The 57,671-nt window shown below is 62.9% G+C and carries 49 protein-coding genes and 1 pseudogene; 30 read left to right on the top strand and 20 right to left on the bottom strand.

The features are described from left to right. Nucleotides 1–119: 119 nt before the first annotated feature. Nucleotides 120–443: a hypothetical protein gene (locus FXV83_RS07540; protein WP_235939338.1), complete on the bottom strand. Its 324-nt coding sequence runs from the start codon at nucleotides 441–443 to the stop codon at nucleotides 120–122. A 457-nt stretch (nucleotides 444–900) separates the two neighbouring features. On the opposite strand from FXV83_RS07540, the gene FXV83_RS07535 reads away from it, so the two are divergent. The 5 genes from FXV83_RS07535 (at nucleotide 901) to FXV83_RS07515 (ending at nucleotide 4,734) form a co-directional block, all read left to right on the top strand. Continuing rightward, nucleotides 901–2,565: a methanol/ethanol family PQQ-dependent dehydrogenase gene (locus tag FXV83_RS07535; RefSeq protein ID WP_148738559.1), complete on the top strand. Its 1,665-nt coding sequence runs from the start codon at nucleotides 901–903 to the stop codon at nucleotides 2,563–2,565. Nucleotides 2,566–2,578: 13 nt separating this feature from the next. After that, nucleotides 2,579–2,935: a c-type cytochrome gene (locus tag FXV83_RS07530; protein WP_148738558.1), complete on the top strand. Its 357-nt coding sequence runs from the start codon at nucleotides 2,579–2,581 to the stop codon at nucleotides 2,933–2,935. Next, on the top strand, nucleotides 2,932–3,861 hold the full coding sequence (locus tag FXV83_RS07525) for a substrate-binding periplasmic protein (RefSeq protein ID WP_148738557.1): 930 nt from the start codon (nucleotides 2,932–2,934) through the stop codon (nucleotides 3,859–3,861). The genes FXV83_RS07530 and FXV83_RS07525 overlap by 4 nt, the downstream gene beginning before the upstream one ends. A gap of 117 nt (nucleotides 3,862–3,978) precedes the next feature. After that, nucleotides 3,979–4,140 (top strand): hypothetical protein, encoded by a 162-nt coding sequence (locus FXV83_RS07520; protein WP_235939337.1) that lies wholly within the window; start codon nucleotides 3,979–3,981, stop codon nucleotides 4,138–4,140. Between the two features lie 168 nt (nucleotides 4,141–4,308). Continuing rightward, the gene (locus tag FXV83_RS07515) at nucleotides 4,309–4,734 is read left to right on the top strand and encodes a hypothetical protein (RefSeq protein ID WP_148738556.1); all 426 of its coding nucleotides are present in this window, start codon (nucleotides 4,309–4,311) and stop codon (nucleotides 4,732–4,734) included. A 57-nt stretch (nucleotides 4,735–4,791) separates the two neighbouring features. On the opposite strand, the gene FXV83_RS07510 is transcribed toward FXV83_RS07515, so the two are convergent. Further along, on the bottom strand, nucleotides 4,792–5,760 hold the full coding sequence (locus FXV83_RS07510; protein ID WP_148738555.1) for a helix-turn-helix domain-containing protein: 969 nt from the start codon (nucleotides 5,758–5,760) through the stop codon (nucleotides 4,792–4,794). A gap of 513 nt (nucleotides 5,761–6,273) precedes the next feature. Between FXV83_RS07510 and xoxF5 the strand changes: the two genes are divergently transcribed. The 6 genes from xoxF5 (at nucleotide 6,274) to FXV83_RS07475 (ending at nucleotide 13,869) form a co-directional block, all read left to right on the top strand. Further along, nucleotides 6,274–8,079 (top strand): lanthanide-dependent methanol dehydrogenase XoxF5, encoded by a 1,806-nt coding sequence (gene xoxF5 / locus FXV83_RS07505; RefSeq protein ID WP_148738554.1) that lies wholly within the window; start codon nucleotides 6,274–6,276, stop codon nucleotides 8,077–8,079. Nucleotides 8,080–8,190: 111 nt separating this feature from the next. After that, a complete protein-coding gene (locus tag FXV83_RS07500) occupies nucleotides 8,191–8,685 on the top strand; it encodes a c-type cytochrome, methanol metabolism-related (RefSeq protein ID WP_148738697.1) in 495 nt (164 codons plus the stop codon). A 61-nt stretch (nucleotides 8,686–8,746) separates the two neighbouring features. After that, entirely contained in the window at nucleotides 8,747–9,856 is a 1,110-nt protein-coding gene (locus FXV83_RS07495; protein ID WP_148738553.1) for an S-(hydroxymethyl)glutathione dehydrogenase/class III alcohol dehydrogenase, read from the top strand. A 33-nt stretch (nucleotides 9,857–9,889) separates the two neighbouring features. Continuing rightward, nucleotides 9,890–10,453: an S-(hydroxymethyl)glutathione synthase gene (gene gfa, locus FXV83_RS07490; protein WP_148738552.1), complete on the top strand. Its 564-nt coding sequence runs from the start codon at nucleotides 9,890–9,892 to the stop codon at nucleotides 10,451–10,453. A gap of 649 nt (nucleotides 10,454–11,102) precedes the next feature. Then, complete coding sequence (locus FXV83_RS07480) at nucleotides 11,103–11,555, top strand: (2Fe-2S)-binding protein (RefSeq protein ID WP_148738550.1); 453 nt, start codon at nucleotides 11,103–11,105, stop codon at nucleotides 11,553–11,555. 1 nt (nucleotide 11,556) lies between these two features. Beyond that, the gene (locus FXV83_RS07475) at nucleotides 11,557–13,869 is read left to right on the top strand and encodes a xanthine dehydrogenase family protein molybdopterin-binding subunit (RefSeq protein ID WP_148738549.1); all 2,313 of its coding nucleotides are present in this window, start codon (nucleotides 11,557–11,559) and stop codon (nucleotides 13,867–13,869) included. Between the two features lie 266 nt (nucleotides 13,870–14,135). Here the strand turns inward: FXV83_RS07475 and FXV83_RS07465 are convergent, their stop codons facing one another. The 4 genes from FXV83_RS07465 to FXV83_RS07450 all read right to left on the bottom strand — a co-directional run bounded on the left by FXV83_RS07465 (nucleotide 14,136) and on the right by FXV83_RS07450 (nucleotide 18,409). Beyond that, nucleotides 14,136–15,863, bottom strand: a complete 1,728-nt coding sequence (locus FXV83_RS07465; protein WP_148738547.1) for a methanol/ethanol family PQQ-dependent dehydrogenase — start codon at nucleotides 15,861–15,863, stop codon at nucleotides 14,136–14,138. A 115-nt stretch (nucleotides 15,864–15,978) separates the two neighbouring features. Then, entirely contained in the window at nucleotides 15,979–16,632 is a 654-nt protein-coding gene (locus FXV83_RS07460; protein ID WP_148738546.1) for a QcrA and Rieske domain-containing protein, read from the bottom strand. Between the two features lie 265 nt (nucleotides 16,633–16,897). Continuing rightward, complete coding sequence (locus tag FXV83_RS07455) at nucleotides 16,898–17,362, bottom strand: group III truncated hemoglobin (protein WP_148738545.1); 465 nt, start codon at nucleotides 17,360–17,362, stop codon at nucleotides 16,898–16,900. Between the two features lie 195 nt (nucleotides 17,363–17,557). Next, on the bottom strand, nucleotides 17,558–18,409 hold the full coding sequence (locus FXV83_RS07450; RefSeq protein WP_148738544.1) for a 3-hydroxybutyryl-CoA dehydrogenase: 852 nt from the start codon (nucleotides 18,407–18,409) through the stop codon (nucleotides 17,558–17,560). A gap of 511 nt (nucleotides 18,410–18,920) precedes the next feature. Here FXV83_RS07450 and FXV83_RS07445 point away from each other — a divergent pair. Further along, nucleotides 18,921–19,619, top strand: a complete 699-nt coding sequence (locus tag FXV83_RS07445; RefSeq protein ID WP_148738543.1) for an ABC transporter permease — start codon at nucleotides 18,921–18,923, stop codon at nucleotides 19,617–19,619. Here the strand turns inward: FXV83_RS07445 and FXV83_RS07440 are convergent. Next, complete coding sequence (locus tag FXV83_RS07440; protein ID WP_148738542.1) at nucleotides 19,593–20,402, bottom strand: ABC transporter substrate-binding protein; 810 nt, start codon at nucleotides 20,400–20,402, stop codon at nucleotides 19,593–19,595. The two genes, FXV83_RS07445 and FXV83_RS07440, sit on opposite strands and share 27 nt — an antisense overlap. A 230-nt stretch (nucleotides 20,403–20,632) precedes the next feature. Here FXV83_RS07440 and FXV83_RS07435 point away from each other — a divergent pair, with 230 nt between their 5' ends. Then, nucleotides 20,633–21,739, top strand: coding sequence for a hypothetical protein (locus tag FXV83_RS07435; protein ID WP_148738541.1), 1,107 nt, complete (start codon nucleotides 20,633–20,635; stop codon nucleotides 21,737–21,739). Between the two features lie 64 nt (nucleotides 21,740–21,803). After that, a complete protein-coding gene (locus FXV83_RS07430; protein ID WP_148738540.1) occupies nucleotides 21,804–22,085 on the top strand; it encodes a TonB-dependent receptor plug domain-containing protein in 282 nt (93 codons plus the stop codon). A 101-nt stretch (nucleotides 22,086–22,186) separates the two neighbouring features. Here FXV83_RS07430 and hutU read toward each other — a convergent pair whose 3' ends face one another. The 3 genes from hutU to hutI are packed head-to-tail and all read right to left on the bottom strand — an operon-like array spanning nucleotide 22,187 to nucleotide 26,653. Further along, entirely contained in the window at nucleotides 22,187–23,857 is a 1,671-nt protein-coding gene (hutU, locus tag FXV83_RS07425; protein ID WP_148738539.1) for a urocanate hydratase, read from the bottom strand. Between the two features lie 25 nt (nucleotides 23,858–23,882). Beyond that, a complete protein-coding gene (gene hutH, locus FXV83_RS07420) occupies nucleotides 23,883–25,442 on the bottom strand; it encodes a histidine ammonia-lyase (protein ID WP_148738538.1) in 1,560 nt (519 codons plus the stop codon). Next, a complete protein-coding gene (gene hutI, locus FXV83_RS07415) occupies nucleotides 25,439–26,653 on the bottom strand; it encodes an imidazolonepropionase (protein ID WP_148738537.1) in 1,215 nt (404 codons plus the stop codon). The genes hutH and hutI overlap by 4 nt, the downstream gene beginning before the upstream one ends. Nucleotides 26,654–26,738: 85 nt before the next feature. Here hutI and FXV83_RS07410 point away from each other — a divergent pair, with 85 nt between their 5' ends. The 9 genes from FXV83_RS07410 to FXV83_RS07365 all read left to right on the top strand — a co-directional run bounded on the left by FXV83_RS07410 (nucleotide 26,739) and on the right by FXV83_RS07365 (nucleotide 37,957). Next, nucleotides 26,739–28,097 (top strand): formimidoylglutamate deiminase, encoded by a 1,359-nt coding sequence (locus tag FXV83_RS07410; protein WP_148738536.1) that lies wholly within the window; start codon nucleotides 26,739–26,741, stop codon nucleotides 28,095–28,097. Then, nucleotides 28,094–28,822 carry a histidine utilization transcriptional repressor HutC gene (gene hutC, locus FXV83_RS07405; RefSeq protein ID WP_148738535.1) on the top strand — a complete coding sequence of 243 codons (729 nt, stop codon included), beginning with the start codon at nucleotides 28,094–28,096 and terminating at the stop codon, nucleotides 28,820–28,822. Before FXV83_RS07410 ends, hutC begins: the two co-directional genes overlap by 4 nt. 115 nt (nucleotides 28,823–28,937) lie before the next feature. Beyond that, a complete protein-coding gene (locus FXV83_RS07400; protein WP_148738534.1) occupies nucleotides 28,938–29,876 on the top strand; it encodes an ABC transporter substrate-binding protein in 939 nt (312 codons plus the stop codon). Between the two features lie 74 nt (nucleotides 29,877–29,950). Then, nucleotides 29,951–30,724 carry an ABC transporter permease gene (locus FXV83_RS07395; RefSeq protein WP_148738695.1) on the top strand — a complete coding sequence of 258 codons (774 nt, stop codon included), beginning with the start codon at nucleotides 29,951–29,953 and terminating at the stop codon, nucleotides 30,722–30,724. Beyond that, a complete protein-coding gene (locus tag FXV83_RS07390; RefSeq protein WP_187435732.1) occupies nucleotides 30,721–31,506 on the top strand; it encodes an ABC transporter ATP-binding protein in 786 nt (261 codons plus the stop codon). Before FXV83_RS07395 ends, FXV83_RS07390 begins: the two co-directional genes overlap by 4 nt. Further along, a complete protein-coding gene (locus tag FXV83_RS07385) occupies nucleotides 31,499–32,731 on the top strand; it encodes a Zn-dependent hydrolase (RefSeq protein ID WP_148738533.1) in 1,233 nt (410 codons plus the stop codon). The genes FXV83_RS07390 and FXV83_RS07385 overlap by 8 nt, the downstream gene beginning before the upstream one ends. Before the next feature lie 51 nt (nucleotides 32,732–32,782). After that, nucleotides 32,783–33,508, top strand: coding sequence for a phosphoribosyltransferase (locus FXV83_RS07380; protein WP_148738532.1), 726 nt, complete (start codon nucleotides 32,783–32,785; stop codon nucleotides 33,506–33,508). A 261-nt stretch (nucleotides 33,509–33,769) separates the two neighbouring features. Then, complete coding sequence (locus tag FXV83_RS07370; protein ID WP_148738531.1) at nucleotides 33,770–34,945, top strand: MFS transporter; 1,176 nt, start codon at nucleotides 33,770–33,772, stop codon at nucleotides 34,943–34,945. Nucleotides 34,946–35,113: 168 nt separating this feature from the next. Then, nucleotides 35,114–37,957: an ATP-binding protein gene (locus FXV83_RS07365; RefSeq protein ID WP_148738530.1), complete on the top strand. Its 2,844-nt coding sequence runs from the start codon at nucleotides 35,114–35,116 to the stop codon at nucleotides 37,955–37,957. A 121-nt stretch (nucleotides 37,958–38,078) separates the two neighbouring features. On the opposite strand, the gene msrA is transcribed toward FXV83_RS07365, so the two are convergent. From msrA to FXV83_RS07335, 6 genes are all read right to left on the bottom strand, one after another. Further along, a complete protein-coding gene (gene msrA, locus FXV83_RS07360; RefSeq protein ID WP_148738529.1) occupies nucleotides 38,079–38,594 on the bottom strand; it encodes a peptide-methionine (S)-S-oxide reductase MsrA in 516 nt (171 codons plus the stop codon). A gap of 180 nt (nucleotides 38,595–38,774) precedes the next feature. Continuing rightward, nucleotides 38,775–39,197, bottom strand: a complete 423-nt coding sequence (locus FXV83_RS07355) for an OsmC family protein (protein ID WP_148738528.1) — start codon at nucleotides 39,195–39,197, stop codon at nucleotides 38,775–38,777. A 104-nt stretch (nucleotides 39,198–39,301) separates the two neighbouring features. After that, nucleotides 39,302–40,150, bottom strand: a complete 849-nt coding sequence (locus FXV83_RS07350; RefSeq protein ID WP_148738527.1) for an enoyl-CoA hydratase/isomerase family protein — start codon at nucleotides 40,148–40,150, stop codon at nucleotides 39,302–39,304. A gap of 59 nt (nucleotides 40,151–40,209) precedes the next feature. Then, on the bottom strand, nucleotides 40,210–41,523 hold the full coding sequence (locus FXV83_RS07345; protein WP_148738526.1) for an epoxide hydrolase family protein: 1,314 nt from the start codon (nucleotides 41,521–41,523) through the stop codon (nucleotides 40,210–40,212). Nucleotides 41,524–41,846: 323 nt separating this feature from the next. After that, on the bottom strand, nucleotides 41,847–42,533 hold the full coding sequence (locus FXV83_RS07340; protein ID WP_148738525.1) for a VOC family protein: 687 nt from the start codon (nucleotides 42,531–42,533) through the stop codon (nucleotides 41,847–41,849). A gap of 68 nt (nucleotides 42,534–42,601) precedes the next feature. Beyond that, nucleotides 42,602–43,273 carry a sensor histidine kinase gene (locus FXV83_RS07335; RefSeq protein ID WP_148738524.1) on the bottom strand — a complete coding sequence of 224 codons (672 nt, stop codon included), beginning with the start codon at nucleotides 43,271–43,273 and terminating at the stop codon, nucleotides 42,602–42,604. Between the two features lie 342 nt (nucleotides 43,274–43,615). Between FXV83_RS07335 and FXV83_RS07330 the strand changes: the two genes are divergently transcribed. The 6 genes and pseudogenes from FXV83_RS07330 to tnpC all read left to right on the top strand — a co-directional run bounded on the left by FXV83_RS07330 (nucleotide 43,616) and on the right by tnpC (nucleotide 51,382). Beyond that, entirely contained in the window at nucleotides 43,616–46,459 is a 2,844-nt protein-coding gene (locus FXV83_RS07330; RefSeq protein ID WP_148738523.1) for an ATP-binding protein, read from the top strand. Between the two features lie 118 nt (nucleotides 46,460–46,577). Continuing rightward, complete coding sequence (locus tag FXV83_RS07325; RefSeq protein ID WP_148738522.1) at nucleotides 46,578–47,285, top strand: hypothetical protein; 708 nt, start codon at nucleotides 46,578–46,580, stop codon at nucleotides 47,283–47,285. A gap of 220 nt (nucleotides 47,286–47,505) precedes the next feature. Continuing rightward, nucleotides 47,506–48,558 carry an alpha/beta fold hydrolase gene (locus FXV83_RS07320; RefSeq protein WP_148738521.1) on the top strand — a complete coding sequence of 351 codons (1,053 nt, stop codon included), beginning with the start codon at nucleotides 47,506–47,508 and terminating at the stop codon, nucleotides 48,556–48,558. A gap of 472 nt (nucleotides 48,559–49,030) precedes the next feature. Further along, nucleotides 49,031–49,423 carry an IS66-like element accessory protein TnpA gene (tnpA, locus tag FXV83_RS07310; RefSeq protein WP_235939335.1) on the top strand — a complete coding sequence of 131 codons (393 nt, stop codon included), beginning with the start codon at nucleotides 49,031–49,033 and terminating at the stop codon, nucleotides 49,421–49,423. After that, nucleotides 49,404–49,757, top strand: a complete 354-nt coding sequence (gene tnpB / locus FXV83_RS07305; protein ID WP_148738520.1) for an IS66 family insertion sequence element accessory protein TnpB — start codon at nucleotides 49,404–49,406, stop codon at nucleotides 49,755–49,757. Before tnpA ends, tnpB begins: the two co-directional genes overlap by 20 nt. Before the next feature lie 52 nt (nucleotides 49,758–49,809). Continuing rightward, a pseudogene (gene tnpC, locus FXV83_RS07300) lies at nucleotides 49,810–51,382 on the top strand (IS66 family transposase). Between the two features lie 130 nt (nucleotides 51,383–51,512). Here the strand turns inward: tnpC and FXV83_RS07295 are convergent. The 3 genes from FXV83_RS07295 to FXV83_RS42510 all read right to left on the bottom strand — a co-directional run bounded on the left by FXV83_RS07295 (nucleotide 51,513) and on the right by FXV83_RS42510 (nucleotide 53,702). Beyond that, nucleotides 51,513–51,722, bottom strand: a complete 210-nt coding sequence (locus tag FXV83_RS07295) for a PRC-barrel domain-containing protein (RefSeq protein WP_148738519.1) — start codon at nucleotides 51,720–51,722, stop codon at nucleotides 51,513–51,515. 42 nt (nucleotides 51,723–51,764) lie between these two features. Beyond that, a complete protein-coding gene (locus tag FXV83_RS07290) occupies nucleotides 51,765–51,965 on the bottom strand; it encodes a hypothetical protein (RefSeq protein WP_148738518.1) in 201 nt (66 codons plus the stop codon). A 1,512-nt stretch (nucleotides 51,966–53,477) separates the two neighbouring features. Further along, nucleotides 53,478–53,702 (bottom strand): hypothetical protein, encoded by a 225-nt coding sequence (locus FXV83_RS42510; RefSeq protein ID WP_187435731.1) that lies wholly within the window; start codon nucleotides 53,700–53,702, stop codon nucleotides 53,478–53,480. A 398-nt stretch (nucleotides 53,703–54,100) separates the two neighbouring features. Between FXV83_RS42510 and FXV83_RS07275 the strand changes: the two genes are divergently transcribed. Then, nucleotides 54,101–56,221, top strand: a complete 2,121-nt coding sequence (locus FXV83_RS07275; protein ID WP_187435730.1) for an MASE1 domain-containing protein — start codon at nucleotides 54,101–54,103, stop codon at nucleotides 56,219–56,221. Here FXV83_RS07275 and FXV83_RS07270 read toward each other — a convergent pair. Continuing rightward, nucleotides 56,216–56,878 carry a response regulator transcription factor gene (locus FXV83_RS07270; RefSeq protein WP_148738516.1) on the bottom strand — a complete coding sequence of 221 codons (663 nt, stop codon included), beginning with the start codon at nucleotides 56,876–56,878 and terminating at the stop codon, nucleotides 56,216–56,218. The two genes, FXV83_RS07275 and FXV83_RS07270, sit on opposite strands and share 6 nt — an antisense overlap. Nucleotides 56,879–57,671 lie beyond the last annotated feature (793 nt).

Here is a 57,671-nt window from a genome sequence, read left to right as displayed (position 1 = left end):
TCTCATGCCGACACTTCTCTCTCGGACAAGAGATGTTCACTCTCGGGCAAGAGCCGCATCTTGTGCGATGCACCGCCGCAGAATTTCGACTCACGCGCGACTCACGCGCGGCCGCCGCGTTAACAATCCTTGTCCGCAGCTTGCGGACTGGACTTCGCACCTTCCGCCCGATCCGCTGCGGTCGGCTGGCTCTGCATCTGCCGCTGCGCATCTTCTGACGATGCCGCCACTCCGCCGCTGGCACGATTCATCGTGCTGGTCGGCGGATGCTGGCTCGCCTCGCTCGACGAACTCTGCGATTGCGCCGAGCCAACGGTGACCGGACCGGAGCCGGCATCCTTATCGGTGCTGGCGCTACCAGTGTTGCATGGGCCCGCGATGGCAACACCGGTGCTCAACGTCAGAATCGCGCACGCAGCGAGAACAGATCGTTTCGTGTTCATCTGCATCATCTCCTCTTGTCCCGCCGCGCTGCCCCGGTGCCGGGCAGGATATTGCGGAGAGAACAGGCCGAGCAGCCCGAGGTTCCGAACTTCGGTGCCGAATTACGCCACCGAAACGGAGCGACGTGATATCGTCAAACTTACCCTAATAGCGCTTGCCGATTCGACCGGGACCAAGACGACATAGGTCCGCAAGTGATCCCGGATTCAATTGCAATCATCGCGCTCTACAACTGCGGCGCCCGGCCACGCGAGGGCGGCGCTGCTTCGCGTCGCGGAATTTCGCCGGCGCCTCGGCGCAAGTCCGAAAACACGGTCGTAAGGTTTCCGTAAGGTAACTGGCATTCGGCGTCCAACATATCGGCATGACGCTTACGACTTTCGTATTGACGGCTTTTGCTTTCCGGCGGAGTGTTACTCCCGCAGCGTCAATAGGCGCGCATATTGGGAGGAAGGGATGAAACGCTTTGCGATGGCCGCGAGCCTCGTCATGCTTGCATCGACGTGTGCAGACGCCCAGACCACCGAGCAACTGGTCAAGGGTGCGACCGATACATCGAACGTTCTCAACTACGGGATGGGGTACAACCTCCAGCGTTTCTCGACGCTGAACCAGATCAACAAGGACACGGTCAAGAATCTCGTCCCGGTCTGGAATTACAGCTTCAACGACGATCGCAGCGAGGAATCGCAGCCGCTGGTCTACCAGGGCGTGATCTACGTGACGTCGCACAACGCAACCATGGCGGTTGACGCCAAGACCGGCAAGCAGATCTGGAAGAGCAAGATCGAATATCCCGCCGAGACGCCGCGCATCATCTGCTGCGGCATCATCAACCGCGGCGCCGCGCTCTATGACGGCAAGGTGTTCCGCACCACGCTCGACGCTAACGTGATTGCGCTCGATGCCAAGGACGGCAAGGAGTTGTGGCGGCAGAAGGCGGCCGACATCAAGGAAGGCTACTCGATGACGGTGGCGCCGCTGGTCGCGGACGGCGTCGTCATCACCGGTATTTCCGGCGCCGAGTTCGGCACCCGTGGCTTCATCGACGGCTGGGATCCGGCAACAGGCAAGCACCTGTGGCGCACTCATTCGGTCCCGTCGCCGGAGGAGCCCGGCGGCGACACCTGGAAGGGCGACACCTGGAAGCTCGGCGGCGGCTCGACCTGGATCACGGGTTCTTATGATCCCGAGCTGAACACGGTCTATTGGGGCATCGGCAATCCGGGCCCGTTCAATTCGGCGGTGCGTCCGGGCGATAACCTCTACACCTGCTCCGTGCTGGCGATGGATCCCAAGACCGGCAAGATCAAATGGCACTACCAGTTCTCGCCGAACAATCCGTTCGACTATGACGCCGTTGCCGAGATGGTCCTCGCCGACATCAATGTCGAGGGCAAGCCGACCAAGGTCTTGATGGATGCCAACCGCAACGGCTTCTTCTACGTGCTCGACCGCACCAACGGCAAGCTGCTCGCGGCCAATCCGTATGTGAAGGTCAACTGGGCCACCAGCATCGACATGAAGACCGGCCGTCCCGTCGAGACCGACGTCAGCAAGGACGCGCGCGAGGGCAAGAAGGTCGTCGTCTATCCCTCGCTGCTCGGCGGCAAGAACTGGGAGCCGATGTCCTTCAATCCGCAAACCGGGCTCGCCTACGCCAACACCCTTGCATTCGGCGGGCACTACAAGACGGAGCCGGTGACGTACAAGGCCGGCGAATGGTATCTCGGCATGGACCTGACCGACCTTTGGGACTGGCCCAATGGTCCCCGCGGTCATCTCAAGGCCATTGATCCGCTCACGGGCAAAGCCAAATGGGAAGCGCCAACCGACATCCCGAGGTTCTCCGGCGTGCTGTCGACCGCGGGCGGAGTCGTGTTCACGGGCGCGCTGACCGGCGAGTTCGAGGCCTTCGACGCCGACAGCGGCAAGAAGCTCTGGCAATTCCAGACCGGCTCGGGCATCGAGGGACAACCGGTGACCTGGCAACAGGACGGCGTGCAGTATGTCGCCGTTACGAGTGGGTATGGCGGCGTCTACTCGATCTTCTCCGGTGACGAGCAGCTTGCCACGGTGCCGGCGGGCGGCTCGCTGTGGGTCTTTGCGGTCAAGCAGTAGCCACAGGCAAGACGTGCTGAGAGAGGTGTCTTACAAGACGGCGGCGAAGATCGCCGCCGTCGCGGTGCTGACGGTCGCGCTTGCGGCGACCGTTCGTGCCGCGGATGATTCAACTGGCAATCCCGTGCAAGCGCAGATCGACCACGGCAAGTCGACCTATGCTTCGAAATGCTCGCACTGCCACGGCCCCAACATGATGAATTCCGGCACCATCACGCCGGATCTGCGCGCCTTCCCCGATGATAAGACGCGCTTCGTCACCACGGTGAAGAACGGCAAGAACAACAAGATGCCCCCTTGGGCCGACATTCTCAGCGACGACGAGATCGGGGATCTCTGGGCCTTCATCTCGAGCCGGAGGAAGCCATGACGGCCTGGCGCACCGCCCGGAGCGTCGCCGCAATCCTCGTCGCGGCGGCAACGGTCGCTCATGCCGCCGACGATCCCTTAAGGATTTGTCTCGATGAGAACCGGCCGCCGCTCTCGGTGCATCATCGCGGCAAGCCGGACTCCGGTTTCGACGCGCTGCTGGCGCAGGCGATCGCGGAGCGGCTAGGACGGCCGCTGGCCATTCAGTGGTTCGAGAGCAAGCTGGATGAGGATTCGAGCCCGCAACTCGAGGCCAACGCACTGCTTTCCGACGGGCGTTGCGCGCTCGTGGGCGGCTACGCACTGACGCAGGATTCGCTGGTGGTCCCCGGCATGAAGACGGCCCGGCTGCCGGATTTCGCCGGCGCCACGCGCGAGGACCGGCGCCGCCGCGTCGCGCTCGGCGTGCTCGCGCCGAGCCAGCCCTACGTCTATTCGCCAATGACGGTCGTGCTCGGGCCGAAGGCAGCCGGCCGAAAGATCGGCGACATCGGCGATCTTGCCGGACTTCGCCTCGCGATCGAGAGCGGATCGCTAGGCGACGCCATTTTGATGAGGTTCGACAAGGGGCACCTGATCGATGGCATCACGCATCTCGTGCCCGGCCGCAGCGACCTGCTCGGGGCGCTCGAGCGCGGCGAATATGACGCAACGCTGATCGACCTCGGCCGCTTCGACGCCTATCGTGCCGCGCATCCCGACACCGCGATCACGACCACAGGCTACTACTATCCAATCGGCGCCAATCGCGGTTATGTCGCGCTTGCGAGCGCGCCTGCCCTGGTCGACGCCGTCAACAAGGCGCTGACCGGGCTTGCTGCCGAGGGTAAGATCGCCGAATTCGGCAAACAGGCGGGGCTGACCTATCTGCCGCCGCGCGAACCCGCGATCCTCGGCGACGTCTGGAAGCAGATTATTCAACGGTGATTCTATTGGTCATTCCGGGGCACCCGAAGGGCGAACCCGGAATCCATCCACCGCAGAACATGCGGCCCGATGGATTCCGGTCCCGGGTGCTGCGCACGCTTCCCGGAATGACGGAGGATGTGGCTTGCGGCGCCGGCCATCCCGTCCACCACAAGCCTGCGCGATCTGCTCTCCCGGGAAATCAAGACCGGCGAGCTGCTGCGCGCGCTGATCGTCGTCGGCCCGATGGTCGCTGCCTTATTTCGTCTTGCGCGAAACGGCCCTGCTGAATCTCAATAGCGCGCGGTTTGTTGGCCCCGAACCGGCCTGAACTTTCGGCATGGCGCCAGCCATCCCCTCGCGGCCCAGTGTCCGACCAAAGCCTAGTGCAGGAGAATCTATTCTCCCGCTATGATTGCGCGAAGCTGCCGGAAGATCTCGTCGGCGCGGAGGAGAAAGGCCAATCGCATGACATCGGATGGCATTGCCGTAGCCGTCATGATCATCCTGCTCTTTCCGATGGGCTATTTCTTGCTGGCCTCGCCCGCCTTCCTGCTCGTGAAGCTCGATATCCAGCCTGTCACTCAGCTGTTGCGCGGGATGTTCAATGTCCATTTCCGAATCATGAGCGTTGCCGGCGTCATCGGGGCAGTGGCTTTCATGGTGGCCGGTCGACCGCTTTTCGGGGCAGGCGTCGGCCTGATTGCAGCTTTCGCGATTTGGGGACGCGGCTGGTTCATGCGACGGATGGATGACCAGCTCAACGCCAGGGATGCGGGCGATGCCGACGCCGTGCGTCGGCTTCGCCGGTTGCATTGGGGCGGGATGCTGTGCAACGCGGCGCTGGTTGCCGCTCTCCTGGCCAGTATTCCCTATGTCGTCACAACGACGTGAGGGAAGCGCGCGCAAACCACAACCGGCGTCCATGACGAAACGCCGTGCGATGATTGCCTAATGGCCGTCCGCACTCGCGGCAGCCTGCTGCCCCTTGTGGATCGAGGACGGCACCACGCCGAAATATTTCCGGAACACGCGGCTGAAATGCGATGAGCTGGAGAAGCCCCAGGAGAACGCGACGTCGGTGATGGTCTTGCCGGCGTGGGCCTCGAGCTCCTGGCGGCAATTCTGAAGGCGCGCCTGCCAGATGTAATCGCTCACCGTGGTGCCGCGCTCGGAGAACAGCATGTGCAGATAGCGCTTTGAGCAGCCGAGTTCGCTGGAAATCTGGTCGATGCACAGATCCGGATCGCGCAGGTGCTCACGAATGAAAAATTGGGCACGCACATACATCGCCTCCGGCCCGACGCGGTCCAGCATCGTGTCGGCTTCGCGCAGCGGCAACAGCAGCAGATCGATCAGCGAGTCGGCGACGCCGACCGCGCTGTTCGCCGACAGCTTCGCCGCTTCGTCGAACGTGGCATGGACGAAATCATGGGCGATCCGCCCCGTCCCGGTGCGCGACGACAGCTTGCAGGCCGGCATTCGCTGCGACGGGAATCCGCGGTCCCGAAGCAACGCCTTCGGCACGATCACCACGTCGTGGCGCGTGAAGGCGGGACTGATGATCGAATGCGGACAGGAGACGTCGTAGGCGATGATGTCTCCCGGGTTGATCTCGATGTGGCGGCCCTCCTGCTCGAAATAGGACACGCCGTAGGTCTGGAAGTGGATCTTGATGTAGGGGTGCTCGTTGCCCTTGGCGCGCGCCAGCGTGTGCGCGATGCGATGCTGGCTGACCTCGATCTGGCAGAGCTTCAGACGCGAGACGGTGGTGTAGTCGATGCGGCCTTCGAGCGAAGATGCCTCGAGCGGATCGACGTCGAAATATCCGCACAGGCTCGTCAAGCCATCGATCCAGCTCTGGATCTGCCGCTTCGGCGTCAACCCTGTCGTCGAGAGCGTGTGAATTGTGTCGGACATTAATCCAGCCACTGCATTGATCCGGAGATTCGACGCGAATCGCGACCAGCGCTGCCGAAGCGCTCAGCCATGATTGCGTGACGTTTACCTCAAATTCAGGCGGTCTTTTGGAACAAGCAGCATCGTTCCATTGCCACCCTTGAAACTTAATCCTCCGCCTTAGTTGCACGGCCGTCAAGGGGAACCTGACTGTCGATGGCGGCGCGGTGCGATATGGAAGCAGCCGAATTCGCGCCTGCAAAATCAAAAACTTGGCGTCCGTGCGCTGTCGAGCAAATCGCCTTCTCTCTTGGGCAAGTTTCCCGATGGCGAAGACGTTAGGGATTGCATCAGGAACAACAAGAATGGGCCGCTCCTGCACGTGGACCCGTGGCTCTCATCAGGAGGAGGAAACAGCACAGCATCGTTTCTGGTCCCAATCGTAACCGCCCTGCACGAGCAGACGCCGGACGGAAAGCCCGGTGATTAAGCAATGCTTCGGAAACAATAAACGCGACCAATGGAGGAATGACTATGCGCAAGGTGCTACTCGCGACCTTTCTTGGCTCCGCGGCGGCTCTCGCCGTCGGCAGCGCTTCAGCCAATGACGAGCTGATCAAGATGTCGCAGAACCCGAAAGACTGGGTTATGCCGACGGGCGACTATGCCAATACCCGCTATTCCAAGCTGAACCAGATCAACGCACAAAATGTCGGCAAGCTCCAGGTCGCCTGGACCTTCTCGACCGGCGTGCTGCGCGGCCACGAAGGCGGCCCGCTGATCATCGGCAACATCATGTACGTCCATACGCCGTTCCCGAACAAGGTCTATGCTCTTGACCTTTCGCAGGAGAACAAGATCGTCTGGCGGTACGAGCCGAAGCAGGACCCGAACGTCATCCCGGTGATGTGCTGCGATACCGTCAACCGCGGCCTGTCGTACGGCGACGGAAAGATCTTCCTGCATCAGGCCGACACCACTCTCGTCGCGCTCGACGCCAAGACCGGTCAGGTTGCATGGTCCGCGAAGAACGGCGATCCCAGCAAGGGCGAGACTGGCACGTCGGCACCGATGGTCATCAAGGACAAGGTGCTGGTCGGCATCTCCGGCGGCGAGTTCGGCGTTCAGGCCCATATGACCGCCTACGACATCAAGACCGGCAAGGAGGTCTGGCGCGGGTATTCGGAAGGGCCGGATAACCAGCTCCTGGTCGACGACAAGACCACCGCGCTCGGCAAGCCCATCGGCAAGGACTCCAGCCTCAAGACCTGGCAAGGCGATCAATGGAAGATCGGCGGCGGCGCGACATGGGGCTGGATTTCCTACGATCCCGAACTCAATCTCGTCTACTACGGGTCGGGCAACCCCTCGACCTGGAACCCGAAGCAGCGTCCCGGCGACAACAAATGGTCGATGACGATCTGGGCGCGTAATCCGGATACCGGCGTCGCCAAGTGGGTCTATCAGATGACGCCCCATGACGAATGGGACTACGACGGCGTCAACGAAATGATCCTCTCGGACCAGCAGATCAACGGCCAGCCGCGCAAGCTGCTGACACATTTCGATCGTAACGGCCTCGGCTACACGCTCGATCGCACCAACGGCGAATTGCTCGTCGCCGAGAAGTACGATCCGAAGGTGAACTGGACCTCCGGCGTCGACATGGACAAGAACTCGCCGACTTACGGCCGTCCGAAGGTGCTCGACGCAGCTTCGACCGACAAGGCCGGCGAAGACCACAACGTCAAGGGCATCTGCCCGGCCGCGCTCGGCACCAAGGACGAGCAGCCGGCAGCCTACTCGCCGGACACGCAGCTGTTCTACGTTCCGACCAACCACGTCTGCATGGACTACGAACCGTTCAAGGTGAGCTACACTGCGGGCCAGCCCTATGTGGGTGCGACGCTCTCGATGTATCCGCCGCAGGGTGAAAGCCACATGGGCAACTTCATCGCCTGGGACGGCAAGACCGGCAAGATCGTCTGGTCGAACAAGGAGCAGTTCTCGGTCTGGTCGGGTGCGCTCGCAACCGCCGGCGGCGTGGTGTTCTACGGCACGCTGGAAGGCTACCTGAAGGCGGTCGATGCCAAGACCGGCAAGGAGCTCTACAAGTTCAAGACTCCCTCCGGCATCATCGGCAACGTCACCACCTATGAGAACGGCGGCAAGCAGTACGTCGCAGTGCTCTCCGGCGTGGGCGGCTGGGCCGGCATCGGCCTGGCGGCAGGCCTGACCGATCCGACCGCCGGTCTCGGCGCAGTCGGCGGCTACGCGGCCCTCAGCAACTACACGGCGCTCGGCGGTACGCTGACCGTGTTCTCGCTGCCGGCGAACTAGCCTCGACACCTTATCGCTCCGGCGCGTGGATCAAATCCACGCGCCGGCTCGTCTCCAACAAACGCCCCGAGGAAAATTCTCTTGCGTAAAATCTGCTCTATCATTGCTGCGATGGTCCTGGTTGCGTCCGGAGGCGTTGCTGTCGCGGACGACGGCTCGGGTGACCCGACTGCCGTCAAGAAGGAAGACGATGGCAAATGGCTCGATAAGGAAGGAATTCCGACCTACAAGATTACGGCCGACGGCAATGTGGACTGGTTTACGTACTCCGGATACCGCCGCTACCACTCGGACTGCCATGTCTGCCACGGCCCGGATGGAATGGGCTCGACCTATGCCCCGGCGTTGAAGGATTCGCTGAAGACGATGAGTTACGGCGACTTTCTCGGTGTCGTCGCTTCGGGTCGCAAGAATATCTCGACCGCGCAGGAGAACGTGATGCCGGCCTTCGGCGATAATCCGAACGTGGCCTGCTACATGGACGATCTCTACATCTATCTGCGCGCTCGCTCCAATGAGGCCTGGGGCCGCGCGCGCCCCGGCAAGCATGAGGACAAGACAGAGGCCTATACAAAGGCCGAAGACTCTTGCATGGGCAAGAAATAACGTCTGGAGGTTCGGCCGAGACACCATCTCGCCGTCTTCCTGAGGATTTGAGGAGTTTACGATGAAGACACGTGCCGCCGTCGCTTTCGAAGCCAAGAAGCCGCTCGAGATCGTCGAGGTCGATCTGGAAGGACCGAAGGCTGGCGAAGTCCTGGTCGAGATCAAGGCGACGGGCATCTGCCATACCGACGCCTACACGCTCGACGGCTTCGACAGCGAAGGAATTTTCCCGTCGATCCTGGGCCATGAGGGCGCCGGAATCATCCGCGAGATCGGCCCTGGCGTGACCTCGGTGAAGCCGGGCGATCACGTCATCCCGCTCTACACACCCGAATGCCGGCAGTGCAAAAGCTGCCTCAGCCAGAAGACCAATCTCTGCACCGCGATCCGCGCGACGCAAGGCAAAGGCGTGATGCCCGACGGCACCAGCCGCTTCTCCCACAAGGGCAAGCCGATCTACCACTATATGGGCTGCTCGACGTTCTCGAACTTCACGGTGCTGCCGGAGATCGCGGTGGCGAAGATCCGCGAGGACGCTCCCTTCGACAAGAGCTGCTACATCGGCTGCGGCGTCACCACGGGCGTCGGCGCCGTCGTCAATACCGCCAAGGTCACGCCGGGCTCCAACGTCGTGGTGTTCGGCCTCGGCGGCATAGGCCTCAACGTCATCCAGGGTGCCAAGATGGCCGGCGCCGACAAGATCATCGGCGTCGACGTCAATGACTCCAAGGAGGAATGGGGCCGCAGGTTCGGCATGACCGACTTCGTCAACCCCAAGAAGATCACCGGCGACATCGTCCCGCATCTGGTCAACCTGACCGATGGCGGCGCCGACTACACGTTCGACTGCACCGGCAACACCACCGTGATGCGCCAGGCGCTGGAAGCCTGCCATCGCGGCTGGGGCACCTCCATCATCATCGGTGTCGCCGAAGCCGGCAAGGAGATCGCAACGCGTCCATTCCAGCTCGTCACCGGACGCAATTGGCGTGGCACTGCCTTCGGCGGCGCGCGCGGTCGCACCGACGTACCGAAGATCGTCGACTGGTATATGAACGGAAAGATCCAGATCGATCCGATGATCACCCACACGCTCAAGCTCGAAGACATCAACAAGGGCTTCGATCTGATGCATGAGGGCAAATCCATCCGTTCAGTCGTCGTGTTCTAGCTCAGAAGCGTCACACCCAAGGAGGATCGACCCATGACTGTTGCACTCCACCCCTCGATCGATAACGGCATCAAACAGGGCAGCGGCCACTTTGCCGGCGGCACGCTGGTCTGCAAATGCAGCGACCATCCGGTCAAGGTCGGCGTGAAGGGCGACGTCGCCCACAACCACGCCTGCGGCTGCACCAAGTGCTGGAAGCCGCAAGGCGCGACGTTCGCGGTGATCGCCGTGGTGCCGCGTCAGAACGTCACCGTGCTCGAAAACGGCGACAAGCTCCAGATCGTCGATCCGTCCGCGGTGATCCAGCGTCACGCCTGCAAGGCCTGCGGCACGCACATGTACGGCCGCATCGAGAACAAGAACCATGCGTTCTACGGGCTCGACTTCATCCACCCCGAGCTGTTCCAGGAGCAGGGCTCGCAGGCGCCGCAATTCGCCGCCTTCGTTTCGTCGGTGATCGAATCGGGCGTGAAGCCGGAGGAGATGGCGGGCATCCGTTCGCGGCTGAAGGAGCTTGGACTAGAGCCCTACGACTGTCTGTCGCCCGCGCTGATGGACGCGATCGCCACCCACAGCGCGAAAGCCAAAGCCGCTTGAGCATCAAGGCCGCCTGACCAAAGGCCGCCTGATGTTCGCCACGCCCCGTCCGCTCGCTGGTCACGACCACCGCCAGCGAGCCGGATGGGCGCGGTTTCCGGATGATCGCGACGACGACGCCTCTTCTCGCCCTTGACGTGCTTGCGAGAATCATCGGCTCCCTCAGTCCTGGTCTCTGAATGACTGCGCAGTGCCGCCAACTTCCTCCTTGAAGCGAGCGCCGCTGCGTTTCTCCCTCCCTCGACTGAGGCATCCTGCTTCGTCCGCACAGTCTGCCTGGCGGACGAAGCTTTTTTCGTCGGGGCTGCATTCGCGGTCGCACATAGTACGCGACGTCCCGCCGCGCCCTGCTTTTGACAAATCAAGACTGCAATCTGTTCACGTCGAGGACACCCGGCTGTGAACGCCGGCCTGCCCCGATTCCTGATACGATCGCGAGCATCACGATGCCGCGAAGTTGAATCAATTAAGAAGAAGACGGAAGGTATCGAGCACATCCAGACATTGCGATCCGCATCCACGCCTTCCGCCGGGACCTGCCCGCGCGGGACGAGTGGCGAAATACGGGACAACGTGGCGCACGGACCATGGCGCCGGCCGGCGTCGGCGAAACTTGAAGCGACATGCTTATGAAGAGCGAGGGACGATCATGATCAAGGTGAAGATCAACGGCCAGGAGCAGAGCTGGGACGGCGACCCGGATCTCCCGCTACTCTGGTTCCTGCGCGATGAGGCCGGGCTGACCGGCACCAAATTCGGCTGTGGCCAGGCCCTTTGCGGCGCTTGCACAGTCATCGTCGACAAGGAGGCCGTGCGCGCCTGCATCACGTCGATCAGCGACGTCGCCGGGCGCGAGGTCACGACGATCGAGGGGCTACACCCGAACGGGGATCACCCGGTCCAAAAAGCTTGGCGCCAGGTCAACGTTCCTCAATGCGGCTTCTGTCAAGCCGGCCAGATCATGCAGGCCGCCGCGCTGCTGATGGACAATCCCAAGCCGTCGCATGAGCAGATTCGCGAGGCGATGTCTGGCAACATCTGCCGCTGCGGCTGCTATCAGCGCATCGAGAACGCGGTCCATCTCGCATCGACGGGGGTGTGACATGAATTTCATCGACAATCCCGGCAAGCTCCGTGGCTTCGAAAAACACATAAAGGTCGAGAAGGTCTCGCGCCGCAGCATCCTGAAGGGGCTCGGCATCACCGGCGGCTTCGTGCTCGCCGCACCTGTGATGTCGCGCCAGGCTTTTGCTTATGAAACCGGCGCTGGCAAAATGCCGCATGGCGTGGTGGTCGACCCCCGCGTCTTCGTTTCGGTCGCGCCTGACGGCATCGTCACCATCCTCGCCCACCGCGCAGAGATGGGCACCGGCGTGCGCACCAGCCTGCCTCTGATCGTGGCCGAGGAAATGGAGGCCGATTGGTCCAGGGTGAAGGTGCAGCAGGCCCATGGCGACGAGGTCAAATTCGGCAACCAGGACACCGACGGCTCGCGCAGCACGCGGCACTATTTGATCCCGATGCGCCAGATCGGCGCCTCCGCCCGTACCATGCTGGAGCAGGCCGCAGCCAAGCGCTGGGGCGTGCCGGCGACCGAGGTCAAGGCCATCAATCACGAGGTCGTCCACAGCGCCAGCGGACGCAAGCTCGGCTTCGGCGAGCTCGCTGCGGACGCCGCCAAGGAATCGGTGCCGAGCATCGAAGGCCTCAAGCTGAAGGACCCCAAGGACTTCCGCTATCTGACCAAGGGCCAGGTCGGCATCGTCGATCTCCACGACATCACCACCGGCAAGGCGCGTTACGGCGCCGATGTGCGCCTGCCCGGCATGAAATACGCCGTGATCGCGCGTCCGCCGGTGACCGGCGGCAAGCTCGTGTCATTCGATCCGGCTGAGGCGATGAAGATCTCCGGCGTCGAGAAAGTGATGGAGGTGCGCGGCTGGCCGTGGCCGTCGAAATTCCAGCCGCTCGGCGGCGTCGCCGTGATCGCGCGCAACACCGGCGCGGCGATCAAGGGACGCGACGCCCTGAAGCTGGTTTGGGACGACGGTCCGAACGGCAAATACGATTCCGTAGCCTACCGCAAGGAACTCGAGGAGGCCTCGCGCAAGCCCGGCCTCGTGCTGCGCAAGGAGGGCGATGCGGACGCCGCCCTGAAGGGCGCCGACAAGGTGATCGTCGGCGAGTACTACGTTCCCCATCTCGCCCATGTCAGCATGGAGCCGCCGGTCGCGGTGGCCGACGTCAAGGGCGACAAGGCCGAGATATGGGCGCCGGTGCAGAGCCCCGGCGGCACTCGCGAAGACGTTGCCAAGACGCTCGGCATCCCCGAGCAGAACGTGACGGTCAACGTCACGCTGCTCGGCGGCGGATTCGGCCGCAAGTCGAAATGCGACTTCGCGCTCGAGGCGGCACTGCTGTCGAAGGAGCTCGGGGCGCCCGTGAAGGTGCAATGGACGCGGGAAGACGACCTCCATAACGGCTTCCTGCACACCGTCTCGGTCGAGCGGATCGAGGCCGGCCTCGACAAGGACGGCAAGGTGATCGCCTGGCGCCACCGCAGCGTGGCACCGAGCATCGCCTCGACCTTCGCTGCCGGAACCGTGCATCAGGCCCCGTTCGAGATCGGCATGGGTCTCGTCGACATGCCGTTCGAGATCGCCAACATTAGCTGCGAGAATCCGGAAGCCGCCGCGCATACACGCATCGGCTGGTTCCGCTCGGTCTCGAACATCCCGCGCGCCTTCGCGGTGCAGTCAATGGTCGGGGAGGTCGCGCAGGCGACCGGCCGCGACCAGAAGGAGACGCTGCTCGCGCTGATCGGCAGCCCCCGCATCGTCAAGCCTGCGGTGAAAGACCTCTGGAACTACGGTGAGCCCTTAGACAGCTATCCGATCGACACCGCGCGGCTGCGCAAGGTGGTCGAGCTGGTCGCCGAGAAGGGCGAATGGGGGCGGCAGGTGCCGAAGGGCCACGGCCTTGGCATCGCCGTGCACCGCAGCTTCGTCAGCTATATCGCGACCATCGTGGAGGTGGCCATCGACGACAAAGGCAAGCTGACGGTGCCGCGGGTCGACACCGCCATCGATTGCGGCACCTATGTCAACCCCGAGCGCATCGCCTCGCAGATCGAGGGCGCGGCGATCATGGGGCTGAGCCTCGCCAAATATGGCGAGATCACCTTTAAGGACGGCAAGGTCCAGCAGAAGAATTTTGATGACTTCCAGGTCATCAGGATGGACGAGTCGCCGCTGGTGACCAACGTCTACATCGTGCCGCCCGGACCTGATACGCCGCCGAGCGGCGTCGGCGAGCCCGGCGTGCCGCCGTTCGCACCGGCTCTGATCAATGCGATCTTCGCGGCGACGGGCAAGCGTATCCGTTCGCTTCCGATCGGCAAGCAATTGGAGGCGTAGAGCGGAACACAACACGGCCTCGTGCCGTTTCCATTGATCTGACAGCAGCAGATCGATGGCCAACACCTCAAAGGCGCTCGCAGTCTCGCTGCTGTCGGGCGCCTTTCTTTTGCCGACCGCCGGCGCGTTCGCCCAGAGCAACACCACGGCCCCGACCACGGGGGAGAAGGGAAGACAGCAAGGCGCATGCAAAATGCGGCGGACGTTTCGTCCGCCGCATTCGCTCTCCCCCGCGCCGCTCCGCTTCTTCGATCCGCCCGCGGAGCTTACTTCTTCAGCGCGAACACCCAGATGACGCCGCCCTGCGGCACATTGGCTTCGATGCCGATATTGTTGGTCACGAGCGCATCCTGGATGCGCTGCGCGTCCACCCCCCAGCCTGACTGGATCGCGACGTATTGCGTCCCGTCGACCTCATAGGACACCGGCATGCCCACGATGCCGGAGTTGGTCTTCTGCTCCCACAATTGCTCGCCGGTCTTGGCGTTGAAGGCGCGGAAGTCGCGGTCGTTGGTACCACCGGCGAAAATGAGATCGCCTGCGGTCGCCGTGACCGATCCGAACAGCTGCGATTTCGGGAAGTTGTGCTGCCACACCTTCTTGCCCGTGACGGGATCCCAGGCCTGGAGCTCACCGAAATGATCGGCGCCCGGCTTTGTCTTCAAGCCGATGTCCTCCGGCTTGGTGCCGAGCCAGAGTTCGCCCGGCTTGAGTGCAATCTTCTCGCCGGTGAAGCCGCCGCAGAAATTCTCGTTGGCGGGCACGTAGACGAGGCCGGTCTTCTGGCTGTAGGCCGCCGACGGCCAGTCCTTGCCGCCCCACAGCGACGGGCAGAACTCGACGCGCTTGCCGATCACCGGCTTGTGCGCGGGATCGAGGATCGGCTTGCCGGTCTCGGCATCGATGCCTTTCCAGACATCGGTGGAGACGAACGGCCAGCCGGCGACGTAGTTGATCTTGGTCGGCGTGCGCTCGAGTATCCAGAAGATCGCGTCGCGGCCCGGATGGACGAGGCTCTTGATGTTGCGACCGTCGCGGTGCAGGTCGATCAGCATCGGCGCATCGACCTCGTCCCAGTCCCAGGAATCGTTCTGGTGGTATTGGTGATGGGTCTTGATCTTGCCGGTGTTGGGATCGAGCGCGAGCACCGATGAAGTGTAGAGATTGTCGCCGGGATGAGTCTCGCCGGGCCATGGCGCGGCGTTGCCGACGCCCCAATAGATCGTCTTGGTCTCCTTGTCGTAATTGCCGGTCATCCAGGCCGAGCCGCCGCCGTTCTTCCAGTCCTCGCCCTGCCAGGTGTCGTGACCGGGCTCGCCTTCGCCGGGGATGGTGAAGGTCCGCCACAACTCCTTGCCGTCCTTGGCATCATAGGCGGCGACATAGCCGCGCACGCCGAACTCGCCGCCGGAGCCACCGACGATGACCTTGCCGTCGACGATCAAGGGCATCAGGGTCATGTACTGCCCCTTCCTGTAGTCCTGCACCTTGGTGTCCCACACCACCTTGCCGGTCTTGGCGTCGAGCGCCACGACATGATCATCCGTAGTGGCGAGGTAGAGCTTGTCCTCCCACAGGCCGACGCCGCGGCTGGTCGGATGCAACTGGAACAGATCATCGGGAAGCTGCCGCTTGTAGCGCCAGTATTCGTCGCCGGTCTTCGCGTTCAGCGCAATCACCTGCCCCATCGGGGTTGCCACGAACATCACGCCATTGTTGACGATCGGCGGCGCCTCGTGGCCTTCGACCACGCCGGTGGCAAAGGTCCAGACCGGCGTCAGGTTCTTCACGTTCGAGGTGTTGATCTGGTCAAGCGGGCTGTAGCCCTGCCCGTCATAGGTGCGCCGATAGAGCATCCAGTTGCTGGGCTCCGGCTTTTCCAGGCGCTGCGCGGTGACCGGTGCGTAATTCTCGATCGGCCCTGACACGGCGGCGGTCGAGGCGAGGCAGGTGAAGGCGACGAAGCCGGACAGTAACCATTGCTTGCTCGTCATGGACGTTTCCCCTTTTTCATCCGATTGAATTCTTGTGTCGAATTCTTGTTGTTCGTCCCGTCCGCCCGTTGGCGGATGCGGCTTCTCGTGACGCGGGCGGACCCCGCACCGTCCATCATCCTGGCTGCGCGCCACCTACCTTTCCGACGAAGTTCCCGGCGACGCTGAGCGAGCCCTCAGTGAGCGTCAGCGGCAGCGCCGCGAGCCGCCGCGGTGCCGGCCCGAACACGACCTGCGCGCCCGCGCGGGGATCGTATTCGGAGTTGTGGCACATGCATTTGAACACCTCCTTGTCGCCGACATCGCTTTTGACCCAGGCGGTGACGGGACAACCGGCATGGGAACAGATCGCCGAATAGGCGATGATGCCGTCGACGGCGCGCGCACGCGTCTGCTCGTCGAGCTCGGCGGGATCAAGCCGGATGATCAGGATTTCGTTGAGCCGCGAGGCGCTGCGCACCACCGATGTCTTGGGGTCCTTCGGCCAGGCATGGACCGGCGGACCGCCCGCGGGCAGATCGGATGAGGTGATGACCTTTCCTTCCTGATCGCCTTCGGAGAAGACGAGCAGGTCACCTTTTTGCGGCCGGTCATCGGAACCCGGCGGATCGTCGCCCGCGCGCACCTGCGTAGAACAGGCGAGGCACGTTGTGGTGACGAGCGCACCAATCAGGAGCGCCCGCCGCGTTTGCTCCGTGCAGGCGTCAGCTTCGGATTCCGCTGTGTTGTCGGAGGATGAAGCGGTTGTGTTCAATGATGCATTCGCCATGTCTGCAAGAGGCGCTGGAACTCTGCCGAAAAAAAGGCGGAGATTTTTCGCCGCAGTGCATCAATATAGCTTTGCTCGTGCTGATTGAATGCAAACGTGCGCATTCACGCGCATATTTTGAGTTGCAACGTCACACCACGCGACCAGCATGATGATTTTGCAGATCAGATGAATGCTCTTGGTATTGGTGCAATGCGCCCAACGCGCAGCGCGATAGTCAGCGCATCAATGCGGCTGCGCGTTTCTCAGGCAGGCATTCTGTATTCTAGGAGCGGAGCACGTGGCGTGGTGAAGCGATGCGCCCGGCAACGGTCGCCGACGCCATTTCAAAACTGTCGGCTATACGCCGTGCCCTGTCGATGAACAACGCGGCTGCCGCCGGCGGGCAAGCCTCGCGCGCGGTCTGCTCGAACAGGTCGAGCCAGCGGTCGAAATGATCCCCTATCAGGGTGAGCGGAAGATGCGCGCGCATCGGCGAACCATGATAGCGACCGGTCATCAGCACGACCGACGACCAGAACCCCCTGAGCTTGGTGAGGTGCTCGTCCCAATCCTGCACCTTCGCAAATACCGGCCCCAGCAACGTGTCCTCGCGGACGCGGCCGTAGAACCGAGTCACGAGTTCCCCGATCATCTCTTCGGTGATCCCGGTGCGTTCGATCGCGTCCTGAACCAGCAGGTTGCGCCGCTCGGCCGCAGCTTCCCGCTCGGCCTCTAGTCGATCCGACATGGTCCTTTGCTATCCGTTCCGTTGTTCCCACAGCCAGCCGTGCGACATTGTCGGGTCAATCGCGTGCGTCGTCTTTGTCGCAGCGCAAATTGCCGGTTCTGGCGGCGGGCGCTATTTCTTGAGCATGATCTTGTCGGAAAACCGCTACACACTTTTCCGAATCATGCTCCTGAACGCCCGCCGCTCGCACCATGATCAGGCGGCGTAGGTATAAAAACCCTGCCCGGTCTTGCGACCGAGATGGCCGGCATCGACCATCTCTTTCAGCAGCGGCGCCGGGCGATATTTAGGGTCGTTGAAGCCTTTATAAAAGACCTCCATCACCGAAAGCATGGTGTCGAGCCCGACCAGATCGGCGAGCGCCAGTGGCCCGATCGGATGGTTGCATCCAAGCTTCATGCCCGCGTCGATCTCTTCCGCGGTCGCGATTCCTTCCTGAAGCGCAAAAATAGCCTCGTTGATCATCGGGCAAAGGATGCGGTTGACGGCGAAGCCCGGGCTGTTCTTCGCCGTGATCGCCACCTTGCCGACACGCTTGGCAAAATCGAGCGCCTTGGCGTGGGTGTCGTCGGAGGTCTGCAAGCCGCGGATGAGCTCCAGCAGCGCCATCACCGGCACCGGGTTGAAGAAGTGCATGCCGATGAAACGGTCAGGACGATCGGTCGCCGCGGCGAGCTTCGTGATCGAGATCGACGAAGTGTTGGTCGCGAGCAGCGTGCGCGGCGACAGTGTCGCGCAGAGGTCTTTCAGGATCTTGACCTTGAGCTCTTCGTTCTCCGTCGCGGCCTCGATCACCAGGTCGCAATCGGCGAGCTTGGCGCGATCGGTGGTGCCGGTGATCCGATTGAGCGTCGCCTCGCGATCCGCCGCCGACATCTTCTCCTTCTTGACCAGCCGCTCGAGGCTGCCGCCGACGGTGGCGATACCGCGTCCCACCGCCGCATCGGAAATATCGACCATGACGACCGAAAGACCGGCCGCGGCGCAGATCTGCGCGATGCCGTTCCCCATGGTCCCTGCCCCGATGATGCCAACGGTATTGATCATTGCTTCACATCCTTCTCATCTGCGGGCGCAACAGGCCCGACCCCTTTGGTCCTGCATCAGGGTCTAGCACCGCTGGCGACCGGTTGCGACCCGATCCTGCGCCCTCCCTAAAGCATCCATCGCGGGAATAATGCCCCGCTGGCCGGAGCGGACGTTATAGACGCGCTCGCCTCGAGGAGATTTGCTGGCGCCACCTGGCCGATCAGTCGTATTCTGCTGTCCGATTCTTGGACCCTGTTCGGATTGGCTGACTCATAGGCGGCGATCCTGATGGTCTTCCTGATCCTGCGATACGTTGGCTCAACGCCCACTTTGCCAAGCTCTGGAAAGGATCCTCCATAAGCCCAGCAATCGAAAGCCCTTGGCGCGAACCAAGGGTATCGACCATATTACTGACCGGCCGCCGCTTTGCTCCAACAATGACACCTAAGGACCAGTCCGTGAAGCGCCTCCGCAGCTCCGACCTCGACGATCCGGAGGCGCCCGGCCGCACAGCGAAGTTCGCGCGCGGATGAACGACTTCGCGCGCTCCATCACCGCCGCCTTCTCGCTCATCGGCTCGGCCGACCCGGAGCTCATCGGCATCGTCGCATTGTCGTTGCGCGTCAGCCTGACCGCCAGCATCCTCGCGCTATTGATCGGTGCACCCTTCGGCGCTTTTCTTGCGATCGCCCGTTTCCGGGGGCGGCAGGTCATCATCGTCCTGACCAATGCGCTGCTCGGCCTTCCGCCGGTCGTGGTGGGGCTTGGCCTCTATCTGCTGCTGTCGCGGTCCGGCCCGCTCGGGGCAGGGGGTCTGCTGTTCACGCCGACCGCCATGGTGATCGCGCAGACACTGCTCGCCGCGCCCATCGTGGTGGCGCTGGTGCACAGGCCGGCGAGCCTGCTGTGGTCCGAGTATGGCGATCTGGCGCGGATCGACGGGCTGTCGGTCCTGCACAGCATCGGCCTGCTATTCGCGCTCGGCCGGACGTCGCTGCTGACTGCGTTCCTCGCCGCCTTCGGGCGCGCGATCGCGGAGGTTGGCGCCATCATCGTGGTCGGCGGCAACATTCGCGGTTTCACCCGCACGATGACGACCGCGATCGCGCTGGAGACCAGCAAGGGCGACCTGCCCCTGGCGCTCGGGCTTGGACTGATCCTGCTCGCGCTCAGCGTGGCAGTGTCAACCATCGCCTTCCTGCTAGTGGGACGCGTTGGGGAAAAATAGCTGTTCGCCGCCGACCTTGTAGCCGGCGATCGCGTCCTGTCCCTTGGGCGAGATCAGCCAGTCGATGAAGGCCTGCCCGGCCTGCGCCTTCACGTTCGGGTGCTTTGCCGGATTCACCAGCATGACGCCGTACTGGTTGAAGAGCCGCTTGTCGCCCTCGGTCAGGATCGCAAGCTCGCCGCGGTTCTTGAACGACAGCCAGGTGCCGCGGTCCGACAGAACGTAGGCGTTCGACGACGAGGCCATGTTCAGTGCCGGCCCCATGCCCTGGCCGATCTCGCGATACCAACCATCCTTGCCCGCACCGAGGTCGACGCCCGCCTCCTGCCACAACCTCAGCTCGGCCGCATGCGTGCCCGACTTGTCACCCCGCGAGACGAACGCGGCCTTCGCCGCCGCTATCCTGCGCAGCGCTTCGGTCACGTCCTTGCCACCGGCGATCTGCGCGGGATCGCTCTTCGGCCCGACGATGACGAAGTCGTTGTACATGACGTCGAAGCGCTTCACGCCCTGCCCTTCGGACATAAACTTGTCTTCGGCAGCCCTATCATGAACAAACACCACGTCGGCATCGCCGCGCCTCCCGATGTCGAGCGCCTGACCGGTGCCGACGGCAACGACCTTCACATTGATGCCCTCGGCTTTCGAGAACAGGGGCAGCAGATAGCCGAACAGGCCCGACTGCTCCGTCGACGTCGTCGAGGCCACGGTGATCGTGCGATCCTGCGCCAGCGCAAGTGTCGACCAGAACAGGACCGCTCCGATGGCGGCAATTCTTCTCATGCGTCGTCCTTAGATGTCGAGCGATCCAGGTTACTCACCGGAGGATGATACGGGAACCCCGAAGTTCGGTGCAATGCACTTTGCGACGTGATGGATGTTCTGCAATTGGTCCCACCTACATTGACATCGGTGTGACAGCCGGGGCAGTTTTTTGCACTGCTGGCGAATCAGCGATTGCCTCACGCCGAGGACCTCTTGGACAACTCCCAGTGCTATCGAGACTGATATCGTTGCTGCGCCGCATTCCCGCGGTGAAATGGGCGTTCAACCGGCTTCGGCCTCTGCCGCACAGCGGCAGCATCGATGTCGCGCCAATCGCTGCGGACGAACCTTCTGCCATCATCGATATCGCCGAATCTGCTCCGGCTCTCGACACCAACGCCGATCCTTGGCACAACGACGCACACAGCGCGGTCACGGCTCCAATCACGGAGAATGACGCGGCTATTGCTGTCATCGCGGAGAGCCCGTCGGCAGTCCCGTCCGATATTAACGTCAGCGACGATTCATCTCGAGCGGCGCCCACAGAAGGTGATCCGATCGCGGTGGAGGAGCCTTCGGGCTCGTCTGACGTCGAAAGTGAACCGATCAAAGGCTCCGATCTCGTCATTGGCAGCGATACTTCGCCTGAGCTCTCCGCGGGCGTCGAGCCTATCGTCGCAGACGGGCTCTCAGTTTCATCTGCCGACGTCGAGAGCGCTCCGATCGATGGTCCTGACGTCGTCATCGACGCCGATCCCTCTCCCACCGTTCTCGCAAATGTCGCCCCGAGCGTCGTAGACGACTCGTGTGTCGCCTTGGTCGACGCCGAAGCCTCTGCAGCTGATGCCCCTGGGGTCAGCACCAAGAGCGATCCATCTTCGGGTATCGCGCTAGGGATCGAGCTGATCCCTGCAAACGACCCTCACGTCGCTGCAATCGCCACTATCGAGCCTACCAGCATCGATCCGGCTCCGGCTGTTATGTCTCTCTCGCCGGAGACCAGCGCATCGATGGCTCGAGCAAAAGTCGCGGAACCGATCGATCGTGCCGGGCTGATCCGGCGACGCTGGGCGGAGACCGGAAGCAGAATGTGGAATCCACGGCTCCACGGCACTGGCGATGCGACGCTGAACATCCAGGGGCGCGTCGAGCTGCTACCGCCCGCCGCCGGCGAGACGATGCCGCGCTACGACAAGATGGAATTCAAGATGCTCGGCGGACAGATCGTCTGCGAGGGCGTCATCGTCGAGGCGCCCGCGCAATCGAGCCAGCGCAGCTTTACCCGGCTCGCCGAACCGGGGAACCCAGAGCGGGCCCGCGAACCCGTGCGGGAGCGACAGGCCGCTCTCGCCTGAGCCTTTCCGGTGCGGTGGACCCGCGTCTGTGCTAGGGTGATGTCCCGACAAGGGAGGAGATCGCATGGCCGTAAAGTCGCTGCGATTTGCCGTGATCGCCGTCCTCTGCTTCTCGCAAGCCACCTTTGCCGCTTCGGGCAAACACCCGCGCCATGTGCCAGCAACCGCGCCCGCCACAGATCCCGCTGCGCCCTATAAGGCCGATCGGCTGTCGTCGCGCGGCGAGCCGATCCTCAACACGCCCGGGCAGACCAGCGTACTCACGCGACAGGTCCTCGATGACAAGAACGCCACGAGCCTCAAGGACGCCCTGCGCACGACCGCCGGCGTAACGATCGGACGGTGAGAGGTCTGCGTCGCAGCGGGCGCAGTTATTCCGCGCGACGCAAAAAAATCCGACGTGAAGCGGTGCTCGCAAGGCCTGCAGAGGCGGAAGGAAGGCCGCAGCTACTTCGCCAGGCTCGGCAGATCGAGTCCGCTGGCGCGGGCGCACTCGATCGCGGTGTCGTAGCCAGCATCTGCGTGCCGCATGACGCCGCTGGCGGGATCGTTCCAGAGCACGCGCTCGATTCGACGCGCCGCATCCGGCGTGCCGTCGGCGACGATGACCATGCCGGCATGCTGCGAATAGCCGATGCCGACGCCGCCGCCGTGGTGCAGCGAGACCCAGGTCGCGCCGCTGGCGCAATTGAGCAGCGCGTTGAGCAAGGGCCAATCGGACACTGCATCCGAACCGTCGCGCATCGCTTCGGTCTCGCGGTTCGGACTCGCCACCGAGCCGCTGTCGAGATGATCGCGGCCAATCACGACCGGTGCCTTCAACTCACCGCGCGCCACCATCTCGTTGAAGGCGAGGCCGAGCCGGTGACGATCACCAAGGCCGACCCAGCAGATCCGCGCCGGCAGGCCCTGGAACTTGATACGGGCCTTGGCCATGTCGAGCCAGTTGTGCAGATGCTTGTCATCGGGCATCAGCTCCTTGACCTTGGCGTCGGTCTTGAAGATGTCCTCGGGATCGCCCGACAGCGCGGCCCAGCGGAACGGACCGACACCGCGGCAGAACAGCGGACGGATATAGGCCGGCACGAACCCCGGGAAATCGAAGGCATTCTTCAGGCCCATATCCTTCGCCATCTGGCGGATGTTGTTGCCGTAGTCGAGCGTCGGGATTCCCAGCGCGTGGAAATCCAGCATCGCCTTGACGTGATCGACCATGGACGTCTTCGACGCGCGCTCGACCGCTTTCGGATCGGAAGTGCGCTTGGCCTCCCACTCGGCGAGCGTCCATCCTTTCGGCAAATAGCCGTTGATCGGATCATGCGCGCTGGTCTGATCGGTGACGATGTCGGGCTTAACGCCGCGACGCACCAGTTCCGGGAAGATCTCGGCCGCATTCCCGAGCAGGCCGACCGACACCGGTTTTTGCGTCTTCGCGGCTTCCACCATCATCGCCAGCGCTTCGTCGAGCGTCGCGGCCTGGCGGTCGAGATAGCCGGTGCGCAGCCGCATCTCGATGCGGCTCGGCTGGCATTCGACCGCGAGCATCGAGGCGCCAGCCATAGTCGCGGCCAGCGGCTGTGCACCGCCCATTCCGCCGAGACCGGCGGTGAGGATCCATTTGCCGGCAAGGCTGCCGCGATAATGGCGGCGGCCGACCTCGACGAAGGTCTCGTAGGTGCCCTGCACGATGCCCTGGCTGCCGATATAGATCCAGGAGCCAGCGGTCATCTGGCCGTACATCATCAGGCCCTTGCGATCGAGCTCGTTGAAATGATCGAGCGTCGCCCAGTGCGGCACCAGGTTCGAGTTCGCGATCAGCACGCGCGGGGCGTCCGCGTGGGTACGAAACACGCCGACCGGCTTGCCGGACTGGACCAGCAGCGTCTGGTCGCCTTCGAGCTTGCGCAGCGACGCCACGATCCGGTCAAAACTCTCCCAGTCACGCGCAGCGCGGCCGATGCCGCCATAGACCACGAGCTCGCTCGGGCGCTCGGCGACTTCGGGATCGAGATTGTTCATGAGCATGCGGAGCGGCGCTTCCGTCAGCCAGCTCTTGGCGCTGATGTCGCTGCCCCGCGGGGCGCGGATGGTGCGGTCATTGTCCAGTCGGCGGTTCATGAAAGCCTCTTCAAGCAAGTCTTATTCAGATAAGTCTCGGAAACGGGTCGGTCGGAAGCGCCGCGATCGCAGCCGCTGGCAGGGCGCCGGCTTCCACAAGCGCGGCCGCTCTGGCGAGATCGTCCGCCATGTAGCGATCGGCGCCGAGCGCGGGCACTTGTTCGCGCAAAGTGGCGATGACGGCGACGAGCGGCGCGCTGGTCGCGTGCGGCGCGCGCAGCGTGATGCCTTGCGCGGCGACCAAAAGCTCGATGCCGAGGATGGCGGCAAGATTGTCGGCCATGTCGGAGAGACGACGGGTGGCATGCGCAGCCATTGAGACGTGGTCTTCCTGATTGGCGCTGGTTGGCGTCGAATCGATCGAGCAGGCAGCCGCGCGCTGCTTGTTCTCGGCATAAAGCGCGGCCGCCGTGACCTCGGCGATCATGAAGCCGGAATTGATGCCGGGGTCGGGCGTCAGGAACGGCGGCAACCCGAAATTTAGCGCCGGATCGACCAGCGTCGCGATGCGCCGCTCGCTGATTGCGCCGATCTCCGACAGCGCCAGCGCGATTGCGTCCGCGGCAAACGCCACCGGTTCGGCGTGAAAATTGCCGCCCGAGACGATCTCGCCAGTCTCAACGAGGACCAGCGGATTATCGGTGACGGCATTGGCCTCGACGATCAGGGTTCGCGCCGTCTGCGTGATCAGGTCGAGCGCGGCGCCTGTGACCTGCGGCTGGCAGCGCAGACAATAGGGATCCTGCACGCGTTCGTCGCCTTCGAGATGCGACTGCCTGATGTCGCTGCCGTCGAGCAATGCCATCAATGTTGCTGCCGCGGCGATCTGCCCGGCATGGCCGCGCAACGCCTGGATTTCCGAGCGGAATGGCGCCGTGGATGCCATCGCCGCATCGACCGACAGCGCGCCGGTCACAAGCGCGGCGCAAGCGAGACGAAACGCGCGGAGCACGCCGGAGATGGCGTAGGCGGTTGAGAATTGCGTGCCGTTGATCAGCGCGAGCCCCTCCTTGGGGCCGAGCGTCAGCGGCGTCAGGCCGGCGATGGCGAGTGCCTCGCTGCCGGATACGACCTTGCCGTCGACGAGCGCCTGCCCCTCACCGATCATGACGGCGGTCATGTGCGCGAGTGGCGCAAGATCGCCGGAGGCACCGACCGAACCCTGCTGCGGCACCAGCGGATAGACGCGCTGCGCCAGCATTCGCTGCAACTGCTCGATCACCTCGCGCCGCACGCCGGAGGCGCCACGTCCGAGCGAGACGATCTTCAGCGCCATCATCAGCCGCACGATCGGCTCGGGTGTCGCCGGCCCGACGCCACAGCAATGCGAGACGATGAGGTTGCGCTGAAGCAGCGCGGTTTGGTCGGGCGGAATGCGCTTTGAGGCGAGCTTACCAAAGCCGGTATTGATGCCGTAGACCGGCGCGTCGGCGCGCGCGGCTTTCGTGACGATCGCAGCGGCCGCCTCGACGCGCGGCCAGAACGCCGGATCAAGAACGATGGGAGCCCCGGTCAGCACGCGCGCGAGCTCGTCGAGGTTGACCGCACCCGGTTTGACGATGATCGGCGTGCCGGCGTCCGTCACTGTCCCCTCCACACCCGACGATGCAGCGGATTGAAACCGATGCGATAGACGAGCTCGGCGGGACGCTCGATGTCCCAGATCGCGAGATCGCACCATTTGCCGGCTTCGAGCGTGCCCGTTTCATGGAGCAGGCCGAGCGCGCGGGCGCCTTCACGCGTCACGCCGGCGATGCATTCGGCGACCGTCATGCGGAACAGCGTCGCGCCCATGTTCATCACGAGCAGCAACGAGGTCAGCGGCGAGCTGCCGGGATTGCAGTCGGTCGCAAGCGCCATGTTGACGCCGTGCTTGCGGAACGTCTCGACCGACGGCTTCTGTGTTTCGCGGATGAAATAGAAGGCGCCGGGCAGCAGCACGGCCACCGTGCCGGCTTTTGCCATCGCGGCCGCGCCGGGCTCGTCAGTATGCTCGAGATGATCGGCAGAGAGCGCCGAGAATTTTGCGGCGAGCGCTGCGCCACCTAGGTTCGACAATTGGTCGGCGTGCAGCTTGACCGGCAGCCCCAGCGCCCTCGCGGTCTCGAACACCCGCGCCGTCTGCTTACCGGAGAAAGCGATGCCTTCCATGAAGGCATCAACAGCATCGGCAAGGCCAGCCTTCGCCACGGCGGGCAGCATCTCCTTGCAGACGAGATCGATGTAGCGGTCCTTGTCGCCTTCGGCCTCCGGTGGCAGCGCATGTGCGCCGAGGAAGGATGTCCGGATCGCAACCGGCCGTTGGCGACCGAGGCTGCGGGCGGCCGCGAGTTGCCGCAACTCCGTCTCGGTATCGAGGCCATAGCCGGACTTGATTTCGATGGTGGTCACGCCCTCGCCGATCAGCGCATCGAGCCGTGGCAACGCGCTTGCGACGAGGTCGGCTTCGCTGGCCTTGCGGGTCGCAGCCACCGTCGAGACGATGCCGCCGCCGGCGCGTGCGATCTCCTCGTAGCTTGCGCCCTTCAGGCGCAGCTCGAACTCATGCGCGCGGTCGCCGCCATAGACAAGGTGGGTGTGGCAGTCGACAAGGCCGGGCGTGATCCAGCGTCCTTCGCAGTCGGTCCGCTTGATCGCGTCTGCATCCGCAGGGAAGTCCGCCTCTGCGCCCGCATAGACGATATGGCCGCCACGTGCGGCGATCAAGCCGTGCTCGATCTCGCCGAGATCGGGGCGGTCGGCCCGCAGCGTGGCGAGCCGGGCATTGTGCCAGATGCGGTCGAAGCGCTCTGCCATGCGAATATCCACAAGCCGTGGGATGCTTGACTTATATGTCTAGACATATAATCGTGTTGCGGTTCTGTCCAGCCGGCTTGTAATCATGACCCGACTGCATTTCGCCTCCGCGCTCCTGCCTGCGGGCTGGGCCAATGACGTGCGGGTGGTCGTCACTGCCGGCGCGATCGCCGCAGTGACGCCGGGCGCGGCGCCGGCCGCCGGCGACGAGCGCCACCACATCGCGCTTCCGGGACTGGCGAGCTTGCACAGCCACGCCTTTCAGCGCGGCATGGCGGGATTGGCCGAACTGCGCGGTAGCTCGACCGATACGTTCTGGACCTGGCGCGAGACGATGTATCGGTTTGCACTGGAGATGACGCCAGACGACGTGGCCGCCGTTGCAACATTGCTCTATGTCGAGATGCTCGAGCAGGGTTTTAGCCGCGTTGGCGAATTCCACTACCTGCATCACGATCGCGACGGCTCGCCCTACGCCGATCTCGCCGAGATGGCCGCACGCATCGCGCAGGCTTCTGAGGCGTCCGGCATCGGCCTTACGTTGCTGCCCAGTTTTTATGCGCATGGCTCCTTCGGCGGCGCAGCGCCACATGCCGGCCAGCGCCGCTTCATTTGCTCGGTCGATCGGTTCGCCGCACTGATGGCAGCGTCGCGCAAGGCCATTGCGAAACTGCCGGGTGCCAATATCGGCATCGCGCCGCACAGTTTACGCGCGGTGACGCCGGAGGAACTTACGGCAATCATACCGCTGGCGGATGGCGGCCCGGTGCATATTCATGCGGCCGAACAGGTCAAGGAAGTAGAGGATTGCCTGGCATGGTCTGACCGCCGTCCGGTGCAGTGGTTGCTGGAGCACGCGCCCGTCGACCAACGCTGGTGCCTCATCCACGCGACCCACACGACGAGTGAGGAAGTCAGCGCGTTCGCTCGGACCGGTGCGGTCGCCGGCCTCTGCCCGATCACCGAGGCGAGCCTCGGCGACGGGATCTTTCCCGCGCGCGAATTCCTCGACGCCGGCGGCGCGTTCGGCGTCGGCACCGATTCCAACGTCCTCGTCGGCGTCGCCGACGAGTTGCGCCAGCTCGAATACGGCCAGCGCTTGAAGCATCGCGAGCGCAACGTGCTCTCGGGCGGTCCCGGCGTATCGACTGGACGCGCGCTGTTCGATCATGCACTCGCGGGCGGTGCCCGGGCGCTGGCGCAGGAGACGGTCGGCCTTGCGCCGGGCGCGCGCGCCGACATCGTCACGCTGGATACCGCACATCCGTCGCTGGCGGGGCGTTCGCGCGACGCTGTCATCGATGGCTGGATTTTCGCGGCAGGCAGCGGTGCGATCGATTGCGTCTGGGCCGGCGGTACCAAGGTCGTCGAAGGCGGCCGACACAGATTGCGCCAATCCGCGCGCGAACGCTTCAACGCATCGGTGCGGAGGCTCGTCGCATGAGCCTTGCCACTGACGCCGCCGACAAGCCGACGCTCTACAAGCGCATCCGGGCCGACATCGAAAAGCGGATCCTGACCGGTGAATGGCCGCCGGGCCACCGCATTCCGTTCGAACACGAACTGGTCGCGCGCTATGGCTGCTCGCGCATGACGGTGAACAAGGCATTGTCGGAGCTCGCGCAGGCCGATCTGATCGAGCGGCGCCGGCGCGCCGGCTCTTTCGTGCGCCGGCCGCAGCATCAGTCTGCCGTACTCAAGATCGCCGATATCCGCGCCGAAATCACCGCGCTCGGCCGCAGCTATGGTTACGAGCTGATTCATCGCAAGCTGCGCGCGGCGACCGCTTCGGACCGCGAACGTCTCGGCGTGAAGAAAGCCGGCAAGGTGATCGCAATCGCCTGCCGGCACAGCGCCGACGATGTGCCGTTCGCCGTCGAGGACAGGCTGATCGATCTGTCGTCCGTGCCGGAAGCGGCCACCGCGGACTTTGTGCGCGAGCCGCCCGGCTCCTGGCTGCTGCATCATGTCCCATGGACGGAGGCCGAGCACACGATCAGCGCTGTTGTCGCGGACGATCGCGCGGCGGAAGTCCTCGACATCGCCATCGGCGCGCCCTGCCTCGTGATCGACCGCTATACATGGCGCGGCCCGCGCACGATCACGGCGGTGCGGCTGCTTTATCCCGGTGACTCTCACCGCCTTGTCGCCCGATTCAAGGGAGGCTGAGAGAACAATGTCGGCACAATTCGTGCAACGCTTCGGGCAACGATCCATGCAATTCGGATCGAAACCAAGAGATCAACAGGACGTCAATCCATCGATCGACAAGAGGACGACCATCATGCGTAAAGTATTTGCGACAATCATTGCCCTTACGGCCGCCACTCCGGTGCTCGCCGACGACGTCAAGGTCGGAATCGGTATTTCTGGATGGACCGGCTTCGCGCCGCTGACGCTGGCGAAGGAGGCCGGCATCTTCAAGAAGAACGGCCTCGACGTGACGATCAAGAAGATCCCGCAGAAAGACCGCCACCTCGCCATCGCCTCCGGCGATGTTCAATGCGCGGCGACGACGGTCGAGACCTGGATCTCCTGGAATGCGAACGGCGTTGCCACCAAGCAGATCTTCCAGCTCGACAAGAGCTACGGCGCCGACGGTATGGCCGTGCGCAATGACGTCACAGCGATCAAGGAGCTAAAGGGCAAGACGGTCGCAGCTTCCGCGCCGGGCACCTCGCCCTATTTCGCGCTGGCCTGGATGCTCAAGAAGAACGGCCTCACGGTGAAGGACGTCACGGTGGTGAACCTTGAGCCGGCCGCAGCCGCGCAGGCCTTCGTCTCCGGTCAGAACGATGCTGCCATGACCTATGAGCCGTATCTGTCGACCGTGCGCGCCGCGCCCGACAAGGGCAAGATCATCGCGACCACGCTCGACTACCCGATGGTCATGGACACCTTCGGCTGCACGCCGAAGTTCCTGAGCGAGAACCCGAAGGCGGCGCAGGCGCTGGCCAACAGCTATTTCGAGGCGCTCGAGATGATCGCCAAGGATCAGGCCAAGGCCTACGAGATCATGGGCGCCGACGTGAAGCAGTCCGGCGAGCAGTTCGGCAACTCGGCCAAATATCTGCGTTGGCAGGACAAGGCGGCGAACCAGAAGTTCTTTGCGGGCGACTTCCTGACCTTCAACAAGGAGGCCGCCGAGCTCCTGCTCGAGATCGGCATCATCAAGGCCGCGCCGAAGGTCGAAGACCTCTTCGACGCCAGCTTCATCAAGTAAACCGCTGCGAGCCGCCGGTCCCGTGCCCAAGGCGGGCCGGCGCTCTCATCGAACACCGCCCGGATAATGGTTTGATGCGTCCCCTGGATCCCGTGACATCGAAGCAACGCGCGGCTTACGGCCTCGCGTTCTTCGTGCTGTTCGTCGCTCTCTGGTCGTGGGCGACCTTCGGCGGCCATGTGTCGAAAACCTTCCTCGCCAACCCGCTGACCATGGTGCAGGAAGGCGTCGAGCTCCTCAGCAAGCACGGCTTCCTGTTCGACATCGGCATGACGATCTGGCGTGTCCTCGGCGGTTTCGTGCTGGCCGCGATCATCGCGGTGCCGCTCGGCGTGCTGATGGGCGCCTACAAGCCGGTTGAAGCCTTTCTCGAACCGTTCGTCTCCTTCGCACGCTACCTGCCCGCCTCAGCCTTCATCCCGCTCTTGATCCTGTGGGCTGGCATCGGCGAATTGCAGAAGCTGCTGGTCATCTTCATCGGCTCGGTTTTCCAAATCATCCTGATGATCGCGGTGACCGTCGGCGCCACCCGGCGCGATCTGGTGGAGGCGGCCTATACGCTCGGCGCCCGCGACCGCGGCATCATCCGCCGCGTGCTGCTGCCCTCGTCCGCGCCCGAGATCGCGGAAATCCTGCGGCTGGTGCTGGGCTGGGCATGGACCTATGTCATCGTCGCCGAGCTAATCGGCTCGTCCTCCGGCATCGGCCACATGATCACCGACAGCCAGGCGCTGCTCAACACCGGCCAGATCATCTTCGGCATCATCGTGATCGGATTGATCGGCCTCGTCTCCGATTTCCTGTTCAAGGCATTCAACGCCTGGCTGTTTCCCTGGAAGCTCGCATGACGACGCTGAAGATAGAGCAGGTCTCGCGGACCTTCCCGGCACGGCACGGCAACGCGCCGACCAGGGCGCTGGAGCCGACCGACCTCACCATCGGGAACAACGACTTCGTCACCATTCTCGGCCCCTCCGGCTGCGGCAAGTCCACGCTTCTTCGCATCGTCGCGGGACTCGACCGTCCGACCGGCGGGCGTGTCACGCTCGACGGCCGCGAGGTGACCGGCCCGGGCGCCGATCGCGGCATGGTGTTCCAGTCCTACACGCTGTTTCCCTGGCTGACCGTGCGCGAGAACATCGCCTTTGGCCTGCGCGAGCGCGGCGTGCCGCAGGCCGAGCGGTACAAAATCGCCGACGCCTTCATCCGCCAAGTTGGACTGTCCGGGTTCGAAAATCACTGGCCCAAGCAACTGTCCGGCGGCATGCAACAGCGCACGGCGATTGCGCGGGCACTTGCCAATGATCCAAAGATCCTGCTGCTCGACGAGCCCTTCGGCGCGCTGGATAACCAGACCCGCGCCTTGATGCAGGAAATGCTGCTCGGGATCTGGGAGCGCGACCAGAAGACCGTTCTGTTCGTGACCCACGACATCGAGGAAGCGATCTTCCTCGGCAGCCGCGTCGTCGTGATGAGCGCGCGGCCCGGCCGCATCAAGGCCGAGATCGCGGTGGACCTGCCGCATCCGCGCTCCTACAAGATCAAGACCACGCCCGAATTCGTCCAGCTCAAGGAGCGGCTGGTCGAGGAGATCCGCACCGAGGCGTTGAAGGTTGCCGAACATGCCTGACACACGGTCACGTGCCGATGGCGCACGCGTTCACGCCGATCTCCATGCGCTACGCGCGATCGGCGCCTATAAGACCGGCGTGCACAAGCCGACCTTCTCCGAGCCGCACAGGCAGTCGCTGGAGTGGCTGGTGCGGAAGCTGCCCGAAGCTGGCCTCACCGCTGCGATCGACGGGATCGGCAACGTCTTCGGCACCAGCACGAAGCACGGGCCGAACCTGCTGGCCGGATCGCACCTGGAAAGTCAGAACTACGCCGGCTGGCTCGATGGCCCGCTCGGCGTCGTCTATGCGCTGGAGGCCGCGCGTGTGCTCAATGCCGATCCTTCGCTCAAAGGCGCGGTCGAGGTCGCGGCGTGGTGCGATGAGGAAGGACATTTCGGACACTTTCTCGGCTCGCGCTCCTATGTCGGACAGCTGACCGAGGCCGACATCGACGCCGCGCGCGACCGCACCGACGGACGGACCATGCGCGATGCGCTCGCCGACATGGGGCTCGCCGGGCGGGCCCGCGTCACCGCCGAGCCCGGACGGCACGTCGGATATCTGGAGGCGCATATCGAGCAGGGCGATACGCTCGAAAGCGGCCATCTTGCGATCGGGGTCGTGACCTCCATTGTCGGCATCTGGCAGTACCAGATCAACTTTCTCGGCGAGCAGAATCATGCCGGCACCACGCGCATGGCCGCGCGGAAAGATGCGGGGCTGGCGCTGGCGAAATTCTGTGTAGCGATCGATGAGCGTTTCCCCGGCGCATGCGGCCCGCGCACGGTCTGGACCACCGGCCGCATCACACTGGATCCTGGTGCGCCGAGCATCATTCCGGGTACCGCCGAGATGCTGTTCCAGATCCGCGACGACGATCCGGCCGTGATTGCAAGGCTGGAGGATCTGTTGCGGACGATGGCGAGCGAGGTCAACGCGCAAGGTCGCTGCTCCGTGACCGTGGAGCGGATTCGCACTGGCGCTCCAGCCATGATGAACTCCGGCTTTCAGGATGCGATCGAGGCCGCGAGCAAAGACTTCGCCGGAGGGCGATCGCTCCGCATGCCCAGCGGCGCCGGTCACGATGCGCAGACGCTCGCCGCAATCATGCCCGCGGGCATGCTGTTCGTGCCGTCGATTGGCGGCATCAGTCACCACTGGACCGAAAACACGGCCGACGACGATATCGTCACGGGCGCCCAGGTGTTCGTCGACGCCTGCCGGCGTATCCTCGGAGGCTAAGCAGAATGCGGCTCGCCTTGTGCCCAGCCTTCCCCCAAGCGGTGCCAAATCATGACCGCGAGTGAATCTTATATCGAGCCTACAACCGGCTATTGGCAGGATCTGACGCCACATATCCCCGCACGTTTTTCGGCGACGCCACCTTACCGCTTCGGCTATCCCGCTCCTCTGCCTTGCGGCCGCATCCTCGTCCTGCCGCTGCGCCAGTTGCCCGATGGTGACCGCGCCGTCGCTTCGCTCATCGCCAACCAAGCCTCGAATCTCGTTGTCGCGGCGCTGGCAGACCATATGGCGACACAAGCGCGCGTCTTCGACGCCGACATCATTGTCGGACTACCGACGCTGGGTCTTGCGTTTGCATCTCTGGTGGCCGAACGGCTCGGACAGGCTCGCTATGTCCCGCTCGGATACTCCCGCAAATTCTGGTATGATGACGCGCTGTCCGAGCCCGCGACTTCGATCACCAGCCCAGAGGCCGGGAAAAAGTTACGGCTAGATCCGAACCTGCTGCCCCTGATCGAAGGGCGCCGGGCGGTGTTGATCGATGACGCAATCTCGACCGGCGCGACCGCAGTCGCCGCCGCGCGCCTGTTGCAGAAGATCGGCGTCGAGATTGCCGGCATGGTCGTCGCGATGAAGCAAACCAATCGTTGGGAGGTGACGACTGCGGCCCTTTCCGCGCCGTTTCCGGTTCGTGCGGTATACGGGTGTCCGCTCTTCCAGCGCAGCGAGGCCGGCTGGATGCCGCTGATGGAGACACAGCCCGCCATTCCTTGATTGATCGGACATCTGCTGTTCGTCGCCTGAAGCCCGCAGCATGGACGAGACGGCGGGATCCGGCTTCGGCCTTCTATCACGCAGGCGATCGTGACCGCGCATGACGGAACGCTGCTGCTGCTCGACAACGAACCGAGAGGTCTTCGCGTCCGCCTGCTGCTCTCCGATGCTGCCCGCGACAATTCGTGCACGCCTCGGACATAATGGCGCAGCAATCTTCTGGCTTCTCGGCCGCGCCACTACCCCTCCCTGGAGTTCCTCATGTCTTCTGCTGACCGGCCGGCGACGCGCCTTGCGACCCGACTCGCCTTCCTGGTCGCGGGCTTCGGCATCGCGTGCTGGGCGCCGCTGGTACCGTTCGCGAAGGCGCGGCTCGCCGTTGACGACGGCATCCTCGGCTTGCTCCTGCTCAGCCTCGGCATCGGCTCGGTCGTCGCGATGCTCTTGACCGGCGTCATGAGCGCACGCTACGGCAGCAAGCCGATTATCATCGCCGGCGGGCTTGGTCTGGCGCTGGTCCTGCCGGTATTGGCAATCGCAAGCTCGCCGGTGACACTGGCACTGGTGCTGCTGGCATTCGGCGCAGCGCTTGGCTCCATCGACGTCGCCATGAACATCCACGCCGTGGAGGTCGAGCGCGCCGCCGGGCGCCCGCTGATGTCCGGCTTTCATGCGCTGTTCAGCATCGGCGGCTTCGCCGGATCCGCCCTGATGACATTATTGCTCTCGCTGCATCTCGGCGCGCTCGCCTGCACGCTGATCTGCTCCGTCCTGATGCTGATCGCCACGCTGATCGCGTGGCCACGCCTGCTTCGCTCGACCAAGGCGCAGCAGGGACTGCTGTTCGTGCTACCGCACGGATCGGTGCTGCTGCTCGCGCTGCTCTGCGCGATCACTTTTCTCGTCGAAGGCGCGATGCTCGATTGGGGCGCACTGCTCGTCATCGGCGCAGGGCTTCTCTCCGAAGCGCAAGGCGGGGCCGGTTACATCGTGTTTTCGATCGCCATGACCGCCGGGCGGCTCGGCGGTGACGCCGTCGTGGCCCGTGTCGGGGATCACGCGACATTATTCTGGGGCAGCCTGCTTGCGATCGTGGGCTTTGCGGTCCTGCTCACCGCCTCCGTCGCCGCGGTCGCCATGAGCGGCTTTCTTCTCATCGGCTTAGGGGCTTCGAACCTCGTGCCGGTGCTATTTCGCCGGGCAGCCACACAGACGGTGATGCCTACAGGTCTCGCCGTCGCGGCCATCACGACCGCCGGCTATGCGGGCATCCTCATCGGCCCCGCCGGCGTCGGTTTCGTCGCTCGGGCGGTCGGGCTGCCGGTAGCGTTCTGGCTCCTGGCGGCACTGATGGGTCTCGTCACGCTTTCAGCGCGCATCGTCGCAGCAAACCCGCGCCAAACGGCCCAGCCCTTCTCGCCGCCACAACGCGACTGACCTAAGCTGCTAGTTTCAAAGCGATATTTCGTGCACGGCGGGACTGAGAATCAAGCGGCCCGGCCGGAAACGCGGAGGCGCCCACTGCTTTCGGCCAGTTTACTCAACGTCTCGATCTGCTAGACCAGATGCAACCAATTTCGACTCCCGTCGAGGGGGCAACGGCGCGTGCCAGATCGTACTGACGAAGACTCGGCCATTTCATTTGGACCATTCCGGCTGCTTCCAAGGTCCCGGCTCCTGGAAAAGGATGGCGCGCCGCTGCATCTCGGCGGCCGCGCGCTGGATATTCTCATCTTCCTCGCCGAGCGCCCCGGTGAAGTCGTCGACAAGCGAGTGCTGGTCAAGCGCATCTGGGCCAACGTCAATGTCGACGAGGGCAGTCTGCGCTTCCACATCGCAGCGCTGCGCAAGGCGCTCGGCGATACCGGCAAAGCTGCCCGTTATGTGGTCAATGTGCCTGGTCGCGGCTATTGCTTCGTCGCCTCCCTCGCGCAAGCTCCCCCGTCGGTCATCCCGCCCGCCGCCGAAATCGTCCGTCCGCGCTCCCTTCCAGCGCCGCTCGCAAAGATGGTCGGACGCGAGGAGGTCGTCGAGAAAATATCGAACGGGCTTTCGCTCCATCGCTTCATGACCGTGGTCGGCCCGGGCGGCATCGGCAAGACCGCGGTCGCAGTGGCCGTCGGGCATCGCCGCTCGGCGGACTTCGGCGGACGCGTCTTCTTTGTCGACTTCGGTCCGCTAAGGGATGCCAGCCTCGTTGCAACCACCATTGCCTCCGCACTGAGATTGACCATCAGCTCGGAGGATTCGATGCCGGGTCTGCTGGCGTTCCTGAAGGCAAGCCCGGTCCTACTGATCCTCGATGGTTGCGAACATGTGCTGGATACATTGGCACCGCTGGTCGAGCGCATCGTTCGCGATGCGCCGCGAGTTCACGTTCTCGCAACCAGCCGCGAGTCGTTCCGGAGCGAAGGGGAGCGGATCTTCCGGCTATTCCCACTGGATTGTCCGCCCGAGCGCGACGGACTGAACGTCGCCGAGGTCCTTGCCTACCCTGCAGCCCAGCTCTTCGTCGAGCGCATTGCGCAGAGCTCAGGTCCATTCCAGCTCAGCCCAGAAGAGGCGCCGCTCGTTGCCAATATTTGCCGGCGCCTCGATGGCATTGCGCTTGCAATCGAGCTTGCGGCGGGCCGCGTCAACGCATACGGCATCGCGGGCACGGCGTCCCTCCTCGACAGCCGCTTTTCACTGCAATGGCGGGGGCGACGCACCGCTGTTCCGCGACACCAGACGCTCGCCGCGGCGCTCGACTGGAGCTACGACCTGCTGTCCGCGGCCGAGAGCGCCACCCTGCGACGTCTGTCGGTCTTCGTCGGGCCGTTTACTCCGGAAGCGGCTGCCGCGGTCGCGTCGGGCGACGGCCTCAGCACATTGCAAACTCTCGAAGCTATCGACAGCCTGGTCACCAAATCGCTGATCTCGCCGTCCGGCTCACGGATGCTGCGCCATCGTCTGCTCGACACCACGCGCACCTATGCGCTCGGCAAGCTGAACGAACTCGGCGAAGCAAGGCAATTCGCGCGGCGCCATGCCGAGCATTTTCGCGACTTCTTCGAGGCGGCGGAATCCGACACATCAGCTCCGCTGCCGGAATGGCTGAGCATCTATGGCTCGGAGCTGGACAACGCGCGTGCGGCGCTGGATTGGGCTTTCGCGCCCGATGGCGACTCTGCGCTGGGTATCGCACTGACGGCGGCGACGGTCACGCTGTGGGTCCGTCTTTCATTGTTCGCCGAATGCCGCGAGCGCGTCAGAATTGCGCTCGCTGCGCTTGGAGACACCGGCGGCGATGACCGTATACGCATGCAGCTCCTCTCCGCACTCGGCTGGTCGCTGATGTACGGCGAGGGGCGCGCACGCGAGGCGCGCCCGATCCTCGAGACGGCCCTCGAATTGGCTGACCGGCTCGACGACAAGGATTTCCGGCTTCGCGCGCTCTGGGGATTGTGCATCGACCAGTTCAACAACGGACAATTCGGCAAGGCACGCGCACTGGCCGATCGCTTTGCAGAGGCCGCGGCGAACTCGTCCGACAAGACCGATCTGATGCTGGCGGATCGGCTGATGGCGGTCGCTCTGCATTATCTCGGAGACCAGACGGACGCGCGGCTGCGTATCGACCGGGTGAACGCATCGTTGCATGCGCTCGTGGAGAAGCCCAAGATCTTCCCGCTCGATCTCAGGATATCGACGCAATATTTCCGGGCCCGCATTCTATGGCTACAAGGCCTGGCCGATCAGGCCCAGGCGCTCGCCGCCAGAAACATCGAGGAAGGCCGCGCCAACGGCCACGCGCTGACCTTCTGCAGCGTGCTGGGGCAAGCCGCCTGCCCGATCGCCTTCCTGGCCGGCGATTTCGACGCCGCGGAACGCCATGGCACCGAGCTGCTCGAGCACACCGAGCGCCACGCAATCCGGCTGTGGGGCCTGTGGGCGCGGGCATTCAACGCGGCGGTCATTGCGAAGCGGGGCGACCTCGCCACGGGCCTGCCACTATTGCGCGAAGAGCTCAATCGCGCCGGCGATGCGCGCTTCCTGCCGCGTTTTCTTCCGCTCCTTGGCGAGCTTGCGGCCTGTTTCGGAGAGGCCGATCAGGCCGAACGTGGCCTTGATATGATCGAGGACGTCTTGGCCCGTTGCAACGACCGTCAAGAGCGCTGGTATCTGCCCGAGCTGATCCGCATCAAGGGAGAGCTGGTGCTCAAGCAGGCGAAGAACCTGCCGGCCGCCGAAAAATGTTTTGGCGAGGCCATGGAGATCGCCACGCAGCAGGGTGCACGGTTCTGGGAGCTCAGATGCGCGATCAGCATCGCTCAGTTTAGAATTGGACAGGGACGGAATGCAGACGCCAGGTCAGTTCTGGAGAACGTCTGCGGGTCATTTGCAGAGGCCTCGGACATTGCCGACATGCGTGTCGCGTACGACCTGATCGCGCAATTGCAGACCTGACGGCGTGGAGCCGGAAACGCCTCAGAGCTATCGGACTCATCGATCAAGACACGCGCTCCTTCGGCGAGATCGTCGCAACGCCGTCCTCAGGCCAGAGCCGGCCATCCGAGTGCGGCGCGCCCTAACCTGCCGCAGCAGCCCCGCGCCGCGGCAGCTTCCAGTTTGGCCGGATGAAGTGGCAGGTGTAGCCATCGGGATAGCGCTCGAGATAATCCTGATGCTCGGGCTCGGCCTCCCAGAATTCGCCGACGGGCGAGACTTCGGTGACCACCTTGCCGGGCCACAGATGCGATGCCTCGACATCGGCGATAACGTCTTGGGCGACCCTCTTCTGTTCGTCTGTGGTGTAGAAGATCGCCGAGCGATAGCTCGTTCCCATGTCGTTGCCCTGGCGATTGAGGGTGGTGGGATCGTGGATCTGGAAGAAGAACTCCAGCATCGTCCGGTAGCCCGTCTTCGCGGGATCGAAGATGATCTCGATCGCTTCTGCGTGGCCTTCGTGATTGCGATAGGTGGCGTTCTTCGCCGTACCGCCGGTGTAGCCGACGCGGGTCGAGATTACGCCGGGCTGCTTGCGGATGAGATCCTGCATGCCCCAGAAGCAACCTCCAGCCAAAACTGCACGCTCTGTTGTCATGTGTCAGCTCCCAATGGATCGGCCTGTCCGTTCAGCACCGGTCGCACCACAAGCTCTGCGCCGCGCGGCGTGAGCCGGCCAAGTTTGGATGTCCATCCGGTCCTCTCGAAGTGACGATGACGCCTCGAAGATTCAGCTTCCTCGACCAGGACCGGATGGGCACGATATTGCAAGCTCGCATTAGATAAGCTTGGCGTCGAGCGTGATCTCAGCATTGAGCACTTTCGACACCGGACAGTTCTTCTCGGCCTCACCGGCGATGCGGGCGAAACCGGCATCGTCGAGGTTCGGCACCTTGGCGCGCAAGGTCAGCGCAGACTTGCTGATCTTGAACCCCTTGCCTTCGGGCTCGAGGCTGACCGCCGCTTCCGTGGAGAGCTCGGTCGGTGTGAAGCCGGCCAGCTGAAGGCCGAAGGCCAGCGCCATGGTGAAGCAGCCGGCGTGCGCCGCCGCGATCAATTCTTCGGGATTCGTCCCCTTCTCGTTCTCGAAGCGGGTCTTGAATGAATAGGGCGTTTCCGCGAGCACACCGGATTCACTTGACAATTGGCCGCTGCCATCGCGGCCGGTGCCCTTCCATACTGCCTTCGCCTTGCGGATCATCTCACTTCTCCTTGTTTATTCTCGGCACCGGCGCTCCGGTGGAAGGCGGCTTCGGCGTTACCACCTGTCGCCTTTTCAACCGGTCGAGCACCGCAGCGGTTCCGTCAGGTGCCGATCTGTCCGACGTGGAAGCCAAGCCGGTTCTCGACGTCACCGGCGCGGTGGAAGCCTTGCGACATCAGCGCCCTGATCCTGGTCTGGCTTGCTGGACGGCCGAGCGAGGCCAGGAATGCGTCCCATTCCGGCTTGATCTCGACGTCCGGCGGCAGGCTCGCGACGTCGACGAGGCGCTTGGTCTCGGCAATGGCATCCTTATCGAACGAGGCAATGCGCATGGCGAGCGCCTCGACGAAGCCGTCGAGGTCGGCATCCGGCAACGAACGGTTGACGTAGCCATAGCGCTCGGCGAGGTCACCATGGATGTCGTCGGCACCGAGCAGCACCTCCAGCGCGCGGCCGCGGCCCATCAGGCGCGGCAACCGCGCCATCGGTCCGCCGCCGGGCACGAGGCCCGCGCCGACTTCCCATTGCGACAGGATCGCCTTCTCGCGGCTGGCAAAGCGCATGTCGCTTGCGAGCGCGAGCTCGCTGCCGACGCCGGTCGCGCGGCCCCGGATCGAGGCAATGGACACCACAGGTGCGCGGCTGAGACGCACCAGCATGTCGGGCAGCGCCTGAAGGCCTGTCGGCCCGGGCGGGACGCTCTGGGAATCCTCCAGCGGCGCGAGAAAGTCATAATGCGTGATGAAGAAACCCTCGACGGCGCTGTCGAACACGACAACCTTCACCTCAGGGTCGGTCTCGATCGCGGTGATGATGTGGTTGAGCATGGGAAGGTGCCTGGGCCCGAAGATATTCACCGGGGGCATGTCGAAGGTGACCCGCCAGTATGATGGCAGGCGGCGCTCAAGCCGGATCTCTTCGGTCGTGAAGTTGCGCTCGGGGCGATTCATGGTTTTGCTCCTGATGTGTGTGAAGGAGGGGACGCGCGGAGGGCGCGTCCCTGCGGGCCTCAGATCGACTGCCGCAGCGGCCGGAACGCGGTGCGCATTTCGGCAGAGAACAGCGCGGGCTGCTCCCAGGCGGCGAAGTGGCCGCCCTTGTCGAGACGGTTGTAGTGGATCAGCTTCGGATAGGCCTTCTCGGCCCAGCTGCGCGGCGCGGCGTATATCTCGTCCGGGAAGACGCTGACAGCGACCGGGATCTTGACGTGCTTGGGCTCGAAGAACACCAGCTTGTTTTCCCAGTAAAGCCGCGCCGACGACACCGCTGTATTGGTGAACCAATAGAGTGTGATGTTGTCGATGACGTCGTCCCGCGACAGGCCTTCGGTCCTGCCGTCGAACACCCGCGCGATCATCGCGGCACTGCGCGCATCGTGATCGAGCATCCAGGATGCAAGACCCGCCGGCGAATCCACCAGGCCATAGAGCGTCTGCGGCCGGTTCGACATCTCGATCGCGTAGCCGAGACCATGCTTGTAGAAATCGTCGAGCTGATCGTAGGCGTAGCGCTCGTCGACCGAGAGGCCTGCCGGCGGCGAGCCGCCGGGCTGGAGCGCCTTGGCGATGTCATCGGGAACGGTGGCGGGCATGTTGGTGTGAATCCCGAGCAGCTCCGGCGGCGCCAGCAGCGCCATCTGCTCGGTGACGGCATTGCCCCAGTCGCCGCCCTGCGCCACGTAACGGCTGTAGCCGAGGCGCTTCATCAGCACGATCCAGGCACGCGCGATGCGCTGCGGATCCCATCCGAGCGCCGTCGGCTTGCCGGAAAAGCCATGACCTGGCAGCGATGGGATCACCAGATCGAACGCGTCCGCCGCTTTGGCACGATGCGCCATCGGATCGGTGAGCGGGCCGACGATCTTGATCTGCTCGATGATCGAGCCCGGCCAGCCATGCGTGACGATCATCGGCAGCGCATTCTCGTGGCGAGACTTCACGTGAATGAAGTGGATGTCGACGCCGTCGATCTCGGTGACGAATTGCGGCAAGGCGTTCAGCCGCGCCTCCATCTTGCGCCAGTCATAGTCGGTCTGCCAATAGCGCACGAGCTGCTGCACCGTCGTCAATTGCACGCCCTGCGATTGGTCGGCGACGATCTCGCGATCCGGCCACCGGGTCGCCGCCAGACGCCGGCGCAGATCGTCCAGATCCTCTTCGGGCACGTTGACGTTGAACGGGCGGATCGCTCCGCCTGCGGCCCCCTTGGCCGGATGCAGCGGCAGCAGGCTCGCAACGCTGGCGGCGACCGCACCCATTGCGGCCTGGCTCAGCAGTTGACGGCGATCGGGGTTGAGGATGTCGGTACGCGCTTGCGTCGGCATGTGGATCTCCCTGGCTTTTGTCGGTGACGTTGACCGAATTCGAAATCGACATCTCGGTTCGTCCTGCAAAGACATTGGCGCAGGCGTCTTCAATTTGCTCGTTATGGATTGTTAGAGTGCGTTAGCCGTTGCGAGTCCGCGCGATCTGGAGGAGCGATCGATGAAGTGCGCTACAGGCAGTGCAAATGCAACGCGGCGCGCGACGAGTAAACCATCGCGCGCCGCGTTGTCTAATCAGGGGCCGTACACACCGCGAGAGTTATAGGCGCCGCGACCAGACGCGACCAGAGAGGCCGTGGCACGTCGGGCGAATCCGCTTCCAGCTATGGCAGCGGCTGTCCAGCCTGCTCGCGCACCATGTATGCGGCGTACCAATCGGCCCAGTTCTCGTCGTGCGCGCCGGTGCGCTTCTCATGTTCACCATGCGCCACCGCTGCGCGGCGCAGTGCCGCGGCCAGTTCGGTCTGCGAAGCGAACGCCGTACCGTCCCCCTCGATGCGCCCGGGCAGTCGCGCAGTAACCTCCTGGAGCAGCCAGCCGTTGCCATCGGGATCGCTGAATGCGGCAAACGAGCTGTAGCTACCGTGTTCCGGGTCAACACCGCTGACCCGAACGCGACCGAACAGATACGGCTCGTCCGGCCCCGCGTGAATATCGCCGGCACCGTGGAATGGTTCGCTCACCTTAATACCCCGACCGAGAATTTCTTTTCGTGCCGCCTCCAGATCGGAGACGATCAGGTACAAGCCTTGCGCCGAACCAGGCGCCGCGCCGGTGACATTCTTGCCGAATATCACCGAACAGGCCGAGCCTGGCGGCGTGAACTGGATGACGCGCCAATCGTCCCCCGAGGCAAAATCGGCGTCCAGCCTCCAACCGAGGCGCGTGTAAAACGCCTTGGCACAGTCGACATCGGACACGGGGATGACGACGATCTCCAGCTTCAAATCAGCCCCGCGAGCCTTCGTGGGCTTGGCGGCGGCTTCGCGATCTGTCTCGATGACTGTCATGTCGAACTCCCTGTTTCGGTTGGCGTCTGTTAGTTGTTGCGAGCGAGCAGAGCAGAGCTCGGCCGTCCTCAGGCGGCTGCGGCCGGCATCACGATAGTCACGCGCGTGCCGCCCTCCCCCGCCTCGCCGTTGATCCGGGCGCGGACGCTGCGTGCGAGCCCTTCGAGGATCCGGCTACCGGTGCCCTGAAGCGGGCCGGTCGCACCGATCCCGTTGTCGGCCACCGTGCACAGCCAGGCGCCGTCGCGGTTGGCCATTTCGATGCGGATCAGTGCGTTCTTCTTGTTGGGGAAGGCGTGTTTTGCCGCATTCGTGATCAATTCCGTCAGCATCAGCGCGAGCCGGTGGCATTGCGATGCCGGCAGCGTACCGCTTTCGATCGCAGCCTCGCAGCGGATGCCCGCTGGTTCCAGCACAGCCTCCGAGACAGCTCCGCACAGGTTCTCGAAAAAGGCCGCAACGGAGACTGTCGAATGATCATCGTCACTCGACAAAAGTTGATAGAGCCTGCCAAAGGCGACGACGCGCCGCTCGAACCGGTCTACCGCAAGTGACATGTCCCTGGTGCCGGCCCGCGTGAAGTCGCGGCGAACTGACGCACCCAGCAGTGTCAGCGTGTTCTTCATCCGGTGGTGGGATTCACGCAACACGAGCTCCCAGTCCCGCGACTGATCGTCAAGCTTGGTGACATATTGAGATCGGGCGACATTGTCGTGCGACCGAGAACCGAGCGCGGGCATGATAGCCTCCCCCGTTGAAAGTAGGATCTAACTCCAAGGCCATATTGGAGGAGAGCTCCGACTTACGCTCGTTAGGCGTTGCAAGATTCTGTTATGATCGATGGCAGGCGAGGATTGCACGGCAAACGCCGTTTTGGCCGTCAGAGGCTTCGCCGCGTCTTCCCGATTGCCGCATAAGCCGTTCGCGTTTAAGCGAAATTTGCGACATCTAATCTTTGTACCTTTGGCTTATCTCGGTCCCGTTGCCTGATTTCGCCGTTTTCGGCCCGTTTACTCAAGGCCTCATTCGGGTAGATCAGACGAGCCGACAGCAGCACTACCTTTTCCCTGGAATCATGGCCCATGCCAGACACTAACGACCAGGACTCGGCGATTGCCTTCGGGGCCTTCCGGCTGTTTCCCAAGTCGCGGCTGTTGGAGAAGGATGGCGCTCCGCTTCACCTCGGCGGTCGCGCGCTCGACATCCTGATGTTTCTCGCCGAACGACCGGGCGAGGTCGTTGACAAGCGGGAGCTGATCAAGCGCGTCTGGGGCGAGGTCAATGTCGACGAAGGCAGCCTGCGCTTCCACATCACGACGCTACGCAAGGCTTTAGGCGATTCCGGCGAAGGCGCCCGCTATGTCGTCAACGTCCCCGGACGCGGCTATTGTTTCGCAGCCCCCCTGCTCCGGGCCGCAGCTCCGGAGACCCGGTCGAGCCTGCCGGTCTCCTCGCCGCGCTCGCTCCCCTCACCCCTTGCGAGGATGATCGGGCGAGACGATGCGGTCGAGAAGATTTCTGCCGAGCTTTCCCTGCATCGCTTCGTCACCATCGTCGGTCCGGGGGGTATCGGCAAAACCTCCGTCGCGCTCGCCGTCGCGCACGGCCAGCTTGCGGGCTTCGATGGCCAGGTGAGCTTCGTCGATCTCGGCGCGCTGACGGATGCCAGGCTCGTTCCCGGCACCATTGCCGCCGCGCTTGGCCTGACCGTCAATTCCGAGGACCCGATACCAGGCCTGCTGACATTCCTGCGCAGCCGGCGGATGCTGCTGGTTTTCGACAGCTGCGAACACATCCTCGACGAGCTCGCGCCGCTGGCCGAGCGCATCGTGCAGGAGGCGCCCGAGCTGCATATTCTTGCCACCAGCCGCGAGTCCTTTCGCACCGAAGGTGAGCGCGTCCATCGGCTGTTTCCGCTCGATTGCCCGCCCGAGCGCGACGGACTGAGCATGGCCGACATTCTCGCCTATCCAGCAAGCCAGCTGTTCGTCGAACGCATCGGCGAGAGCCTGAGTGAATTCGAGCTGAGCGAGGACGACGCACCACTCGTGGCCGAGATCTGCCGGCGGCTGGACGGCATTGCGCTCGCGATCGAGCTGGCTGCCGGACGCGTCAATGCTTATGGAATCGCCGGCACAGCCTCGCTGCTCGACAGCCGCTTCTCACTGCTATGGCGGGGGCGGCGGACCGCGATCCCGCGGCACCAGACCCTGAGCGCGGCGCTTGCCTGGAGCTACGACCTGCTGCCGGCAGCCGAAAGCGCCACGCTGCGCGGATTGTCGGTGTTCGCCGGCCCCTTCACGCTGGAGGCCGCTCTTGCCGTCGCCTCCTCCCAAGGCATCAGCGAATCCGAAGCGGTCGAGGCCATCTCGAACCTGCTCTCGAAATCCCTGATTGCGACCTTCCCCGCCGAACGGCGGCTGCGATATCGCCTGCTCGACACCACCCGCGCCTTTGTGGCGGACAAGCTGATCGAGAACGGGGAAGCTGCTCGGGTCGCGCGCGCCCACGCCGAATATTTCCGCGACGTCCTGCGCGATATTGCCCTCAAATCGATGGGCATGCAGAGCGCGGGCGGCTTTCTTCCCTACGCCGACCACCTGCCCAATGTCCGCGCCGCATTGACCTGGAGTTTTTCCGAGGGCGGCGACCGGGCGGTCGGCGTGGATCTGGCGGCGTCGGCGGCGCAGTTCTTCCTCGAGCTGACGTTGCTGACGGAGTGCTACCGTTGGACGCAGCAGGCACTGACAGTTGTCGATATGGCTTCCGTCGACAGCCGCCAGGAGATGACGTTGCAGGCCGCTCTCGGCGTCTCCGTGATGTTCACGCAGGGCAATACCGAAGCAGTTCGCTCGGCGTTCACGCGAAGCCTTCAACTCGCCCGGGAGCTCGAGGACCTGCACTGGCAGCTGTGGCTGCTGCGCGGATTGCACATCTACCTGACCAGGGTGGGAGATTTTCACGGCGCGCTCGGAACCGGCGAACAGGGCCAAAGTGTTGCGCGGAAGCTGAACGATCCCGCCAGCACGCTAAACGTGGAATGGATGCTGGGCGTGGCGCATCACCTGATCGGCAACCAGGACAAGGCCGTGCAGTTCTGCGAGAGCGCGATGGTGCTCAATCCCGGCTCGCAGCGGCAGAATATCGGCCATCTCGGCTATGACGACCGTATCGTCGCGCTGGTGGCGCTGGCGCGGGGGCTCTGGCTCACCGGCCGGCCCGATCGCGCGATCGAAGCGGCCAGATACACCGTTCGCGAGGCCGAGCAGCTCGAGCAGCCGCTCACGCTCGGCATTGCCCTGATCTGGACGATCTACGTTTTTCTCTGGGTCGGTGACTGGGCCAACGCCGAAATCATGATCGAACGGCTGATCAATCATGCCGAGCGGCACTTCCTCGGCCCCTATCACGCGGTCGGAATCGGCCAGAAGGGCGAGCTTCTGCTGCGCCGCGGGGATGTCGCCGGCGGCATCGAACACCTTCGCCGCAGCCAGGCGACGCTGTACGCGACGCGGCACCGGATCATGACGACGGTGTTTGCGACCGCGCTGGCGGAGGGTCTCGCGTCCCAGAACGAATCCGACGAGGCCCTGCGCACCATCGACGACGCCATCGCCCAGATCGGCGATCACGGCGAATCCTTCGACATGCCGGAGATGCTCCGGGTCAAGGGGGACATCCTCGCGGGGGCAGGCGACGCCGTGGCGGCCGAGGACTATCTTCAGAAATCGCTGGTCCTGTCACGCCGGCAATGTGCGCTGGGTTGGGAGTTGCGGGGGGCCATCAGCCTCGCCCGCGTCTGGCGGCGTACCGGACGGACGGGCGATGCGCGCACCCTGCTCGCGCCGATCGTGGCGCGGTATCAGGAAGGCATCTCGACCCGTGATCTGGTCGCCGCCAACGGGATCCTCAGCGCTCTGAATTGAGAGCATCTTCAACGGGATACCGCCAAATCAGGCGCTTGCAACTCCTAACAACTTCTAACACGCCAAGCCGCACCCGCCCCGCCATGGTGGTTACACTTCACGGTGGATGCGGCGAAACATGGCACTTCTTGACGACGTGATCGAGGCCAGCGGCGGTTTGGCCCGCTGGAACAATTTGAGCCGGTTCACGCTGCATCTTTCCGTTGGGGGGACACTGTTCTCCGGCGCCGGACATGCCCGTGAATTCAAGGATGTGACCGCGGAGGGATCGACGCGGACGCAATCAGTCCGCTTCACCGGCATTACTGGGGGAGAACAGTCCGGCTCGTTTCAGCCGGACACGATCACGATCGAGAGCCTGGAAGGCGAGGTGCTGCGATCCTGGCGCAACCCGGACCTCGGATTCGCCGAGGCCGATGCACACAGTCTGGCCGACGAGCTGCAACTCGTCTTCTTCTGTGGCGTCGCCATCTGGAGCTATCTGACCAGTCCATTTCTCCTCGCCCATCCCGATGTCGTGATTGAGGAACTGTCGCCCTGGCGTGAAAACACCGAGACCTGGCGGCGCCTGCGAGCACAATTTCCGCAGAACCTCATCACGCTCGCGCGCGAGCAGATCTTCTATTTCGACGAGCGCGCCCTGCAGCGGCGGACGGATCACGAACTCTTTGGAATGAAGGTCGCACATTCATCCTGGGCCCATGACAGCTTCGGCGGCATCGTGGTGCCGACGCTTCGGCGTACACAGACTCTGCGGCCTGATGGAACCGTGATCGCCAAGCCCGTGCTGGTCGATGTCGAGATCTTCGACGCCGTCTTCGAGTAGAGGCGACGACTCGCGGGGCGCTCGCAACGTCTAACACCAGATAACGAGCCAACGACGCCACTTGGGTGCAGGTTGGTCTTGCGAGCGGCGAACCAACGCACGAGCTCGCTGTGGGCGACTGACGATGTTCTGGGCGCGATCGCTCGCCGGCCGCTTCGCGCTGGATGAAGCCACCGACGAGATCGCGACGCTGGACCGGGATTAACGATAGGAGGCACAGATGTCCGACAACATCAACCATGAACGACGCCGCTTCTTCGGCAGCGCGGCCATGACGCTGGCGGCGGCCCAGCTTTCGCTCGGCGCAACTGCCGCAGCCGAGACGGCCCAGCCGGCGAAGTCTGCGAACGCCATCAAGCCTGGCACCAACGCGTCGTTCGCGTCCCTGAAGCAGATCGACGCCGGATTGCTCAACGTGGGCTACGCCGAGGTCGGTCCCGCGAGCGGTCCACCCGTGATCCTGCTGCACGGCTGGCCGTACGACATCTACAGTTTCGTCGATGTCGCGCCGCGGCTCGCCGCGGCCGGTCATCGCGTGATCGTGCCTTATCTGCGCGGCTACGGCACCACGCGTTTCCTGTCCGATGCGACGATGCGGAACGGGCAGCCATCGGCGATCGCGGCCGACACCGTCGCGCTGATGGATGCGCTGGGGATCGACAAGGCCACGATTGCCGGCTTCGACTGGGGTGCGCGGACCGCTAACATCATCGCGGCGCTCTGGCCGGAGCGCGTCAAGGCGATGGTCTCGGTGAGCGGCTATCTGATCGGCAGCCAGCAGGCCGGCAAGATGCCTCTGCCGCCGAAGGCCGAACTGCAATGGTGGTATCAGTTCTACTTCGCCACCGAGCGCGGCCGTGAGGGCTACGACAAATATCGCCGCGATTTCTCCAAGCTGATCTGGCAGCTCGCCTCGCCGCGATGGCATTTCGACGACGCCACCTTTGACCGCAGCGCCAAGGCCTTCGACAATCCGGACCATGTCGCGATCGTGATCCACAATTATCGCTGGAGGCTCGGCCTCGCCGAGGGCGAAGCGAAATACGACGACCTTGAGCAGCGGCTTGCGCAGGCGCCCGTCATCTCCGTGCCCACCATCACGATGGAGGGCGACGCCAACGGGGCGCCGCATCCGGAGCCGTCCGCCTACGCCAAGAAGTTCTCGGGCCGATACTCGCACAGGACCATCGACGGCGGCATCGGGCACAATCTACCGCAGGAGGCGCCGAAGGCATTTGCCGATGCGATCCTGGACGTGGCGGCTTCGAGCTAGCTAGCGCCACGCAGACAAGCCCGGCGGGCCGATCGGTCCGTCGGGCTTTTGCTTCCGCCCGATCAGCCAGCCTGCCCATCCAGCATGAGCCGCGCCGCCTTGAGGTCGGCGGTCTCGAATCCCTCGGAGAACTGCGGGTTTTTTCGCAAGCTCGTCAAGTTCATTTCCAGCGCCTTGCCCACGACGAAGCCGCGCCAGCGACATCTCCGTTCGCAACCGCCAGGACAATGCGCCCTGCTGGTCGGCCAGCGCGATCGACGCGAGGGTGACGGTGATAGAGTGGCGCTCGTAGTCTCCACATCGTCATTGCGAGCGCGGCGAAGCAATCCAGTCTGTCGCCGCGGAGAGACTCTGGATTGCTTCGCAGCGCTCGCAATGACGGAGCAAGGAGCGGCACTGCAATCCTCCAACTCTTATTTGCACTTGCAGACACACGTTCGCGTTCTCGCGGCGCGTTTCGCCCGAGCTTTGCTTGGTCGCTTCGCCCTGCCTTGAACCTGGGGTTTCGGTATCGAGGCTTGCGCTCGAACATGGGGTCAATGCGAACCTTCTTCGGAAGTGGATCAAGAAGTGGACGGCGACCAGGTCGCTGCCGCCGTCTTCACCACCGGCGTTCATCCCGGTTCAGCTTGAGAGGACTGCCGATCGGGCCCTGTCGCGGCAGAGCAGCGTGGCGACGGTGGATTTGCCGGCGACTTGCGATGAAGTGCGTGGTTCGGAATCCAAAAGGACTGCAGCTTTTTGCTCTCCGGCCAAAGTGAGCGCGTCCCTGCCGAATGGCGTGAAGCTCGCGCTGGAATGCGGCGATGTAGATGCATTGACGGCGATCATCGGAGCACTGAGCCATGTTCAGACTGGGCGGTGACCTGCAAGTCTATCTGCACCGTGGGCCGATCGACTTCCGGGCTGGCATCAACAGCCTTGCGGTTCTGGTCCAGGAGACGATGGCGCTCGATCCGTTTGCTCCGGCGGTTTTTGCGTTCTGCAATCGCCGTTGCGACCGGATAAAGCTGCTGTTCTTCGATCGGTCCGGCTTCGTGCTGGTCCTGAAGCGGCTGACCGAGGACAAGTTCCGATGGCCGCGCCGCCAAGAGGCGGTCGTCACGCTTACGACCGAGCAATTGCACTGGATCCTCGACGGCATCGATATCGATGCGATGGTCCGCCATCCGTTGCGGCAATATCAGGTTGCCGGCTGAGCTCTCGAGTTGAGCGGTTGACGCGTCGGTACGGTTCAGATTCAAGAATCCGATGAATCGAACCGGCAAACCGAGTGTTGAAGTGCTTTTGGCGCGGATTGCCGCGCTGCAGGCGGAGAAACCTTCAGCTCGCCGAACGCGTCGTCAAACTCGAGGAAGAACTGGCGCTGGCACGCCTGCATCGTTTTGCGCCACGCAGCGAAAAGCACGTCGATCGTCTCTTCAATGAAGCTGAGCAGGTCGCGGACGAAGATGACACCGGCAGTGATACGGACAATATCGCCGAACTTCCGGACACAGGTTTGCCACCCGTCGAAAGTACGACAGGAAAAAAGCGCGGGCGCAGACCGCTGCCGGCAAGCCTGCCGCGCGAGCGCGTCGAGTATGACCTGCCCGACGATCAGAAGGCCTGTCCGTGTTGCCGTGGCCAGATGCATCGCATGGGCGAGGCCGTTACCGAGCAACTTCATATCGAGGTGAAGGCGAAGGTCTTACAGAATGTGCGCTTCAAATATGGGTGCCGCCATTGCGATCGCACCGGGATCAACGCACCTGTCGTGACGGCGCCGATGCCGACGCAGCCCTTGCCGGGCAGCGTTGCCACAGCCTCAACGCTGGCGTTCGCGCTGGTTCATAAGTATGTCGATGGCACGCCGCTCTACCGCCTGGCGCAGGCATTCGAACGCGCCGGTGTTGCTGTCAGCCGCGGCGCTCTGGGCCACTGGGTGATCGGCTCAAGCGAGAAGCATCTCTCGCGCATCTATGACGCCCTGAAGCTGCGGCTCAGATCGCAGCCCCTCATCCATGGCGACGAGACGACGGTTCAGGTCCTCAAGGAAAAGGACAGAGAGGCCACCAGCACATCGTATATGTGGGCCTATCGCAGCGGCGAGGACAGCGACCAGCCCATCGTGCTTCTCGATTATCAGCCAGGCCGTGGCCAAATCCACCCGCAGGCCTTTCTCGGCGATTACCGTGGCATCGTGATGAGTGACGGCTATACGGCCTGGCGCACGCTGGAAGGGGCAACCCACATTGGATGCATGGCCCACTCCAGGCGACGCTTTGTCGATGCCCTCAAGGCGAGGAAGAAAGGCGGCGGTCCGCCCGAGCAGACGCTGCGGTTCTTCGAACAGCTTTACCGGGTTGAAAGGCAGGCGCGGGACGAAAAACCAGACAGAGGCGAAACGCCAGATCAATGCATTCGCCGCTTCCGCCAGCAACACAGCATTCCCGTCCTGAACGCCCTCAAGGAATGGCTCGATCAAATCGCCCCGAAGGTCTTGCCGGACAGCAAGCTTGGCGACGCCATATCCTACACCCGAAACCAATGGGAATATCTGACGCGCTACGCCGAGGACGGCAGGATGCCGATCGACAACAATCTCCTGGAGCGTGATATCAGAATCTTTGCCACTGGCAGAAAGAGCTGGCTGTTCAGCGACACCGTCGAGGGCGCCAGGGCCAGCGCCGTCGTCTACAGCCTGATGCTGACCTGCCGCGCCTCACGCGTCGAGCCGTTAGCCTGGTTGCGCCTCGTCCTCACCGAATTGCCTCAGCGCGCGGGCGACGCCGATATCACCGACCTGCTGCCCTTCAACTTCCCCAAAACCGCCACTGCCTGAACAGGCCAGACGCCCCCCCGATACGAAGGCCATCCGTCAAAAGCGCAGGCGTCAACGTGCGGGGAAAATCGCGCTTACTTTCATCCTGCTCGGAATGTTCTGAAAGAGCGCGCGCCGCGGATGCGAAGGTCTAGTTCTCCGCGAACTTGATGGTTGAGACCGGCCATCTTCCATCATGACCTTTGATCGAAATCCGGAGCCCGTGCAATTCATCCAGCCAAACGTTCTCCACCGTGCCTGCCTTTCCGTCGGTAAGGACGACGGCTTTGCCGATCAATTCGGATTGCGCCTCACCGTACTCACTCAAAATCCTTGATGCGCGAAGCTTCACCGGTGGCATCGCTCGTCCATGTTCGGCCGAGCCGTCTGCGGCTCATGCGGCTCAACCGCGCGGCTTGTTCCAGCGCTTGGCCGCTGGAATGATCGGAGGTGGCTGCTCCTCCAATTTCCGGAGCCGATCGATTTGCATTCTAAGCTTCGCCGGTAGTTCCGGTTCTGGTTTCAGCGACGCGCCCAGTCTCTTGCCAATCACTCGAATGATTGCCCGGCAGTGGACGTGGTCGATGTCGATGCGGTTGCGCATGACGGAGCCTCCGGTTCGGTAAGACAACGCCACCGGCAGGCCGACAGCAGCCCAGTACGCTCCCCCCGCAAACGATCGGGGCGCGGCTGGCGATTAAGTGTAATCCGAGACCGCCGCTTTTGGCTATCTGGCGCGAGCGCTTGTAGAGAAAAGCGGGTCGGCGACCTTTGGCTATCCGCGACATGCGCCGTGTTAATTACCGGCGAGCGACGGTCTCATGCTTTTAAAGCCTCGTAGGCGAACTTCGTTCCTGATTTCTGATCGCGACGGCGATGTTCCATTCGGAAGGCCAGTCGTGGGCGCTATGGCGGCAACTTCCGATGCGGGCGAAGACATCGAGCCGCGCGGCGTTCGGGAACCATTTCTTAGACTGCCCGGTTAGTTTCTGGGGCGATGAGGGAGCCATCGCCATGAGGACCGAATATATCGCCGCGATTGTGATGGCTGTTCTTGCCGCCGGTAGTGGGCTGGCAGTCAATTCTGTCGGGTCGCGGCCTTCCGAAAAGCAGTCCACGCCGGCCGTCGTGCAACTGGTGGACCGATTAGCTGGGTCCGTGGATCCATTTCTTCGGTCTGGTGGCTAAACAGCTGGCGCAACTCAAACGCATTGATGCGTGCCTAGAATTGGCCCGAGGGTTGAATGCGGCCGTCGTGCACCGGCTCGATGCTGCGATCGCGACAACAGCGCCCGCCGCACTCTGAGCGCGCCATTCAATCGCAGATCGTTGTCTCAGCTTCGAGCGACGAGGGGCCGGTGCACGTTGATGGGCGGAAGCAATGGGAGACTTTGAGGTGTCCGATCGACGATGGTGGCCCTCCCGATCAGATCAGCGGCTAGGGCGGTGAACGCCGACGAAATGAGCATCGGAGCGGTGATGACCTTCACTCCGTGGGGTCTCCACAGGGAGGTTGGCTAACAGGCGTTAACCGGATTTGCGCTGGTCAGTTTACCTTGTTGAAGGTTCGAACCGCTAGTCGGCGTCCGTGAATACCAAGAGCAGCTTCTCGCGACATACAGGGATCGTCTAGCCCGCATCGAACGCGGCGAAGTCTCGTATAGCGCAGAGGAGCAAGCGGTCGAAATCCAGCGCATAAAGGCGGCGATTAAACTCATTAAGCAAGACTTGGAAGGCAGACACTGAGCCGACCGCGCGAGGAGGTGTCGGGATCATTTGCAGGCTGCTTAGCGCAAGCATACGCGCCGGAATGACAGGCCGCGATCGAAGCGTTGATGTTGGTGGTTCATGTGGATGGCTCGAGGACATTCGCGCACATCGGCATGGCTGCGAGCTTTGATCGCGCAATTGATCTCGATGCCTTTAGCGTCTCAGTCGGCGTTGCACCCAATTGTGCTTGCAGCCAGTAGTGTGTGATTTCGCGCTGTGGTTGGATTTTTGGCTTGGCGGCAGCAGCCTTGAGTTGTTTGACGAAGTATTGCCGAAACAGACGGCTGCTATATTACATTGTAGGTAACGAGCCCTGCTCCTTTCTTACAGCGGCAAGCAAGTGAGCCTATCGCCCTTTGAGCGTCTCGAATTGGCGCAGCCTGTGAATGGGCTCACATCCGACAGCCACCGACAGGGCTAAGCTCATCCGAAATTTCGTGGTGGAAATATCTTTTACAGTGATAGTCAAACGACGGGGGCAACGATGCCCGCCATATTCGACCTGCTCTATCGAGAATACTGCCGCGCCCGCCTCGCTGAAATGCGGAAGCAGCTTCTGATCGCGGGTCAAAGTCCTGAAATCCTACAAGCGGACTGCGATGCCGCCGACGCTGCCGATCGGAGTTGCATTGACAAGCAGCACGAGATCGGTCACGGGCCACCGAATTGAAGCGGCCACAAGACAAGGGGCTCTCGAAGAATGTCTTATTCAGCGGGGAGATTTAGGGCTTCACCTATGGTGCGGGTGCACGCGGATCGTGCTGCATTCATCCGGCAGCGATCAGGATGGCATCGTGCTGTTGCCAGAGCTTGATGCTGAACTGGCGCAAAGAATGGCCGCTACTGCGTAACAAGCAACGGCCCACAAATGCCGCGCGCCCCTTTTGCCCAGCGATCTCTGATCTTTGTCAAGGAGACCAAAAGGTCAGTCATGGTGGACGATCTAACTGCCTAGTCTAGGCGTCGACGATGTCCGATCCACGATCATTAACGCCGGAGATAAAGTTCCGCCGAGGCATTGGCCAAGCCGGTGGTCTGGTCGCAATTGGCGTGATCTATTTCGCCCTGGCAAAAGGCGGCCTTGCTCTCGCCTCTATTCATCCCAGTGCAACGCCAATTTGGCCACCGACGGGGGTCGCGCTGGCGGCGGTGCTGTTGTGGGGATATCGGACTTGGCCCGCAATTTTCACGGCGGCGGTGATCGCCAATGCGACGACCGCCGGCTCCGTTGCCACCGCAATTGCGATTGCGACCGGCAACTCTCTTGAAGCGGTTGTTGGCGCGTACCTGATCAAGCGATGGTCGGGCGGATGCAATACGTTTTCGACGCCAAATTCTGTCGCGAAGTTTGCTCTGATTTGCTTCGTGATCGCGACACCGATCAGCGCCAGCCTCGGACTGACCAGCCTGGCAATCGCCGGGTACATCGAACCGACCAATTTCGCAAACGCCTGGGTCACATGGTGGCTGGGAGATGTGACCGGCGCGCTGGTCATTGTCCCCGTTATCGTGCTTTGGGCATCAAGCCACTATCACGCTTTCAACCGCAATGAATTTTTGGAGACGGTCGGCGTCCTCGCAACCGCGGCGGCTGTTGGACTCATTGCTTTCAGCCCCCTGATCGAGCAAACGCCGAGTCGAGATCCACTGGGTTTTCTTGCGATCCTACCAATGTTGTGGGCGGCGCTGCGCCGCGGTCCACGTGACACCGCAACGGTTGCGCTGGTGCTTGCGGGCATGACGATTTGGGGGACGCTCACGGGCGGCGGTCCCTTTACGACCGCGGATCTCAACGCTTCATTCCTACTGGTGCTGATGTTCCTGATCAGTATTACCGTTCCAAGCTTGTTACTGAGCGCCGACGTTGAGGTGCGCAAGAAAGCGGAGGAACGTCTGCGCCGCGCGCAGATCGACCTCGAACGGAAGGTCGCAGAGCGTACGCAACAGCTGGAGCTCGCCAATGCAGCAAAATCGCGCTTTTTTGCCATGGCGAGCCATGATTTGCGGCAGCCACTACATGCACTAGGCCTGTTCGTTGCACAGCTGCGCACGCCGCTCAAATCGGGTGAAAGGACAAAGACGATCGAGCAGATCGATGCAACGCGCAAAGAAATGGATGAAATGTTCAACTCGCTCCTGGATATTTCCAGGCTCGATGCCGGGATCCTTACCCCCAAAATTACCGAATTCCCGATCGCACGTCTGTTGCAAACAATTGAGACGAGGTTTGATCGAGCAACGCGAGAAAAAGGCTTGCGCCTACGCGTTAGGCGAAGTGACGCCTGGGTGCGGAGCGACGCCATGCTGCTCGAACGCATACTGCTCAATCTGGTATCCAATGCTGTGCGCTATACATTGCGGGGCGGGGTCATCGTCGGATGTTGTCGGCGCGGTGAAATGTTGCGTATCGAAGTATGGGATAGCGGTCCCGGCATTCCTGAGGATCAGAAGCAGAATATCTTTGGCGAGTTTTTTCGACTTCCTGCCCCAGAACCGAACCGGTACGGCGGCCTGGGGCTTGGCCTGGCTATTGTCGACAGGCTCCGCCTACTTCTCAACCATCAAATCGACTTAGCTTCGACTGTGGGCCGAGGTTCGCGATTCGCGATCCTGGTTCCGATGGTAGATGAATGCGCCACGTCCACCGAGCCCGTCGACTTACCTCGCCCTGCGGCCTTTGCGGTCGAAGGCAGGGTAGTTCTTGTTATTGCCGATGCGCCAATGGTGCTGGAAGGAACAGCCGGATTGCTAGGCAACTGGGGATACTCCGTCCTTACCGCCGGGTCCGACGAAGCTGCACTTGTCCGACTTGCTGAGCACCAACAACGCCCCGACCTTATAATCTCGGATTATCATCTTGCGAGCGGAACGACCGGGATCAGGGCGATCGAACTAATTAATGCGGCGTTGGGCTCATCAATTCCAGCCATTCTTATCAGCGGCGATACGGCACCTGAACCATTACGTGATGCTAACGATAGAGGATACATTTTGCTGCACAAGCCGGTCGACCCAATGCGGCTCCGCGCTGTCATGCACGAGTTATTTAGGGATCATGACAACAGGAGAGACACCGGGGCGGCTTTATGATTCAGATTTCGGCGGCAACTCCCAGCCCATTTTTCCGACTTTTATTACTGCTTCGGTGCGGCTAGTTACGTTGAGCGCCTTGAGAACGACCGTGATGTGGTTCTTCACTGTCGGCACTGCCATATTCAGGATATTGGCAATGGACTTGTTGCTTTTTCCCTTCATCAGGAGCCCAAGCACTTCAATCTGCCGATCGGTCAATCCGAGACTCTTGGGAGAGTCGCGCGGCGCTGGCTTAGTTGTAAGATGTGGAGATGTTGTTTCCTCCAGAATTTCCGAGGGAATGTAAATACCGCCGGAGAACACTAACTTGATGGCGTTGAGCATGACCTCACGTTCGGTAGTTTTCGGGATGAAACCCAGAGCGCCAAGTTCGAAAGCGCGCTTGACTGTGTCTTGATCATCCGAGGACGAAAGAATGATGATCGCAACGGTCGGATAGCGGTCTCGCAGTTCGCGGAGGACAGAGAAGCCATCTCGATCAGGCAAATTGATATCCAGCAAAATGAGGCTGATGTCGGGATGTTCCTCGACTATGTGCATTGCCTGACGGCTGTTCGAAGCTTCAAATACGACCACTTCTCGCTTCAGTTGTTTCAGGACAGCGTGCAGCGCCTCTCGAATTAACGCATGATCGTCGACAATAAGAACCTTCATAAAAAGCTCTCCGTCATCCCATTGCACGGAGATCCAATTAAAAGAAAATCATACACCCACTCTCGGGTCTTTTGGCGAGGAAGAGGCTTGCGGAAGACTGGCTCCCGAAACCGTCCATCCTCCATCCTTGGCCCAACCAGCGGTTCACCGGCAGGCACTCAAGGTAGGAGCCGAATGCCGTTCCGTGCTGTAATTGTAATCACCTCACGGCAGTACACCGAAAAAGCGAACGCGGACCACGAGAGCCGCGGGGCTCAGAGTCTCCTTCGACTATGCGCAATGGTGAAATGTCCGTGATGTGGCGGACGGATGTCCGAGACCTGTACGGTACCTTGATCATAGGACCTAGGAACCTCTCTGTGTGGACATCCGGCTGATTGACGCGCTGTGCCGTTGAACGATGATCGTCAACGGACCGCCTTACGCGCTAGGAGGTTCTATCAAGAACCGCCATATATAATCGTTATCGCAATAGCTTTCGTGGCCGGCGTGAAGCAGCTCTGGACTGCGGCGATTGTCACGATCCGGCAGTGCGGCGGCGATGTTTTTATCAAATTCGGTCCCGACAACCAAGTTTGAGCTGGTCATCAATCTCAAGACATCCAAGGCGCTCGGCGTTGACATTCCGCCCACGCTGCCCGCCTCGTGCCGGCGAGGTGATCGAATAAAGATGCTGTTTGCTCCGGTGCGCGAATCCGTCTGCGGCGCTGATCCAGTGTCAGCAGTCGCGCACGCCTTCGGGCCACCAGCGAAAAATGTGGGTCAGGATGCGAATTAGTCCTCCGTGAAGAAT

Origin of the sequence: Bradyrhizobium hipponense, assembly GCF_008123965.1 — a bacterium.
Lineage (GTDB): Bacteria > Pseudomonadota > Alphaproteobacteria > Rhizobiales > Xanthobacteraceae > Bradyrhizobium > Bradyrhizobium hipponense.
The sequence above is the reverse complement of the archived record's forward strand: the minus strand, read 5'-3'. Positions and strand labels throughout refer to the sequence as shown.

Bases quoted from the DNA above. Each gene is read 5' to 3' on its own strand.
- FXV83_RS07295 (WP_148738519.1), bottom strand. From the start codon at position 51,722: ATGCCACCGGTGAAGCTTCGCGCATCAAGGATTTTGAGTGAGTACGGT.
- hutU (WP_148738539.1), bottom strand. From the start codon at position 23,857: ATGAACCGCCGACTGGACAATGACCGCACCATCCGCGCCCCGCGGGGC.
- FXV83_RS07275 (WP_187435730.1), top strand. From the start codon at position 54,101: ATGTCCGATCCACGATCATTAACGCCGGAGATAAAGTTCCGCCGAGGC.
- FXV83_RS07465 (WP_148738547.1), bottom strand. From the start codon at position 15,863: ATGACGAGCAAGCAATGGTTACTGTCCGGCTTCGTCGCCTTCACCTGC.
- FXV83_RS07445 (WP_148738543.1), top strand. From the start codon at position 18,921: ATGAACGACTTCGCGCGCTCCATCACCGCCGCCTTCTCGCTCATCGGC.
- FXV83_RS07535 (WP_148738559.1), top strand. From the start codon at position 901: ATGAAACGCTTTGCGATGGCCGCGAGCCTCGTCATGCTTGCATCGACG.
- FXV83_RS07540 (WP_235939338.1), bottom strand. From the start codon at position 443: ATGAACACGAAACGATCTGTTCTCGCTGCGTGCGCGATTCTGACGTTG.
- FXV83_RS07330 (WP_148738523.1), top strand. From the start codon at position 43,616: ATGCCAGACACTAACGACCAGGACTCGGCGATTGCCTTCGGGGCCTTC.
- FXV83_RS07495 (WP_148738553.1), top strand. From the start codon at position 8,747: ATGAAGACACGTGCCGCCGTCGCTTTCGAAGCCAAGAAGCCGCTCGAG.
- FXV83_RS07515 (WP_148738556.1), top strand. From the start codon at position 4,309: ATGACATCGGATGGCATTGCCGTAGCCGTCATGATCATCCTGCTCTTT.
- FXV83_RS07370 (WP_148738531.1), top strand. From the start codon at position 33,770: ATGTCTTCTGCTGACCGGCCGGCGACGCGCCTTGCGACCCGACTCGCC.
- FXV83_RS07480 (WP_148738550.1), top strand. From the start codon at position 11,103: ATGATCAAGGTGAAGATCAACGGCCAGGAGCAGAGCTGGGACGGCGAC.
- gfa (WP_148738552.1), top strand. From the start codon at position 9,890: ATGACTGTTGCACTCCACCCCTCGATCGATAACGGCATCAAACAGGGC.
- FXV83_RS07460 (WP_148738546.1), bottom strand. From the start codon at position 16,632: ATGGCGAATGCATCATTGAACACAACCGCTTCATCCTCCGACAACACA.
- FXV83_RS07335 (WP_148738524.1), bottom strand. From the start codon at position 43,273: ATGCCCGCGCTCGGTTCTCGGTCGCACGACAATGTCGCCCGATCTCAA.
- hutI (WP_148738537.1), bottom strand. From the start codon at position 26,653: ATGGCAGAGCGCTTCGACCGCATCTGGCACAATGCCCGGCTCGCCACG.
- FXV83_RS07350 (WP_148738527.1), bottom strand. From the start codon at position 40,150: ATGAATCGCCCCGAGCGCAACTTCACGACCGAAGAGATCCGGCTTGAG.
- FXV83_RS07380 (WP_148738532.1), top strand. From the start codon at position 32,783: ATGACCGCGAGTGAATCTTATATCGAGCCTACAACCGGCTATTGGCAG.
- FXV83_RS07400 (WP_148738534.1), top strand. From the start codon at position 28,938: ATGCGTAAAGTATTTGCGACAATCATTGCCCTTACGGCCGCCACTCCG.
- FXV83_RS07440 (WP_148738542.1), bottom strand. From the start codon at position 20,402: ATGAGAAGAATTGCCGCCATCGGAGCGGTCCTGTTCTGGTCGACACTT.
- FXV83_RS07430 (WP_148738540.1), top strand. From the start codon at position 21,804: ATGGCCGTAAAGTCGCTGCGATTTGCCGTGATCGCCGTCCTCTGCTTC.
- FXV83_RS07500 (WP_148738697.1), top strand. From the start codon at position 8,191: ATGGTCCTGGTTGCGTCCGGAGGCGTTGCTGTCGCGGACGACGGCTCG.
- FXV83_RS07455 (WP_148738545.1), bottom strand. From the start codon at position 17,362: ATGTCGGATCGACTAGAGGCCGAGCGGGAAGCTGCGGCCGAGCGGCGC.
- FXV83_RS07525 (WP_148738557.1), top strand. From the start codon at position 2,932: ATGACGGCCTGGCGCACCGCCCGGAGCGTCGCCGCAATCCTCGTCGCG.
- FXV83_RS07410 (WP_148738536.1), top strand. From the start codon at position 26,739: ATGACCCGACTGCATTTCGCCTCCGCGCTCCTGCCTGCGGGCTGGGCC.
- FXV83_RS07520 (WP_235939337.1), top strand. From the start codon at position 3,979: ATGTGGCTTGCGGCGCCGGCCATCCCGTCCACCACAAGCCTGCGCGAT.
- xoxF5 (WP_148738554.1), top strand. From the start codon at position 6,274: ATGCGCAAGGTGCTACTCGCGACCTTTCTTGGCTCCGCGGCGGCTCTC.
- FXV83_RS07340 (WP_148738525.1), bottom strand. From the start codon at position 42,533: ATGACAGTCATCGAGACAGATCGCGAAGCCGCCGCCAAGCCCACGAAG.
- FXV83_RS07510 (WP_148738555.1), bottom strand. From the start codon at position 5,760: ATGTCCGACACAATTCACACGCTCTCGACGACAGGGTTGACGCCGAAG.
- FXV83_RS07320 (WP_148738521.1), top strand. From the start codon at position 47,506: ATGTCCGACAACATCAACCATGAACGACGCCGCTTCTTCGGCAGCGCG.
- FXV83_RS07395 (WP_148738695.1), top strand. From the start codon at position 29,951: ATGCGTCCCCTGGATCCCGTGACATCGAAGCAACGCGCGGCTTACGGC.
- FXV83_RS07385 (WP_148738533.1), top strand. From the start codon at position 31,499: ATGCCTGACACACGGTCACGTGCCGATGGCGCACGCGTTCACGCCGAT.
- FXV83_RS07450 (WP_148738544.1), bottom strand. From the start codon at position 18,409: ATGATCAATACCGTTGGCATCATCGGGGCAGGGACCATGGGGAACGGC.
- FXV83_RS07325 (WP_148738522.1), top strand. From the start codon at position 46,578: ATGGCACTTCTTGACGACGTGATCGAGGCCAGCGGCGGTTTGGCCCGC.
- hutC (WP_148738535.1), top strand. From the start codon at position 28,094: ATGAGCCTTGCCACTGACGCCGCCGACAAGCCGACGCTCTACAAGCGC.
- FXV83_RS07290 (WP_148738518.1), bottom strand. From the start codon at position 51,965: ATGCGCAACCGCATCGACATCGACCACGTCCACTGCCGGGCAATCATT.
- msrA (WP_148738529.1), bottom strand. From the start codon at position 38,594: ATGACAACAGAGCGTGCAGTTTTGGCTGGAGGTTGCTTCTGGGGCATG.
- FXV83_RS07390 (WP_187435732.1), top strand. From the start codon at position 30,721: ATGACGACGCTGAAGATAGAGCAGGTCTCGCGGACCTTCCCGGCACGG.
- FXV83_RS07475 (WP_148738549.1), top strand. From the start codon at position 11,557: ATGAATTTCATCGACAATCCCGGCAAGCTCCGTGGCTTCGAAAAACAC.
- FXV83_RS07345 (WP_148738526.1), bottom strand. From the start codon at position 41,523: ATGCCGACGCAAGCGCGTACCGACATCCTCAACCCCGATCGCCGTCAA.
- FXV83_RS07355 (WP_148738528.1), bottom strand. From the start codon at position 39,197: ATGATCCGCAAGGCGAAGGCAGTATGGAAGGGCACCGGCCGCGATGGC.
- FXV83_RS07270 (WP_148738516.1), bottom strand. From the start codon at position 56,878: ATGAAGGTTCTTATTGTCGACGATCATGCGTTAATTCGAGAGGCGCTG.
- tnpB (WP_148738520.1), top strand. From the start codon at position 49,404: ATGTTCAGACTGGGCGGTGACCTGCAAGTCTATCTGCACCGTGGGCCG.